The following is a 57,068-nucleotide window of genomic DNA, read 5'->3' as shown; positions in this document are numbered from 1 at the left end:
CCATACAGGCGCGCGACGCCGCCGAAACGCCGCGCGCGATCCACGTCAAGCTGGATTTCCGGGGTCGGGGTAAGATCAGAAGAACTGGGCGGGGCAGCGTCGGCGGAGGACATGGCAGCAAGGAAAACGTAAGTCGAGCAGCCCTCTATTCTGCCTGAACTCCCCGCTCGCACGCGCCACTGTGCACGCACGATTCTCGCGCGTTCGCTATACTGGCCCCAGATTGAAGCGTTTGCATAACATGACGACTCTCGCCGATCTCCGCATCAACTATTCGCGTGCTTCGCTCGACGAAGCCGATGCCGCCCCCGACCCGTTCGCCCAGTTCGATCGCTGGTTCAAGGAGGCGCTCGCCGCCAAGCTGCCCGAGCCGAACACGATGACGCTCGCGACCGTCGGCGCCGACGGCCGGCCGTCGGCCCGGATCGTGCTCATCAAGGGCGTCGACGAACGTGGGTTCGTCTTCTTCACCAATTACGAAAGCCGCAAGGGGCACGATCTCGCCGTGCATCCGCAAGCCGCGCTACTGTTCTACTGGATCGAGCTCGAGCGCCAGGTGCGCATCGAAGGCCGGATCGAGAAAACCAGCGCGGAAGAAAGCGACCGCTATTTCGCGTCGCGCCCGCTCGGCTCGCGCATCGGCGCATGGGCGTCGGAGCAAAGCGCCGTGATCGACAGCCGCGCGACGCTCGAGGCGCGCGAACGGGCCGTCAGCGAACGCTACGGCGACAACCCGCCGCGCCCGCCGCACTGGGGCGGCTACCGCCTCGTGCCCGACTCGATCGAGTTCTGGCAGGGGCGCCCGTCGCGGCTGCACGACCGCCTGCTCTATACGCGCGACGCCGCGGCGTCGCCGGGCTGGACGATCTCGCGCCTGTCGCCGTAAGCGCGGCGCCGGCGCACGCCGGTCGTGTTTCGTGTTGCATCCGGGCGCCCGCCTCGCAAGCGGCGGGCGCCGGTCAAGATACTTGGCTGTATTCGATTCAACGAACAAACGGAGAATCCAAATGTTCTGGGAAAAGAAGCTGGCACAGTGGGCGGACGAAGTACGGGCGAAAGCGAACATACCGGCGCGCCTCGTGCTATGGAACGGCGATCAACTCGATTTCGGCACCTTCAGCGCACCGCAGGTCACGCTCAAGGTGAACAGCGCGTCGGCGTTGCCGCTGCTGCTCGAACCGAGCCTCGACAATCTCGGCGAGGCGTACGTGAAGGGCAAGATCGACATCGAAGGCAAGCTGTCGGACATCATCAACATCGGCTACTCGCTCGCGCGCAGCACCGTGACGAGCGCGAGCAAGCTCGCACGCGTGAAGCGCTACTTCAATCACACGAAGAACACCGACAGGAAGGCGATCCAGTACCACTACGACGTCTCGAACGAGTTCTATCGGTTGTGGCTCGACGAGAACATGGTGTACTCGTGCGCGTACTTCGAGAACGGCGACGAGGATCTCGCCACCGCGCAGATCAAGAAGATCGACCACATCCTGACGAAGATCCGGCTTGAGCCCGGCCAGCGCCTGCTCGACATCGGCTGCGGCTGGGGCGCGCTCGTGCTGCGCGCCGCGCAGAAATTCGGCGCGACGTGTCTCGGCGTGACGCTGTCGCAGAACCAGTTCGACCTCGCGACCGCGCGCGTGAAGGCCGCGGGGCTCGAAGACAAGATCGAGATTCGTCTGCAGGATTACCGCGAGATCGACGGCCAGTTCGACCGCATCACGAGCGTCGGGATGTTCGAGCACGTCGGCCGCAAGAACCTACCGCTCTACTTCTCGCGCGTGCATGACCTGCTCGCCGACGACGGCATCGCGATGAACCACGGGATCACGTCGACCGACGCGGAAAGCGGCGAAACGGCGCTCGGCGGCGGCGAATTCATCGATCGCTACGTATTCCCGGACGGCGAGCTGCCGCACATCAGCCTCGCGCTCGAAGCGGCGCAGCGCGGCGGACTCGAGGCGGTTGACGTCGAAAGCCTGCGCCGGCACTATGCGCGCACGCTCGATATCTGGACGGAAAACTTCGAAGCGAAAGCCGAAGAAGCGAGAAAGCTCGTCGACGACGAGAAATTCCGGATCTGGCGCGTGTATCTTGCCGGCTGCGCTTATGCGTTCGAGCACGACGACGTGTCGATCTTCCAGATCGTGTGCCGCAAGGCCGGACGCAGCGCGAAAACGCTGCCGTGGTCGCGGCGCTACATGTACGAACACGCGCTGCCGCGCTAGGCGGCGCCTCACGCTGGGCATGCATGGGTGACGGCAGGACGCGGCGCACGGCGCCGCCCGAACGACAACATCACGACGACGCCAACGAGTCGCACGCCGACGGACAATTCGACCTGTTCGGCGTGCCGACGGACGCCGCACGCGCGTCGCACGCGGACGGCGGCCGCCCCGCCAGCCCCGACGAGCACGTGATGCCGCACGCGCAGGACGACGCGCAACCGGCGCCGCCCGCCCGCATGACTTCCCGCCCCGCCGCCGACGACGCACCCGCACCGTCGTCCGGGCTGCTGTGGGACGAACCGTCCCCGCCGGCCGCCGCGCCGAAGAAAGGCCGCCGCAAGCGCGGCGTGCTTCCCGCGCCGATCCCGGCGGACGTGGCCGACGCCGCGGCCGGCCTGCCGCCGAACGTGCGGCTCGGCACGTCGTCGTGGTATTTCCCCGGCTGGAACGGCATCGTCTACGACGGCGATTTCGCGCAGACGAAGCTGTCGCGCGAAGGGCTCGAAGCGTATGGCGCCCATCCGCTGCTCAGGAGCGTCAGCCTCGACCGGTCGTTCTACGGCCCGCTGTCGGTGGCCGATTACCTGCGCTACGCGCAGCAGGTACCCGACGATTTCCGCTTCGTCGTGAAGGCGCCGGCCGCGGTGACCGACGCGGTGATCCGCGGCCGGCGCGGCGAGCCGTCCGGACCGAACCCGACCTTCCTCGATGCGTCGCTCGCGACCCGCGAATTCGTGCAGCCGTGTCTCGACGGGCTCGGCCGGAAAGCCGGCGTGCTCGTGTTCCAGTTCTCGCCGCTGCCTGATCAACTGCTCGCGGAACCGGCCGCGCTGATCGACCGGCTCGCCGCGTTCTTCGCGGCGCTGCCGCCGCTGCCGCCTGACGCCGACGGCACGCGCTACGCGATCGAGATCCGCGACGCGAGCCTGCTCACGCCGCGCTTCATCCGTGCGCTGGCCGCGCTCGGCGTGCGCTACTGCGTCGGCCTGCACGCGCGGATGCCCGACCCGCTGCGCCAGGCCGCCGCGCTCGCGCTGCTCGACGGCGACGCGCCGGGCCCGCTGATCGTGCGCTGGAGCCTGCACGGCGGCTTCAAGTACGAGCAGGCGAAGGCGAAATACGAGCCGTTCGACAAGCTCGTCGACGAGGATCCGGCCACGCGCTCGGCGCTCGCCGAACTGGCCGCGCGCTACGCGCTGGCCGGGCAGCCGGTGATCATCACGATCAACAACAAGGCGGAAGGCTCCGCGCCGCTGTCGTGCATCGCGCTCGCACGCGAAATCGCCGCCGCGTGCGCGCAGTGGCGCAACGAGGCGGCGTGACGCCGGTCGCCGCCGCCGACGCTCATGCGCCGCGCAGCGACTTCAGCCGGTGCGAGAACTTCTGCCGGAATTTCGCGAGCTTCGGCCCGATCACGACCGAGCAATAGCCCTGCCCCGGGTTCCGCGCGTAATAGTTCTGGTGATAGTCCTCCGCCGGCCAGTAGTTGCCGTCGAGTGGCACGACCTGCGTGACGATCGGCTGTCCGAACACCTGTTCGTGCTCGAGCGCGCGGATCACGTCGAGCGCCGTGTCGCGCTGCGCATCCGAATGCGTGAACACGACCGACCGGTACTGCGTGCCGACGTCGTTGCCCTGCCGGTTCAACTGGGTCGGATCGTGCGTCGCGAAGAAGATCTCGAGGATCTCGCGATAACCGATGCGCGCCGGATCGAACGTCACGTTGACGACTTCCGCGTGGCCCGTGTCGCCCTCGCAGATGTCGCGATAGCCGGGATTGCGCGTATGGCCGCCCGCGTAACCCGACTGGACGGCCGTCACGCCGTCGACGTCGAGAAACACGGCCTCCGTGCACCAGAAACACCCGCCTCCCAGCGTCGCGGTTTCAAGCATCTCGTTCCCCATGAAATCAGTCCCTCGTGGATGACGGCAGCCGGCACGCAGGCGCCGGCGCCATCGTTTCGCGTCGCCGTCGCGCGCCCCGTGATGCGGGCGGACAACGGCACTGCGTCAAGTATCTCACTCGCGCGCGTACCTGGCGGAGCGGCCAGGCGTCGCGCGCGACCCGCCGCGGATTTCTCGTCTACACTTAGGCACGCGCAAGCGACGGCCAACCCGTCACGCCCGCGCAGCGTCCGATGCATGCCTGCCCCGATGTCAACATCATCTGCCGGAACATCGATATGTACGCCTTAACGGATATCGCCTGCCCCGCGGGCCCGGTCGCCGATACGTCAAGCGCACCATCGCGATGGCGCGTACCCGTTTCACGGTGGACGCCGCGCGGCAGCCCCTTCGCCTTTTCCCGCTTTCACTACCTGGTGCACGGCATCGCGCACGTCGCCGACGCGTGCCTGCGCCTGCCGATCGCTCCGCCGGCGTGATGCGCGCCGCGCGGCAACCGCAGTCCGCACGCCCGCGACGAACGGCCGTGCGTCCACGATCCGACATCATCGAGAGGACATCGCCATGAGCATGCGGCCTGACCCGACGTTTCACGCTTCGCCCGAGCTCGCGATGCAGGCGCCGGCCGAAGCATTCGCGTATACGTTGTTGCTGAGCCCCGATTTTTCCAGACCCGACGCGCTCGCCGTGATCGACGTGAAGCCCGGTTCGCCGACGTACGGCAAGATCGTGCACACGGTGACGATGCCGAACACCGGCGACGAGTTTCACCACTTCGGCTGGAATGCGTGCTCGTCGTCGCTGTCGCCGCTCACCGGCCATGCGTTCCTCGAGCGCCGCTTCCTGATCATCCCCGGCCTGCGCTCGTCGCGCATCTACGTGATCGACACGAAGCCGCATCCGACGCAGGCGCGCATCCACAAGATCATCGAGCCCGACGAGATCTTCGCGAAGACCGGCTATTCGCGGCCGCACACCGTGCATTGCGGCCCCGAGGGCATCTACGTGAGCACGCTCGGCGGCGCGGGCAAGGACGGCACCGACGGCGCGCCCGGCATCTTCATCATGGATTGCGAGACCTTCGACGTGCTCGGCCGCTGGGAGATCGACCGCGGCCCGCAGGACAAGCATTACGACTTCTGGTGGAACCTGCCGCGCGACTACATGGTGTCGAGCGAATGGGCGCTGCCGCCGCAATTCGAGAACGGGATCGTCCCCGAGGATCTGCTCGCGAACAAGTACGGGCACCGGCTGCATTTCTGGGACCTGCGCGCGCGACGCAACGTGCAGACGATCGATCTCGGCGCGCAGCACCAGATGGCGCTCGAGGTGCGGCCCGCGCACGACCCGGTGCGCGAGTACGGGTTCGTCGGCGTCGTGGTCGATACGACCAATCTCGAAGGTTCGATCTGGACCTGGTGGCGCGAAGGCGGCAAGTTCCATGCGAAGAAGACCGCGACGATCCCGGCGGAGCCGGCCTCAGCCGACGAGCTGCCGCCGCTGCTGCAAGGATTCGGCGCGGTGCCGCCGCTCGTGACCGACATCGACCTGTCGCTCGACGACCGGTTCCTGTACGTGTCGTGCTGGGGCACGGGCGAGATGCGCCAGTACGACGTGTCGGATCCGCACAATCCGGTGCTGGCCGGGTCGGTACGCATCGGCGGCATCGCGCGCCGTGCGCCGCATTCGAACGGCCGCACGTTCGCGGGCGGCCCGCAGATGGTCGAGATCAGCCGCGACGGCCGGCGCGTGTACTGGACCAACTCGCTCTATTCGACGTGGGACGACCAGTTCTATCCGGACGGCGTGCCGGCCGCGCAGGTGCTTGCGCACGCGGGGCCCGACGGCGGGCTGACGCTCGCCGACGACTACTGGGTCGAATTCCCCGACGGCTATCGCGCGCACCAGATCCGGCTCGAAGGCGGCGACTGCTCGACCGACTCGTTCTGCTATCCGTCGGTCACGCGTTGAGCGCCGGCCTTCACGCGCCGTTCGCGTTGTGGGCGGCGGTGCTCGCGAGCGGCGTCTATCACGGGCTCAACCCGGCGATGGGCTGGCCGCTCGCGGTGTCGAACGCGCTGATGACGCGCCGCGGCGCCGCGCTCGTCGCCGCGCTCGGCTATCTCGCGCTCGGTCATACGCTCGCCGTCTTCGCGGTGATGCTGCCGTTCGGACTGCTTGCGGCGCTGCTCGCATGGCAGTCGGCGATCCGGATCGGCGCGAGCGCACTCGTGATCGGCTTCGGCGCGGTGCTGCTGATCCGGCGCCGGCATCCGCGGGCGCTCGCGCGGATTGCGCCGGCGCGGCTCGGCCTGTGGTCGTTCGCGGTCGCGCTCGCGCACGGCGCGGGGCTGATGCTCGTGCCGATCTACCTCGGCCTTTGCGGGCTCGACCGGGATGCCGGCCATCGCGCGGCCGCGCTGCTCGTCGATGCGCATCTCGGCATGGCGCTCGTCGTCGCGGCCGTGCACGCGGCCGCGATGATCGCCACCGGCGGCGGACTCGCGTGGCTCGTGTACCGCTATCTCGGGCTGAAGTTCGTGTCGCGCAGCTGGTTCAATCTCGATGCGGTGTGGGCGTCGAGCCTGATCGTGACCGGTGCGTTGTCGCTCGGGCTGGCGGCGGGGCGATAGCACGGGTCGCGATGCCTGCCCGGGCAACCCGGCGCCGGCGTGACCGGCCGCATCGTTGAAAAACGCGACAGAACGGCGCCGCCGGCCGCGCGCCGCAGTGTTCGCTACGTCACCCTGCCGTCGCGCTGCACCGCCCGACCGGGCCCGGCGGCCCCGATTCCGCTAAAATCGGGCCATGCGCATCCCTTCCCCTTCCACCGCCTTGTCGTCTTTCGTCCGCCGCGCCCGTCACACCCGTGTCGCGTCGCGCCCGCCCGTCCCGTTCCGGATGGCTGCCCGATGAGCCACGCCAATCCGCCGGATTTCGACTCGGCCGCCTTCCGGCAGGCGCTCGGCCAGTTCGCGACGGGCGTGACGGTGATCACGACGCAGGCGCCGTCCGGTCAGTTGATCGGCATCACCGCCAGCTCGTTCAATTCGGTTTCGCTCGATCCGCCGCTCGTGCTGTGGAGCCTCGCGCACAAATCGGCGTCGACGCCCGTGTTCCGCGGCAACAGCCATTACGTGGTGAACGTGCTCGCGGCGTCGCAACTGGACCTGTGCAAGCGCTTCTCGACTTACAAGGGCGACCGCTTCGAAGGAATCGCGCATGTGGCCGGCAACTCGGGGATGCCCGTGCTCGACGGCGCGCTCGCGTGGTTCGAATGCCACAACCGCAGCCGATACGACGAAGGCGACCACGTGATCTTCGTCGGCGAAGTGGAACGCTGCGGCGTGCGCGCCATATCGGAAACGGCACCGCCGCTCGTGTTCCACGGCGGCGGCTTCCACGGCCTCACACCGCTTTGATCGCCCCCGTGCGCGCCAGGCCGACCGGCGCGCCGGCTTCGTCCTTCAGCGTCTGCAGCACGATGTTCGAACGGATGTCCATCACGCCGGGCGCCTTGTAGAGGCGGTTCAGCACGAAATCCGAATAGTGCTTGAGGTTGTGCGCGAGCACGCGCAACAGATAGTGGCTCTCGCCCGTCACGACGAACGCGCCGACCACCTCCGGCCATTCGCGCAGCGCTTCCGCGAAGCGCTCGTGCCATTGATTCTCTTCGTTGCGCATCGACACCTGCACGAACGCCTCGAGCTCGAAGCCGAGCTTCTCGCGGCTCAGGCACGCGCGATAGTGCTCGATCACGCCCTGCTCCTCGAGCAGGCGCATGCGGCGCAGGCAGGCGGATGGCGAAAGCGAGATGCGTTCGGCCAGGTCGAGATTGCTGATTCTGCCCTCCTCCTGCAATACCGCCAGGATCCGGCAGTCGGTGGCATCGAGCGTGATCGCGTGCATTTATGGTCCCCGTTTTCCCTCTGATTCGAATTATCTGCCAATCCGGCGGATTGTCCATGTTTATTTCGCAAGCACTTGCTGCGAGCGTCCACCTATCATTCGAAGGATCGACTCACCGATTCGTCATGCCATGGACATACTCTGGGACATCTCGCCGCCTGTCAGCCCCGCCACCCCCGTGTGGCCGGGCGATACGCCGGTTTCCGTCGAACGCGTGTGGCGGATGGAGGCCGGTTCGCCGGTCAACGTCGCGCGCCTGACGCTGTCGCCGCACACGGGCGCGCACTGCGACGCGCCGCTGCACTACGACGCCGACGGCGCACCGATCGGCGCGGTATCGCTCGACACCTATCTCGGCCCGTGCCGCGTGATCCATTGCATCGGCGCATCGCCGGTCGTGCGGCCGGCCGACGTCGCCGCGGCGCTCGACGGCGTGCCGCCGCGCGTGCTGCTGCGCACGTACGAGCGTGCCAGCGTCGAGCAATGGGACAGCCATTTCTGTGCGGTCGCGCCCGACACCGTCGACCTGCTCGCCGCGCACGGCGTGAAGCTGATCGGCATCGACACACCGTCGCTCGACCCGCAGGAATCGAAGACGATGGATGCGCATCACCGCGTGCGCGCGCACCGGATGGCGATCCTCGAAGGGATCGTGCTCGACGACGTGCCGGCCGGCGACTACGAACTGATCGCGCTGCCGCTGAAATTCGCGACGCTCGACGCGAGCCCCGTGCGCGCGGTGCTGCGCGCCCTGCCCGCGCAGGCTTCCTGATTACCCGACCTACGACCCCACATCATGATGATCAAGACCCGTGAAGACGCGCTCGCGCTCGACCGCGACGACCCGCTGGCCCCGCTGCGCGAGCAGTTCTCGCTGCCCGACGGCGTGATCTACCTCGACGGCAACTCGCTCGGCGCGCAACCGCGCGCCTCGGCTGCCCGCGCGCAGCAGGTGATCGGCGCCGAATGGGGCGAAGGCCTGATCCGCAGCTGGAACACGGCCGGCTGGTTTGCGCTGCCGCGCCGCCTCGGCGACAAACTCGCGACGCTGATCGGCGGCGCGCCCGGCGAGACGGTCGTCACCGACACCATCTCGATCAACCTGTTCAAGCTGCTGTCGGCGATGCTGCGCCACCAGGCCGAGCGTGCGCCCGAGCGCCGCGTGATCGTGTCGGAGCGCTCGAACTTCCCGACCGACCTGTACATCGCGCAGGGCTTGATCGAGCAGCTCGGCGGCGACTACGAACTGCGCCTGATCGACGATCCGGCCGACCTGCCCGGCGCGCTCGGCGCGGACACGGCCGTCGCGATGATCACGCACGTGAACTACCGCACCGGCTACATGCACGACATGCCGGCCGTCACGCAGCTCGTGCACGACGCGGGCGCGCTGATGCTGTGGGATCTCGCGCACTCGGCCGGCGCGGTGCCGGTCGACCTGAACGGCGCACGGGCGGACGGCGCGGTCGGCTGCACGTACAAGTACCTGAACGGCGGCCCCGGCTCGCCCGCGTTCGTGTGGGTGCCGCAGCGCCATCTCGCGCATTTCTCGCAGCCGCTGTCGGGCTGGTGGGGCCACCGCGCGCCGTTCGCGATGCAGCCGGGCTTCGCGCCCGATCCGGGCATCGCGCGCTTTCTGTGCGGCACGCAGCCGATCGTGTCGATGTCGATGGTCGAATGCGGCCTCGACGTGTTCCTGCAGACCGACATGCAGACGATCCGCCGCAAGTCGCTCGCGCTGACCGACGCGTTCATCGCGCTCGTCGAAGCGCGCTGCGCCGGCCTGTCGCTGAAGCTCGTCACGCCGCGCGCGCATCACCAGCGCGGCTCGCAGGCGAGCTTCGAGCATCCGCACGGCTACGAAGTGATGCAGGCGCTGATCGCGCGCGGCGTGATCGGCGACTACCGCGAGCCGTACGTGCTGCGCTTCGGCTTCACGCCGCTCTATACGCGCTTCGCCGACGTATGGGATGCGGTCGAGACGCTGCGCGACATCCTCGCCACCGACGCGTGGAAGGCGCCCGAGTTCGCCGAACGCGGTGCGGTGACCTGACCGTTTTTGCGCGGCGCGCCGCGGTTGCATGCGCAGCGCACGCCGCGCGTTCGTCATTCAAATCTGGAGAAAGTCGTGAATTCTGGTCATATGCAGCCCCCTGGCGGCGACGCGCCGGCAGGCTGCCCGTTCTCGGGCGCACGCGCCGCCCAGCCGGCGCAAGCCGCGCACGAAGCGTCGCACGTGCCGGGCGAAGCCGCTGAAGGCGGCTGGCACGACGCGCAGCTCGATTTCTCGAAGTCGATGAGCTACGGCGACTACCTGTCGCTGAATTCGATCCTCGATGCGCAGCATCCGCTGTCGCCCGATCACAACGAGATGCTGTTCATCATCCAGCATCAGACGAGCGAGCTGTGGATGAAACTCGCGCTGTTCGAGCTGCGCGGCGCGCTCGACGCGGTGCGCACCGACGCGCTACCGCCCGCGTTCAAGATGCTCGCGCGCGTGTCGCGCATCCTCGAGCAACTGGTGCAGGCGTGGAACGTGCTGTCGACGATGACGCCGTCCGAATATTCGGCGATGCGGCCGTATCTCGGCCAGTCGTCGGGCTTCCAGTCGTACCAGTATCGCCAGCTCGAATTCCTGCTCGGCAACAAGAACGCGCAGATGCTGCAGCCGCATGCGCACCGGCCCGACATCCTCGAACAGGTGCGCGCGACGCTCGAGGCGCCGTCGTTCTACGACGAGGTCGTGCGCCTGCTCGCACGGCGCGGGTTCGCGATCGCGCCCGGGCGGCTCGATCGCGACTGGACGCAGCCGACGCGTCACGACGAAACGGTCGAAGCCGCGTGGCTCGAGGTCTATCGTCATCCGCAGCAGCACTGGGAGCTGTACGAGATGGCCGAGGAACTGGTCGATCTCGAGGATGCGTTTCGCCAGTGGCGCTTCCGTCACGTGACCACGGTGGAACGCATCATCGGCTTCAAGCAGGGCACCGGCGGCACCAGCGGCGCGCCGTATCTGCGCAAGATGCTCGACGTCGTGCTGTTCCCCGAACTCTGGCACGTGCGCACCACGCTGTAACGCCCGTCACGCGGCCGCAGTCACGACGGCGTGCGAGCGAGTTCCTCCCCTTCGCGCGGCGGCGCATGCGCGCGCGACAGCCGCGGAATGTGCCGCCGCACCGCGAGCAGCGCGACGCATACCACGCCCATCGCGACGGCCAGCATCGTCAGGTACGCACCCGCGCCGCCCGCCGTGATCACGATCGCGCCCGCGAACGCGCTGAGGATCGCGCCGAGCCGGCCGAACGCGAGCGCACTCGCGGTGCCGGTCGCGCGCACGGCCGTGGGGTAGATGTACGCACACAGCGCATACATCGTCGACTGCACTGCATTGACGAACAGCCCGTGCAGGCCGAGCCCGACGATCAGCCAGCCCGTATGGCGGCTCGCATCGACGCCCATCAGCCACACCGCGCTCGCCGCGCCGCCGATGCTGCACAGCGCGAGCGGCCAGCGCGACCCCGCATGCGCGATCGCCCATGCGCACAGCAGCGCGCCGATCACGCCGCCGAGGTTGTACGCGGTGAGTCCCGAGCCCGCGACCGACACGCTCAATCCGCTCGCCGCGAGCATCGTCGGCAGCCAGCTGAACGCCGCGTACACGGCGAGCAGGCACATGAAGAACGCGCACCACAGCGCGATCGTGTCGCGCGCGTGGCCGCTCGCGAACAGCGTGCCGAAGCCGCCGCGGCCGCCGGGCGCGCGGGCGTCCTTCGTATCGGTGAACACGGTACCCGGCGCGACCGGCCGCTGCATCCGCGCGAGCAGCGCGCCGAGTTCCGGCCAGCGTGCGGGGCGCCGCGCGAGATAGCGCGGCGATTCGGGCAGTGCGCGCACGAGCACGAAGCCGAGCACGAGCGGCAACGCACCGCCCGCGAAGAACAGCCCGCGCCAGCCGTAGCGCGGCAGCACCTCGTGCGCGAACAGGCCGGCCAGCATCCCGCCGAGCGGCACGCAGACGATCGTCGCGGTCACCATCATCGTGCGGCGGCGCGCGGGCGTGTATTCGGCGGTCATCGTCGTGGCCGTCGGCAGCGCGCCGCCGATCCCGAGCCCCGCGCAGAAGCGCAGCATCGCGATCGTCGCGACGTCGGGTGCGAAGCCGATCGCGCAGGTCGCGATGCCGAACAGGAACACGCTGCCGATCACGGCCTGGCGGCGCCCGAAGCGGTCCGCGACGATCCCCGCGCACGCGCTGCCGATACCCATCCCGACCAGCCCCGCCGCGACGGCCGGCGCGAACGCGCCGCGCGTGATGCCCCACTCGCGGATCAGCACGGGAATCGCGAATCCGATCAGCTGCCCGTCGAAGCCGTCGAGCACGATCGCGAGCGCGGCGAGCAGCACGACGACGCGCTGCATCGGCGTGAACGGGCCGTCGTCGAGCGTCGTGCCGATGTCGACCGACGGCGGGAGCCGTCCATCCAGTGCGTCGCGCGTGCTCATGCGACCTCCCGGGCGCCGCACGCGGGCGTCGACGTGCGCGAACGGCGCGCGGCAAGACGAGGGTATTCGATGGCTTTCATGGCGTCTCCTGTTGTCCGGGCTGGCGCACACGCGTGCCCGGATCTCGTGGTGCGCAGTCGGCCGGCGCCCATGCATCGGCGCCGGCGTCCTGTCCGACCCTTCACGATCCGACGCCATCGCCTCGCGTGCGCGGCATCCGTATCGTCACGCGGCGCCAGCCGGCCGCCGGCCTGTTGCTCAGTGCGTCCGTGCGTCGATCAGCCGGACGAGCGCGAGCAGCGTCTCGGCATGCGGCGCCGCGACACCCGCTTCGCGCGCGGCCGCGACGACCTTGCCGTTGATCGCGTCGATCTCGGTGCGGCGGCCCGCGAGCACGTCCTGCAGCATCGACGGGCGATGGCCGCGATGTTCGCGGATCGCATGCTCGACGTTGCGCGCGATGCGTTCGCCGTCGACCGCGATGCCCTTCGCGCGCGCGACGGCGGCGGTCTCGGCCGCGATCGCCAGCGCGAGCCGCGGACCGTCGTGATGATGGCCGAGCTGGTCGACGGTGCAGCCCGTCGCCGCGCACAGCGTGTTGAGCGCCGCATTGAACGCGACCTTCTCCCAGATCGCGGCCCATACGTCGGCATCGAGCGTGCACGCGAGCCCCGCGCGCGACAGCGCGTCGGCCACGGCCGTCGCGAACGGGCGCGCCGCGCCGTCGGCCGTCATCATGCGGATCGTGCCGGCGCCGTGCGAGCGCACGTGCGCGGGTCCGGCCGCATCGGCCGGCCACGTCGTCACGCCGACCAGGATGCGCTCGAGCGGCACGAACGCATTCAGCGTCTCGACGTTGCCGAGCCCGTTCTGCAGCGTCAGCACGAACGTGCCCGGCGTCAGCAGCGCGCGCACGCCGTCGAGCGCCGCCCGCGTGTGCAGCGATTTCGTGAAAACGATCAGCAGGTCGAACGGTGTGTCGGGCGCGGCGGCCGCATGCGCATTCGCGGCTTCCGGCCGCACGGCCTGCAGCGTGCGAATGCGCCGTTCGCCGCGATCGTCGTCGATGCGCAGCCCGTCGCGACGGATTGCATCGAGATGCGTATCGTTCACGTCGATCAGCGTGACGGCTTCGCCGCTTTCGGCGAGCCGCCCGCCGAACAGCGAGCCCATCGCGCCCGCTCCCAGAATCGCGATTCTCATCGTCGGCGGCCTCGTCAGAACGGATAGTGGCGCGGCGCCGTCTGCACGGTGATCCAGCGCAGGTCGGTGAACGCGGCGATGCCGGCGTGGCCGCCGAAGTGGCCGAAGCCGCTGTCCTTCACGCCGCCGAACGGCATCTGCGCCTCGTCGTGCACGGTCGGGCCGTTCACGTGACAGATGCCCGATTCGATACGCGCGGCGACACGCAGCGCCCGCGCGACGTCGCGGCTGAACACGGCCGACGCCAGCCCGAACGCGTTGTCGTTCGCGCAGCGGATCGCGGCCTCCTCGCCGTCGACGCGCACGATGCCCTTCACCGGGCCGAACGATTCTTCCGCGTAGAGGCGCATCGCCGGCGTCACGTGGTCGAGCAGCGTGGCGGGAAACAGCGTGCTGTCGGCCTTGCCGCCGCACAGCAGCGTCGCGCCGTGCGCGAGCGCATCGTCGATCAGCGCGTTGCAGCGCTCGACGGCCTTCGCGTCGATCAGCGAACCGAGCACGACGGGCCCGTTGCGCGGGTCGCCCAGCGGCAGCGATGCGGCCTTGTCGACGAGCTTCGCGACGAACGCGTCGGCGATCGACGCATCGACGACGATGCGCTCGGTCGACATGCAGATCTGCCCGGAATTCGCGAATGCGCCGAATGCGGCCGCGGCGACCGCCGCGTCGAGATCGGCGTCGTCGAGCACGACGAACGGCGCCTTGCCGCCGAGTTCCAGCACCGACGGCTTCAGGTGACGCGCGCACGCTTCGGCGACGATCCGCCCGACCCGCGTCGAGCCGGTGAAATTCACGCGGCGCACGGCCGGATGCGCGATCAATGCATCGACGACGGCGCCCGCATCGTCGGGCGCGTTCGTCACGAAGTTGACGACGCCCGGCGGCAGCCCGGCCTCCTGCAGCGCCTCCACGACGAGCCCGTGCGTGACGGGGCACAGTTCCGATCCTTTCAGCACGATCGTGTTGCCGCATGCGAGCGGCAGCGCGAGCGCGCGCGTCGCGAGGATCACCGGCGCATTCCACGGCGCGATGCCAAGCACGACGCCGGCCGGCTGCCGCACGCCCATCGCGAGCGAGCCGGGCACGTCGGACGGGATCAGCTCGCCGCCGACCTGCGTGGTCAGCGACGCGGCCTCGACGAGCCCGCTCGCCGCAAGCCGCACGTTGAAGCCGGCCCACAGCGCGGATGCACCCGTTTCGGCCGCCATCGCGGCGACGAACTGCTCGTGTTTCGCTTCGAGCGCGGCGGCCGCCTTCAGCAGCAAGGCGCGTCGCGCGCCGGGGCCGAGCGCGGCCCATTCGGGAAACGCACGGGCGGCCGCATCGGCCGCCGCGCGCGCATCGTCGACGGTGCCCGCGGGCGCGACCGACGCGATTTCGCCGTCGAGCGGGTTGCGGCGCACGAAGGTCGCGCCGCCGGACGAGTGGCGGCGTTCGCCGCCGATCAGCATCGCTACGGTTTGCATGGAATCTCCGGAAAGACGCGCGCGGCGCGTCAGGCAATCTCGACTTCGACGACGACCGGCGTCGCGGCCCGCAGCGCGTCGGTCAGCGTGTCGCGCAGGCGGCCGGCATCGGCGACGCGCACGCCGCGGCAACCCATCCCTTGCGCGAGCGCGACGAAATCCAGGTCGGGCAGATCGGTGCCCTGCACCGGGTCGCCGGGGCCGAAGCCGAACACGGGCGCGAAATCCTGCAGCGCCGCGTAACGCCGGTTGTTCAGGATCACGAACGTGATCGGCAGTTTCAGCTGCGCGGCGCTCCACAGCGCCTGGATCGAATACAGGCTCGAGCCGTCGCCGATCAGCCCGATCACACGCCGGCCGGGCCGCGCGAGCGCGACGCCGACGGCGGCCGGCATCCCGTAGCCCAGGCCGCCGCTGTCCATCGTGTAGAACGTGCCGCTGCGCGTGAACGGCAGATGCTCCTGCATCACCGACCGCGCGCTCGGCGCCTCCTCGACGACGATGTCGTGCGCGTCGCGCACGTCGGCGAGCGTCTGCAGCGCGAACGCGACCGACATGCGCTCGCCGGCGGCGGGCGGGTCGACACGTACGTGCGGCGGGCGCGGCGCGGGCATCGGCCGCTCGGGCGGCGCGGGCCGCGCCAGCAGGTCGCGCGCGGCGAGCCGCAGATTGCCGACGACCGCATCGCCCAACGGCGTCCAGGCGGCAATGCCCGGATCGTCGACGAGCTGCAAGAGCGTCGCACCCGGCGGCACGTGCGGGCCGAAGCCTTCGATGTGATAGGTGAACGCGGGCGCGCCGAACGCGAATACGAGATCGTGCCCGTCGAGCCGCTCGACGATCTTCTCGCGGATCGCGGGCAGGAAGCCGGCGAACAGCGGATGGTCCTCGGGGAAGCTGCAGCGCCCCGACATCGGCGCGACGTACACGCGCGCACGGTGCCGCTCGGCCAGACGCACGGCCTCGTCCCACGCGCCCGCGCGATCGACGGCCGCGCCGACCACGAATGCGGGGCGCCGCGCGGCGTCGAGCGCGTCGCCGAGCCGCGCGAGCGCGTCGGGATCGGGCCGCACGATGCTGCTGACGTCGCGCCGCGGCAGCCGCTCGGCCGGCTGGTCCCAGTCGTCGACCGGAATCGACACGAACACGGGGCCGCGGGGCTCCTGCATCGCGATGCGGTACGCACGCGCGATCGCGGCCGGCACGTCCTGCGCGCGAGCGGGCTCGATGCTCCATTTCACGTAAGGCTTCGGCAGCTCGGCGGCCTGCGTCGCGCCGAGGAACGGATCGAACGGCAGAATCGCGCGCGCCTGCTGGCCCGCGGTGACGATCAGCGGCGTGCGGTTCTTGAACGCGGTAAAGAGATTGCCCATCGCGTTGCCGACGCCCGCCGCCGAATGCAGATTGACGACCGCCGCATTGCCGGTGGCCTGCGCATGGCCGTCGGCCATTCCGACCACGACGGCTTCGTGCAGGCCGAGCACGTAGCGGAAATCGTCGGGGAAGTCGCGGAACATCGGCAGCTCGGTCGAGCCGGGATTGCCGAACACGCGGTCGATGCCGAACTGGCGGAGCAAGTCGATGACCGCATCGCGAACGGTGATCGATGCGGCGGAAGGGGGCGGGTGACCGGACATGCTCGGCGCTCCTCGATGGCTTGGCGGTTTCCACAGTATCGAAGCGCAAGCCATTCACCGATACTGTATTTTCTGCAAAAAGCCATTACGCTCCGGCATGACTTTCGATCTCCGACAACTGCGCGCGTTCACGACGATCGTCGCGTGCGGCAGCCTCGGCCGCGCGGCCGACGCGCTGCACGTCACGCAGCCGGCGCTGAGCCGGATCCTGAAGCGGCTCGAGGAGCAGGTCGGCGCGCCGTTGTTCGAGCGCCATTCGAAGGGGGTGCAGCTCACCGCATTCGGCGAAGCGCTGCTGCCGCACGCGACGCTGCTGCAGCACGAGGCCGAGCATGCGCGCGAGGAGCTCGACGCGATGCGCGGGTTCGCGAAGGGCACGATCAAGGTCGGCACGGTGGGCAGCATCGCGAGCCTCGTGCTGCCGGTCGCGGTCGGCCGCGTGCTCGACCGCTGGCCGAACCTGCGCGTCGAGATCCTCGAAGGCGTGTGGGACCGGCTCGCGGAAGGGCTGAACAAACACGAGATCGACCTCGCGCTGTCCGCGCACGGGCCCGATACCGACGAGATCGTCGCGATCCCCGAATGCCGCTGGGAAGATCGCAGCCATATCGTTGCGGCGCCGCACCATCCGCTGCGCGCGCTCGGCCGTGCGCCGACGCTCGCCGATACGCTGCACGCACGCTGGGCGCTTCCGCCGCGCGGCACCGCGCCGTTCGACCACATGCGCGCGACCTTCGACGCGCACGGGCTCGCGCTGCCCGACATCGCGGTCGAGACGCGCTCGGTCACGACGCTGAAGAGCCTAGTCGCGCACGCGGGCTTCCTGAGCTGGATGGCCGAGCCAATGGTTGGCGCCGAGCAGCGCGCCGGCACGATCGACACGCTGCCCGTGCGCGAAGTGGTCGCGGTGCGCACGCTCACCGCCTTCCGGCGCCGCCACGGGATCCTGCCGGGGCCGGCCGGCAAGCTGCTCGACGAACTCGTCGCACTCACGCGCGAAGGGCGCTGACGCTTTTCCGCCCGCTCCGTCGCGCCTGCCCTGCCCGCGCACCGCCGCAGCGCACCATCGAAATGCCATTTCCCCGCCTTGACTTTCGCTCGCCCGAATACGATCATTCGCTCACACAAAGAGCAAATGATCGTATTCGGCAGGATAGACAGGCAGGAAAAGGAGACACCGGATGAGTGAATCGCCCTCCGCCCGCACGCCCGTGCTGCTGCACATCGGCGCGGGCTCGTTTCACCGCGCGCATCAGGCGTGGTATCTGCATCGCGTGAACGCGGCCGTGCCGGCCGACGAACGCTGGTCGCTGACCGTCGGCAACATCCGCGACGACATGCGCGCGACGATGGACGCGCTCGCCGCGCAACATGGCGCGTACACACTCGAAACCGTCACGCCGCAAGGCGAGCGCGCCTACGAGACGGTCCGTTCGATCACGCGCGTGCTGCCGTGGTCGATCGATCTCGCCGCGCTGATCGACGCCGGCGCCGATCCGGCCTGCCGGATCGTGTCGTTCACCGTCACCGAAGGCGGCTACTACCTCGACGAACACAACCGGCTCGACCTGGCGAACGCCGATCTCGCAGCCGACCTGCAGGGCGCGCGCACGACCCTGTACGGTGCGCTCGCGGCGCTGCTCGCCGAACGCGTGAAGCGCGGCGCGGGCCCGCTCACGCTGCAAAGCTGCGACAACCTGCGCAACAACGGCGCACGCTTTCGCGCGGGGATGCGCGAATTCCTCGAACGGCGCGGCGAAACGGATCTCATCGCGTGGTTCGATGCGAACGTCGCGACGCCCAGCGCGATGGTCGACCGCATCACGCCGCGCCCGACCGACGACGTGCGCGAGCGCGTGCGCGCGGCCACCGGCATCGACGACGCATGCCCGGTGATGGGCGAAGCGTTCATCCAGTGGGTGATCGAGGACCGCTTCGCGGCCGGCCGGCCGCGCTGGGAACTGGCCGGCGCGGAACTCGTCGACGACGTCCATCCGTACGAGGAAGCGAAGATCCGCATCCTCAACGCGACGCACAGCTGCATTGCATGGGCCGGCACGCTGGCGGGGCTTACGTATATCCACGAAGGCACGCACGACGCCGCGATCCGCCGCTTCGCGCACGACTATGTGACGCAGGACGTGATCCCGTGCCTGACGCCGAGCCCGCTCGATCTCGCGCGCTACCGCGACGTCGTGCTCGAGCGCTTCGGCAACCAGTACGTGCTCGACACGAACCAGCGCGTCGCGGCCGACGGCTTCTCGAAGATCCCCGGCTTCATCGCGCCGACGCTCGTCGAATCGTTCGCGCGCGGCGCCGCGCCGGTCGCCACCGCCGTGCTGCCCGCGCTGTTCCTGCGCTTTCTCCAACGCTGGGCGCGCGGCACGCTGCCGTATGCGTACCAGGACGGCGTGATGGACGAAAGCGCCGCGCGTGCGATCGTCGAAGCCGACGACCCGGTCGTCGCGCTGTGCGCGAGCCGCCCGCTGTGGGGGTCGCTGGCCGGCAACGCGGCGCTGTTCGAGGCGTTGCGCGGCGGGCTTTGGCGCGTCGACGGATGGCTCGCGCAGCGCTGACGCGCGGCGGCCGCCACGCACGAGCGTGCATCCGGGCGAACCAGCCTTGGCAGGTGCCCGGCCGCGCGACTAAAGTAGCGACTCCTCTCTGACGGAACGGATCGCTCATGTATCTCGGCATCGACCTCGGCACCTCGGAAGTGAAGGTGCTGCTGCTCGCCCCGGACGGCGCGGTCGTCGGCACCGCCGGCTCGCCGTTCACGGTGTCGCGGCCGCATCCGCGCTGGGCCGAACAGCATCCGGACGACTGGTGGCAAGGCACGCTCGCCGCGCTCGCGGCACTGCGCGAACGGCACTCCCAGGCGTTCGCGCAGGTGCGCGGCATCGGCCTGTCGGGTCAGATGCACGGCGCGGTGCTGCTCGGCCGCGACGATCGCGTGCTGCGCCCCGCGATCCTGTGGAACGACATGCGCAGCGCCGACGAATGCGCGCTGCTCACCGAACGCGCGCCCGATCTCCACGCGCTGGCCGGCAACCTCGCGATGCCCGGCTTCACCGCGCCGAAACTGCTGTGGGTCGCGAAGCACGAGCCCGACGTGTTCGCGGCGACCGCGTGCGTGCTGATGCCGAAGGACTACCTGCGATTCCGGCTGACCGGCGCGAAGGTGTCGGACCCGTCGGACGCCGCCGGCACGCTATGGCTCGACGTTGCACGCCGCGACTGGTCCGACGCACTGCTCGCCGCGTGCGGGATGACGCGCGAGCAGATGCCGCGCATCGTCGAGGGCAACGCGCCGTCCGGCACGCTGCGCGCGGACATCGCACGCGAGCTCGGGCTGTCGGAGGCCGTCGTGGTCGCGGGCGGCGGCGGCGACAACGCGACGAGCGCACTCGGCATCGGTGCGATCCATGCGGGCGACGGCTTCGTGTCGCTCGGCACGTCCGGGGTGCTGAGCGTAGTCGGCGACCGCTTCATGCCGAATCCCGCATCGGCCGTGCATGCGTTCTGCCATGCGATTCCCGATCGCTGGCAACTGATGAGCGTCGTGCTGTCGGCCGCGAGCTGCCTGCGCTGGGTCTGCAAGCTGACCGGCACCGACGAGCCCGCGCTGCTCGCCGAAGTCGCGGCGCTCGACGCCGACGCGCTCGCGGCAGCGCCGCTGTTCCTGCCCTACCTGTCGGGCGAGCGCACGCCGCACAACGATCCGTACGCGCAGGGCGCGTTCTTCGGGATGACGCACGCGACCGAGCGCGCACACCTCGGCTATGCGGTGCTCGAAGGCGTGACGCTCGGCCTCGCCGACGGCCTCGACGCGCTGCATGCGGCCGGCGTCGAAACCGACCAGTTGTCGCTGATCGGCGGCGGCGCGCGCAGCGCGTTCTGGGCGCAACTGATCGCGGACGCGCTGAACGTGCGCACGCGCCAGATCGGCGGCGGCGAAACGGGCGCGGCGCTCGGCGCGGCGCGGCTCGGCTGGCTCGCCGTCGGCGGCGATCCGCATGCGGTGCTGACCAAGCCGCCGGTGCGCGCCGAATACGCACCGGACGCCGCCCGCCATGCGCGGCTGCGCGAACGCCTCGATGCGTTCCGCGCGCTGTACCGTCACGTGCGGCCGTTGTACGAACCGTCGCGCGCACGGCTCGCGTAGGCGCCGCGCTCGCGCGCGCGGCGGCCGGACGTGCGCGCGACTGCGGTACAGTGGATGCCGTCATGCGGCCCGCCGGCCGGTCCGCGGGGCGGCCCCCAGATCCGAACCGAATCGTTATCGTGTCCAAGTCCTCAGAAAAACTCGATCTCGCCACGCGCGCCGCGTGGCTCTATTACGTCGCGGGCGACACGCAGAACGAAATCGCCGAAAAGCTGCAGGTGTCGCGCCCCGTCGCGCAGCGCCTCGTCGCGTTCGCGGTCGAGAAGAATCTGATCCGTGTGCGCGTCGACCATCAGCTGGCCGACTGTCTCGATCTCGGCGCGCAACTGTCGAAACGCTACGGCCTCGCGATGTGCGAAGTCGTGCCCGTCGACGCCGACGCGCCCGACGCGATCGACCGCAAGCTCGCGGTCGCCGGCGCGCAGGTGATGGAGCGCTACCTGAACGAAACGCGGCCGATGGTGATCGCGGTCAGCAGCGGCCGCACGCTGAAGGCCGCGGTCGCGCAGATCGCGCAGATCGAGCGCCCGCAGCATCGGCTCGTGTCGATGGTCGGCGCGATCGCGGCCGACGGCTCGTCGAACCGCTACGACGTCGCGCAGTACATCTCCGAGAAAACCGGCAGCAAGCATTTCCTGCTGCCCGCGCCGCTGTTCGCCGACAGCGACGCCGAGCGCGCGCAGTGGTGCAATCACCGGCTGTACCGGATCGTCGAGGCGCTGTCAGGCGAGGCCGACGTCGCGTTCGTCGGGATCGGCAACATCGGCCTGCACTGCCCGCTCTACGAAGACGGCTTCATCACCGAACAGGAGCGCGACGAGATGACCGCGCTCGGCGCGGTGGCCGAACTGCTCGGCGTGCCGATCGACGCGCAGGGCACGCAGATCACCGTGTCGACGAGCGCGCGCGTGACGAGCGTCGCGCTCGCCACGCCGCCGAAGCTGCCGACGATCGCGTTCGCGGGCGGCCCGAAGAAACACGACGCGGTGATTGCCGCGCTGCGCGGCGGCTGGCTGTCGGGGCTCGTCACCGACGAAACCTGCGCGCGCGCCGCGCTCGGCGCATGAGTACGGCCTGAGAAGGCGTGCAGCGGGCGACCTTCTCTCCCCTTGGCCGGCGCCGGCGAACGTCCGCGCAATCGGCCTGCACGTGCCCGTCACCGCTTCGGGAAAACGCTCTGCGCAGGCGGCAATCGACCGCCGCCCGCCCCTACCCCGTCACGCAGCCTTCGCGTGCACGCTCAATCGGCGGAACGCCTGCCCGTGCTCGTCGAACAGGTGGCAATGTTCGGCCTGCGCATGCACGCGCAGCACGTCGCCGGTGCGGTACGTGTCGAGCGGCGGAATCCGCGCGATCAGCCCGTCCGGCGCGATGGCCGACTCCGCATACAGATACGCGGCGTCGCCGAGCGACTCGACGGCCATCGTCCGCGCGGCGACGCCGTCCGCCGCTGCATCGACCAGCAGGTGCTCGGGCCGCACGCCGACGGTCACCGCGGCGCCGCGTTGCAGCCCTGCGGCTTCGACCGCGACGCGCTGCGTCTCGCCGCTGTCGAACCGCACGAGCACGCCGCCCGCATCGGCCGATTCGACCGTGCCCTTCAGGAAGTTCATCTTCGGCGAGCCGATGAAGCCCGCGACGAACTGGTTCGCCGGCGCGTGATACAGCGCGTTCGGCGTGCCGACCTGCTGCACCGCGCCGCCCGACAGCACGACGATCTTGTCGGCGAGCGTCATCGCCTCGACCTGGTCGTGCGTCACGTAGATCATCGTCGTCTTCAGCTCGTCGTGCAGCCGCGCGAATTCCAGCCGCATCTTCACGCGCAGCGCGGCGTCGAGGTTCGACAGCGGTTCGTCGAACAGGAACACCTTCGGCTTGCGCGTGATCGCGCGGCCGATCGCGACGCGCTGCCGCTGGCCGCCGGACAGCTGTTTCGGCTTGCGGTCGAGCAGGTGATCGATGTGCAGGATCCTGGCGGCCTGCTTCACGGCCTGGTCGATCTCGGGCTTCTTCGCGCCCGCGAGCTTGAGGCCGAACGCCATGTTGTCGTACAGCGTCATGTGCGGGTACAGCGCATACGACTGGAACACCATCGCGATGCCGCGCTTCGCGCTCGGCACGTCGTTGACCTTCGCGCCGTCGATCAGCAGGTCGCCGTTCGAAATGTCTTCCAGGCCGGCGATCATCCGCATCAGCGTGGATTTGCCGCAGCCGCTCGGCCCGACGAATACGACGAATTCGCCGTCGGCGATGTCGAGGTTCACGTTGCGCAGCACTTCGGTGTCGTCGTAGCGCTTCGCGATGTTGCGCAGGAGCACGCTTGCCATGATCTGTCTCCGTTCGTTCGTGATGCGCCGCCTGATCGGCGGCGCTTGATCGTTGCTAGTTCGGCAGCACCGCGCCCGTCGCCTGCCAGCGCGCGACGTAGCCGGGCAGCTCGTGCATGTCGTCGAATACGTGACGCGCGCCGATGCCGCGCAACGCGTCGATCTGCGCGGCCGACGCGTGCCCGCCGCCGACGAAGCCGAGCACGGTCATGCCGGCCGCGGCCGCGGCGGTGATGCCGGTCACGCTGTCCTCGACGACGAGGCAGTTCGCGGGCGCCGCGCCGAGCGTGCGCGCGGCCGCCAGATACACGTCCGGCGCCGGCTTCGGCCGTGCGACCGAATCCGCGCAGAACAACCGGTCGCCGAAAAAGCGCGCGAGACCGGTGCGCGCGAGCGCCGATTCGACGTACGCGCGATAGCTGTTGCTCGCGCAGGCGGTCGTCAGCTCGATCGCTGCAAGCGCCGCGTCGATGCCGTCGACCATCGGCGCGTTGACGGCCGCCGCCTCGACCGCGCGGCGGATCGCGTCGACGTCGTCGGCCGACAGCGTGCGCCCCACCGCTTCGCTCGCGCCCGCCAGCACGCGCTCGATGCGCAGCCCGAGCAGCGGCATCACGGCCGGCCGCGCATCGACGCCCGGCCAGCGCGCATCGAGTTCGCGCACGATCACGTCGGCGGCCACGGCCTCGCTGTCGATCAGCACGCCGTCGCAGTCGCAGATCAGCACGTTCGTCCCTGCGCTTGGCCCCCTCATTTGACCGCCCCGAACGTGAGCCCCCGCACGAGCTGCTTCTGCGACAGCCAGCCGACGATCAGGATCGGCGCGACCGCGAGCAGCGAAGCCGCGGACAGCTTCGCCCAGAACAACCCTTCGGGACTCGAGTACGACGCGATGAACACGGTCAGCGGCGCGGCGTTCGAGCTCGACAGGTTGATGCTCCAGAACGCCTCGTTCCACGACAGGATCACGAGCAGCAGCGCGGTGGACGCGAGCCCCGGCAGCGCCATCGGCATCAGCAGGTAGACGATCTCCTGCCACGTCGACGCGCCGTCGATGCGCCCGGCTTCGAGGATGTCCTTCGGGATCTCGTTGAAGTACGTGAAGGTCATCCACACCGCGATCGGCAGGTTGATCAGCGTGTAGACGATCACGAGCCCCGACACCGTGTCGAGCAGCCCGGCGTTCTTCCACAGCAGGTAGATCGGCACCAGCACGCCGACCGACGGCATCATCTTCGTCGACAGCATCCACAGCAGCACCTTCTGCGTGCGGTGGTTCGGGAAGAACGCCATCGCGTACGCGGCCGGCACCGCGAACAGCAGCGAGATCACCGTGACGCCGGCCGAGATCAGCACCGAATTCCATGCGAACGCGAAGTAGTTGCTGCGCGCGAACACCTCGCGGAAGCTGTCGAGCGTCGGCATGAAGAACAGCGTCGACGCGTACGCCTGCTGCTCGGTCTTGAACGCGGTGATCGCCATCCAGAAGATCGGGAAGAACAGCAGCAGCGCGATCAGCCACGCGAGCGTGCCGGGCAGCGCGCGCCGCACGAGGTCGAATACGGCCGGCGTGCGCCGGCCTGCGAAGGTCAGGTCGCTCATTTTTCGTATTCCCCCTTCAGGTTGCGCGCGAGCATCCGCACGAGGAAGAACGACACGACGTTCGCGACCACGACGGCGATGATGCCGCCCGCGGATGCGAGGCCGACGTCGAACTGCTGCAGGCCGAGCGCGTAGATCAGGTAAGACAGGTTGGTCGTCGCGTCGCCCGGGCCGCCGCCGGTCGTCGTGTAGATTTCCGCGAAGATCGACAGCAGGAAGATCGTCTCCATCATCACGACCACGGCGATCGCGCGCTTCAGGTGCGGCAGCGTGATGTAGAAGAACATCGCGATCGGGCCGGCGCCATCGATGCGCGCGGCTTCCTTCTGCTCCTGGTCGAGCGACTGGATCGCGGTGAACAGGATCAGGAACGCGAACGGCAGCCACTGCCACGCGACGATGATGATCACGGCGGTCAGCGGGTAATCGGCGAACCAGTCGATCGGCGTCATCCCGAGCGCGCGCATCGCGTTCGCGACGAGCCCGTACACCGGATGCAGGATCATGTTCTTCCAGATCAGCGCGGAGACGGTCGGCATCACGAAGAACGGCGCGATCGCGAGCAGGCGCGCGACGCCCTGCCCGTAGAACTTGCGGTCGAACAGCACGGCCATCAGCACGCCGCCGACCACGGTGATCGCGAGCACCGCGCCGATCAGCACGAGCGTGTGCCAGATCGCGGGCAGGAACGACGGATCGGTCGCGAGGAAACGGTAGTTGTCGAGCCCGGCGAAGCCCTTCACGTCCGGGTTCAGCAGGTTGTAGCGCGAGAACGAATACCAGATCGTCATCGCGAGCGGAATCGACATCCACAGCAGCAGCACCGCGACGGACGGCGACACGAGCCAGCTCGCGCCGCCGCGCGCACGGCGCGGCGCGCCGGGCGGCAACGACGCGTCGCCGACCGACGGCGCGTGACTCAGGGGAAGACGCAGGTGACGCATGATCGGAGTCCCTCCGGTTGATGCGCGGGCGCGAACGGCCTGCCCGCCTGTCGGCTTCGCCGGCCCGCGCCGTGCGCAACGGCGCACGATGCGAGCCGTGCGACGGCTTGCGCGTTACTTCTTGTAGCCGGCCTGCCGCACCGCGCGGTCGGCGGCGGCCTGCCCGGCGGCGAGCGCCTGGTCGACCGACATCTGGCCCGCGACCGCACCCGCGATCGACTGGCCGACCACCGTGCCGAACGACTGGAATTCAGGAATCCCGACGTACTGCACGCCCGTGTACGGCACCTTCTTCAGCGACGGATCGTTCGGGTCGGCCGTCTCGATCGCCTTCAGCACGAAGTCCGAGAACGGCGCGGCGGCCTTGTACTCGGGGCGCTGATACGTCGACGTGCGCGTGCCCGGCGGCACCGACGCCCAGCCCTCGTCCTTGCCGACCATCTCGATGTACTGCTTCGACGTCGCCCACGCGATGAACTTGCGCGCGGCATCCTGCTGCTTCGACGTCTTCGGCACGGCCAGCGCCCACGCCCACAGCCAGTGCGAGCCCTTCGGCGTGGCGGCGACCGGCGCGGCCGCGAAGCCGATCTTGTCGGCCACCTGCGACTGCTGCTTGTTGTAGAGCATCCCGGCCGCGACCGTCGCGTCGATCCACATCGCGCACTTGCCGGACGCGGTCAGCGTCAGGTTCTCGTTGAAGCCGTTCGAGCTCGCTCCCGGCGGGCCGTTCTTCTTCAGCAGGTTCACGTAGAAATTGATCGCCTTCTTCCATTCGGGCGACGTCAGCTGCGCGTTCCAGTTCTCGTCGAACCAGCGCCCGCCGAACGTGTTCACGACCGTCGACACGTACGCCATGTTCTCGCCCCAGCCGGCCTTGCCGCGCAGGCAGATCCCGTAGGTGCCCTTCGACTTGTCGGTGAGCTTGTCCGCGAATTCGGCGATCTGGTCGTAGGTCGGCTGGTCGGGCATCTTCAGCCCCTTCGCCGCGAACAGATCCTTGCGGTAGAACGTCATCGAGCTTTCCACGTAGAACGGCAGCGCGTAGAGCTGGCCGTTGTACGACAGGCTGTCGCGCGCGGTCTTCACGATGTCGTTGAGATCGTAGTCGGCCGGCAGGCCCGTGATCGGCGCGAGCCAGCCGCGCTTGCCCCACTGCGGCGTTTCATAGGTGCCGATCGCCATCACGTCGAACTGGCCGCTGCCGGTCGTGATGTCGGTCGTCGCGCGCTGGCGCAGCACGTTCTCCTCGAGGATCACCCAGTTCAGCTTGATGTCGGGGTTCGCCTTCTCGAACGCCGGCGACAGCTTCTTCAACTCGATCATGTCGGGGTTGTTCAGCGTCGCGATCGTCAGCGTGCCGGCGGACGCCGCGCACGCGGCCGTCGCGAGCGCGGCTCCGGCGAAGCAGCGTGCGGCGGCGTCGAGCATCTTTCGTTGCATGGCATGTCTCCTGTGATTGTTCGAAGTATCGTCGGTTGGTCGTCGGTGTTGCGTCGTTTCCTTCGCGGCCCGTCACGCCGGCCGCTGCATGCCGCACGCGCGCGCATAGTGCGCGATCACGTCGCGTATCCGATGGCGCACCCATGCGCGCGGTTCCCTTGCGAGGCCGCCCGCGCGGCACGCCGCGTACACGTCCGGCAGCCATTGCGCGACGAGCGTCTCCGGCACCGGCTGCCGCGCGAGGTTGGAAAACAGTTGCTCGACCGCGGCCGCGACGGCCGGCTGCAGCCAGTAATAGCGGATGCGGTCGCTGTAGCTGAACTGGCGCGCGAGCCGCTGCTCGGTCTCGTCGCCGCGGTAGTACGGCGCCCAGTGCTCGGGCTGCGCGCGCATCGCCGCGTCGACCACCTCGCGCAACCGCGAGCGTTGCGCGACGTCGTCGATCAGCGCGTCCTCGATGAACGTCAGCGCGAACAGCGCCTCGCGCAGCGCGAACGTCAGCGCGGGGCCGACCTTCAACACCGCGAAGTGGTCGCGCACGAGCGCGGCAAGCGCGGCTTCGGTCTGGTAATCGGTCGAATGCGCTTCGAACACGAGGCGCGGTGTCTGCAGGATACTCGCGCCCAATGACGCCGCCTTGGCGCTGTCGTAGTCGAGCACGTGGCGATCGTCGAAGTCGACGCCCGGCTGCGCGACGATCGCGACGACGCGCGTCCACGCGTCGTCGAGCCCGGCCGCCGAGAACGCGCGGCGGTGCGCGTCGAGCGTCGCCGCGATGCTGTCGCCGCGCGTGACCGCGATTTGCGCGATCGCGTCGTTGCTTGCCTCGCCTGCATCGCCGCTGACTTCGCCGCCCGGCGTCGGCACCTCGGTGCCGATCACGTAGACGGGCGCGACGCCGGCACGCGCCGCCGCGTCTTCCGCCACGCGGCACAGCTCGGCCGCGCGCGCGGCGATCGTGCGATCGTCGAGCCGCGCCGGATCGTCCGCGCACGCCATGCTCGCATCGAGGTGAATCTTTTCGAATCCGGCTTCGACATACGCGGCGACCATCGCACCGGCCTCGCGCATCGCGTCGGCCGCGCGGCGGTGCCGCCACGGGTTCGGGCCGAGATGATCGCCGCCGAGCACGAGCGCCGACGGCGCGAGCCCGCAGCGCGCGGCGATCGCATCGACGTCGCGGCGAAAATCGGCCGGCGTCATGCCCGTATAGCCGCCGAGATGATTCACTTGATTGCAGGTCGCCTCGATCAGCAGCGGCGAGCCGTCCGTGCGCGCGGCTTCGCACGCGGCCTCCAGCACGAGCCGGTGCGCGCTGCAGATCGAATAGATGCCGCGCTGCGCGTCCGCGCGGTTCGCGTCGAAAATCATCCGCAGCACGGTGTCCGCGTGCGCGGTGCGCGTGCGCTCGGCAACGGTCGTCAGGCCGGACATGCGATACCTCGTTCGGTCAGGAAACGGTCGATCTCGGCCGCGCTGCTGTTGCCTTCCATCGGGCCGCGCCGCGTGACCGCGATCGCGCCGGCCGCGTTCGCGCGGCGCAGCGCGACCTCGATCGGCACGCCCGCGACGAGGCTCGCGACCAGCGTGCCGCCGAAGCAGTCGCCGGCGCCGGTCGGATCGAGTTCGTCGACCGGAAAAGCCGATGCCTCGACGCGGCTCGCGCGGTCGAACGCGATACTGCCTTCGGCGCCGCGCTTCAGCACGACGCGCTCGAGCAGCGGATGCGTCGCGAGCAGGCCCGCGATCGCGCGCTCGGCCGGCTGCGGCCCGCAGAAGAACGGCAGGTCGGCTTCGCTCGGCAGGAACAGGTGGCACGCGGCGAGCATCTCGTCGAGTGCCGCGCGCATCGGTCGAAAACTCAGCATCTCGGGCCGCACGTTCGGATCGAACGACACCTTCGCGCCGGCGCGCGCGGCCTCGATCACCCCGCGCTGCACCGCCGCGATCGCCGATTCGCTCGTCAGCGACGAGCCCATCACGTGGAAATAGCGGCAGCCGTCGAACATCGCGGCGTCGACGTCGGACGCATCGACGCACGCGGCCGCACTGGTCGACAACGTGAAGACGAAGCTGCGCGAGCCGTCGTCGCGATACGCGACGAACGCGGTGCCGGTCGGACGTGCGACGCGGCGGATGCGCGCGACGTCGACGCCGTCGCGGGCGAGCCGCGCGACGATCGCGTCGCCGAACGCGTCGCGGCCGACGCAGCCCGCATACGCGACGCGCGCGCCGAGCCGGGCGGCCTGATCGGCGAAGATCGCGGGCGCACCGCTCGGGAACGGTCCGGCGAACAGGCCCGGCGTATCGAAGCCCTGGCCGCGCTCGGCGGCGACGAATTCGGCCAGCAGTTCGCCGGCGACGACGATCTCGGCCATCAGGCGTGCCCTCGTGCGGCGGCGGCCGCGTTCAGCGAATCCACCTGGGTTGCGCGTGCGAGCGGCGGCATGTCAGCTCATCCAGTTGCCGCCGTCGACGTTCAGCGTCTGGGCGGTGATGTAGTCGGCGTCGGCCGACGCGAGGAACAGCGCGGCGCCCGTCAGGTCGCCCGGCACGCCCATGCGGCCGAGCGGCACGGCTTCGCCCACGAGCCGCTTCTTCTCGCCGAGCGGCCGGTTCTCGTAACGCGCGAACAGCGCGTCGACCTGCTCCCACATCGGCGTGTCGACCACGCCCGGCGCGATGCCGTTCACGTTGATCCGGTGCGGCGCGAGCGCGAGCGCGGCCGACTGCGTATAGCTGATCACCGCGGCCTTGGTCGCGCAGTAGTGCGAAACGAGTGCCTCGCCGCGACGGCCGGCCTGCGACGACATATTGACGATCTTGCCGCCGCGCCCCTGCTCGACCATCCGCTGAGCGACGGCCTGCATCAGGAAGAACAGCCCTTTGACGTTGACCGAGAACAGCCGGTCGAACACGTCCCACGATTCGTCGAGGATCGGGCGCATGTCGAACAGCGCCGCGTTGTTGAACAGGATGTCGACGCCGCCGAAGCGCTCGATCGCCGTCGCGACGATCCGCTCGATGTCGTCGCGGCGCGTGACGTCGGCCGTGACCGCCACCACGCGGCCGGGGTTCGCCTCGATCAGCCGCGCGAGCGAGCCGCCTGCCGGCTTCAGGTCGACGAGCACGCAGCGCGCGCCCTCGTCCAGATAGCGTTGCGCGACCGCCTCGCCGATGCCGCTTGCGGCGCCCGTCAGGATCGCGACCTTGTCTTCCAGTCTCACTGCCTGTCTCCGGTTCGTTCTGCTGCTCGACGGTCGCGAAGTGAGCGAACGCTCTCCGACCGATCAATTGCTCTGTTAGTGATCGAATGATCGGATACGCGATACGCGCTGTCAAGACGACGCGACGGCTTTCTATGACGCGCTGCGGCACGGCTGTGCACGACGCCGCCCCGCCGGCCCCGCACGGCAACGCGCGCGGCCCACGGTGCGGCGCGGTGGAATCAACGGTGAAGGGGACGGAGCGAAGGCGGGAAACGGGGGAAACGGAATTCGCGCTGCACGGCGCGGCGATACGTTATATCATCGCGATACTGTGTTTCATCGCCCTGCTTCACGCCATGGCTACCTCATCGTCCATTGACGCCCGGCTGTCCCGGGCCGACGCATTCGCCGCCGAGCACGGGCTCGCGTGGACGCCGCTGCGCCGCCAGGTCTACGAACGCGTGCTGGCCGCGCAGCGCCCGATCGGCGCGTACGACCTGCTCGCGGAACTCGAACCGCAGCGCGGCCGCGTGCCGCCGACGACCGTCTATCGCGCGCTGGATTTCCTCGTCGAGCACGGCTTCATCCACCGGATCGAATCGAAGAACGCGTTCTTCGCCTGCTGCGAGATCGGCGTGCCGCACGAAGGCCAGTTCCTGATCTGCGATGCGTGCGGCGACACCGTCGAGATTCCCGGCGGCGATCTCGCGAAGCAGCTGTCCGCGAGCGGGCCCGCACACGGTTTCGAAGTCCACCACCAGGTCGTCGAGTTGAGCGGCTTGTGCGGGCACTGCAAGCGCAAGCCCGCCCAGCGCTGACGCCGAATCGCGCGGCGTACGCGCCGCCCTTCCAACGAGGAGTTCCATGTCCATTGCCCTGAAGCGCGCGTCGCGGCGTGCCCTGTCGCCTGTCCGCTGGTTGGCCGCCGCCGCCGCCGTCGCCGCACTGTCGTTCGCCGCGCCCTCGTTCGCGCAGGCCGCGACCGTCGACGTCGTCGCCGCGGAGAATTTCTACGGCGACGTCGCGTCGCAAATCGGCGGCCGCCATGTCGCGGTCACGAGCATCCTCAGCAATCCCGATCAGGATCCGCACCTGTTCGAAGCGAGCCCGAAGACGGCCCGCGCGCTCCAGCACGCGCAGGTCGTGATCTACAACGGCGCCAACTACGATCCGTGGATGGGCAAGCTGCTCGGCGCATCGAAGCAGGCAAAGCGCGCGACGATCGTCGTCGCCGAGCTGGTCGGCAAGAAGGCCGGCGACAACCCGCACCTGTGGTACGACCCGGCGACGATGCCGGCCGCCGCACGCGCGATCGCGGCCGAGCTCGGCCGCGCCGACCCGGCGAACAAGGCCGAGTACGATGCGAACCTGCGGAAGTTCGTCGCGTCGCTGAAGCCCGTCGACGACAAGGTCGCCGCGCTGCGCGCGAAGTACAAGGGCGTGCCCGTGACGGCCACCGAGCCCGTGTTCGGCTATATGTCGGACGCGATCGGCCTCGACATGCGCAACCAGCGCTTCCAGCTCGCGACGATGAACGACACGGAGGCGAGTGCGCAGGACGTCGCCGCGTTCGAGGGCGATCTGCGCAAGAAGCAGGTGCGCGCGCTGATCTACAACAGCCAGGCCGAGGAACCGATGACCAAGCGCATGCTGAAAATCGCGCGCGACGGCGGCGTGCCGACCGTCAGCGTCACCGAGACGCAGCCGGCCGGCCAGACTTTCCAGCAATGGATGATCGGCCAGCTCGACGCGCTCGGCAATGCGCTTTCAGCCGGCAAGTAATAGATGACCGTAACGCCATGACCGCCACTCCTCACGCGCTCGCCGTCGATCGCGTCACGCTCGAACTGGGCGGACGCACGATCCTGCGCGACGTCAGCTTCTCGATCGGGCCCGGCGAATTCGTCGGCGTGCTCGGGCCCAACGGCGCGGGCAAGACGACGCTGATGCGCGCGGTGCTCGGCCTCGTTCCCCTGTCGGCCGGCACGCTGTCGGTCGGCGGCGTGCCGGTCGTGCGCGGCAACGCGTCGATCGGCTACATGCCGCAGATCAGGAGCGGCCTCGCGAACCGCCGGATGCGCGGCTACGACTTCGTCGCGATGGCCGCCGACGGCCACCGCTGGGGCCTGCCGCATACGAACGCGGCCACGCGCCGCGACGTCGATCGCGTGCTCGACCTCGTCGGCGGCCCGTCGCTCGCGCGCCGCCCGCTGTCCGAGCTGTCGGGCGGCGAACGGCAGCGCCTGCTGCTTGCGCAATGCCTGCTCGGCAACCCGAAACTGCTGCTGCTCGACGAGCCGCTGATCAGCCTCGATCCGAACCATCAGCGCGGCGTCGTCGAACTCGTGCGCAACGTGCAGCGCGAACTCGGCATCACCGTGCTGTTCTCCGCGCACGAACTGAATCCGCTGCTGAACGCGCTCGACCGCGTGCTCTATCTCGGCAACGGCGTCGCGGCGCTCGGCACCGTCGACGAGGTGATCACGAAGCCCGTGCTGTCGCGGCTCTACGGATCGCCGATCGACGTGATGCGTGTGAACGGCAAGATCTTCGTGATGTCGGGCGACGTCGAGATCGAGAAGCACGACCACGAGCACGAGGACGACGACAGCCATTCGCACGGCGGTGGCGGCGGCCACGGCCATCACCACCACGGACACGCCCATCCCGGGCATTCGCACGATGTTTGAATACGACTTCATGATCAACGCCTTCGCGGCGTCGGGCATCGTCGCGGTGCTCGCGGGCATCGTCGGCTATTTCCTGGTGCTGCGCGGGCAGACCTTCGCCGGCCACGCGCTGTCGCACGTCGGCTTCACCGGCGCGACGGGCGCGGTGCTGCTCGGCATCTCGCCGATCTGGGGGATGGTCGGCTTCACGCTCGCGGCCGGGATCGGGATGGGCGCGCTCGGCGAACGGCTCGCGGGCCGCGACGTCGCGATCGGCGTGATCCTGTCGGGCGCGCTCGGCTGCGGCCTGCTGTTCCTGCACTTCTACACGTCGTTCGCGACGCAGGTCACCGCGCTGCTGTTCGGCAACGTGCTCGCGGTCAGTCACGACACGCTGGCGGTGCTCGCCGGCATCGGCGCGGTGAGCCTCGCCGCGCTCGCGCTGATCGCGCGGCCGCTGTTGTTCGCATCGCTGCAGCCCGAGCTGGCCGAAGCCAAGGGCGTGTCGCTGCGCACGGTGTCGATGCTGTTCCTCGCGGTGTGCGCGCTCGCGGTGGCCGCGGCGACGCAGATCGTCGGCGTGCTGCTCGTGTTCACGCTGCTGGTCGGGCCGGCGGCGGCCGCGCAGAACGTGTCGACGCGACTGTCGACGGGCGTGCTGCTCGCCGCGCTGTTCGCGCTGTTCGAGGCGTGGGCCGGCATCGTGCTCGCGTATCACACCGACTGGCCGACGAGCTTCTGGATCACCGCGCTGTCGGCGCTCGTGTATGGCGCGAGCCTGTTGCGCAGGGCATGATGACCTGCATGCCAGCGGATAGCGTTACACGATCGTTCTCCATGCGCACACACCCGTGGCCGCGAGGATCAGGAACCCGATCCACGGTTTGGCACCCGTGGCCCCGGACCTCGCGAGCAACACGATCTGTGTGATCGCAACGAACATGAGCAACGCATAGCTGACCAGCGTAGGGTCGCCAGCTTCATCCTTGATCGCGTCGATCGCGACGGACGGATCCATTTCATGCATCCACGCATATTTGTTCCCGGTGATCGCGATAACGACGAACAATCCGATGACACATGCGACATGAATGATGAAGCGAAGGAGACGAGTCATGTTTGCATCCTGATGCATTACCGCATGAGCCGAGCAAAGCGCGGCCAATGCGTAACGATGAAGTTACCGTAGCTGGTATTTTGTCTTACTTGCTCGAGAGACAACCCACTTCCTCGGTTGTAGCGAGCGCCGATTATCCGAATTTGCTCCATCAAAAACGGATATCGGAATCCATCGCGCTTCGCCAATTGGGCCACGTGACGCGCAACCACATCGATATTAAAAATATCGCGTTGAAGGCAATGGGCCAAACTCCGGAATTGCGACGCTGACATTTGCGACGGATCCATTCCGAGTGTTTGTGCTGCCGTGCGAAGCTGCATGCTCACCGGGCCGAACGATGTCATCGCTGGATGACGTGTCAGCGTCAGATGCCTGTCGACAAACGGCGGACCACTCCAGTCAAACGTACGCACTTCAAATGCAACGCGATCGATGAATTCAGGGTCGCCGCCGACCTCGATCCAACATACGCCCGCGAGCAATTCCCGGGGTAGACGGTTTCGCCCCGCTGCTGCCCCGATATGCGACTTGTTGTGCATGACCCACGCATCCTTGAACGCCTGGATGTATTTGATGCCGCCATTCCATCGCTCGGGCACAAGTTTCCACGCAAACAGATTGATCACCCCCCAGTTCGGGGAGTTGTTCGACAGCTCGCAAATCATGTCGCCCATTCAGGTCAAAGCCTCGCTCGAACAAATTTCACCACGATTAAATCGTCGATCATTATTCGGCGAATCGATTTGGTATCCTATAGAACGAGTACGAATTTGCGGCAGCGAGTGATTTTCCCGGGCGTGCCCCCGGATGCGTATCGAAGAATGACAGCCACGTCGCCCATTGGAGCGCGGCGACGTGGCGTCAGAGACGGTTCATCGTGCCAGCACGCGCGCGTGATGCGCGAGGTGATCGGCGACGAACGTCGAGATGAAGTAGTAGCCGTGGTCGTAGCCCGGATGGCGGCGCAGCGTCAGCGGCTGGCCGGCCTTCGCGCAGGCGGCTTCGAACACGTCGGGGTTCAGCTGGTTCGCGAGGAACTGATCGGCCAGCCCCTGATCGACGAGAATGCCTTCCGCGAACTTCGGTGCATCCGCGTGCGCGACGAGTTCGCTGGCGTCGTGCTGCTTCCACGCGTCGCGATCGGCGCCGAGATAACCGGAGAACGCCTTCTCGCCCCACGGGCAGCGCGTCGGCGCGGCGATCGGCGCGAACGCCGACACCGACCGGTAAAGCCCCGGATGGCGCAACGCGAGCGTCAGCGCCCCGTGCCCGCCCATCGAGTGGCCGAAGATGCCGAGCCGCGCGCCCTCGATCGGCAGCTCGGCCGCGACGAGCTCGCGCAGTTCGCCCGTCACGTACGACTCCATCCGGTAATGCGTCGACCACGGCGCTTCGGTCGCATCGACGTAGAAACCCGCGCCGACGCCGAAGTCCCACGCGTCGGTCTCGCCCGGCACGCCCGCGCCGCGCGGGCTCGTATCCGGCATCACGAGCGCGATGCCGTGCTGCGCCGCGTATTGCTGCGCGCCGGCCTTGATCGCGAACGTCTCGTCGGTGCACGTGAGCCCCGCGAGATAGAACAGCGCCGGCACGCGCGCGTGCGCGGCCTGCGGCGGCAGGTACACCGAAAACTTCATCGGCAGGCCGATGGCTGCCGAATCGTGACGGTAGAAACGCTGCTCGCCGCCGTGGCACGCATGCGAGGAAACGAGTTCGAGCATGGCGGTGCGCTCCCGGTCAGTACAGCACGACCGAGCGGATCGACTCGCCGGCCTTCATCAGGTCGAAGCCTTCGTTGATCCGCTCGAGCGGCAGCGTGTGCGTGATCAGGTCGTCGATGTTGAGCTTGCCTTCCATGTACCAGTCGACGATCTTCGGCACGTCGGTGCGGCCGCGCGCGCCGCCGAACGCCGAACCCTTCCACTCGCGGCCCGTCACGAGTTGGAACGGACGCGTGCTGATTTCCTCGCCGGCCGCGGCCACGCCGATGATGAACGACTGGCCCCAGCCCTTGTGCGTGCATTCGAGCGCCTGGCGCATCAGCTTCACGTTGCCCACGCATTCGAACGAGTAATCGGCGCCGCCGTCGGTCAACTGCACGATGTGGTCGACGACGTTCTCGACTTCGTTCGGGTTGATGAAGTGCGTCATCCCGAACTTCTTCGCGAGCTCGACGCGCTTCGGGTTGATGTCGACGCCGATGATCTTGTCAGCGCCGACCATCTTCGCGCCCTGGATCACGTTCAGGCCGATCCCGCCGAGGCCGAACACGACGACGTTCGCACCGGCCTCGACCTTCGCCGAGTACACGACCGCGCCGACGCCCGTCGTCACGCCGCAGCCGATGTAGCAGATCTTGTCGAACGGCGCGTCCTCGCGCACCTTCGCGACCGCGATCTCCGGCACGACGATGTAGTTCGAGAACGTCGACGTGCCCATGTAGTGGAACAGCGGCTTGCCGTCGAGCGAGAAACGCGACGTCGCGTCGGGCATCAGGCCCTTGCCCTGCGTCGCGCGGATCTTCTGACACAGGTTGGTCTTGCGCGACAGGCAGAACTTGCACTCGCGGCATTCGGGCGTGTAGAGCGGAATCACGTGGTCGCCCTTCCTCACGGTGCCGACGCCGGGGCCGACGTCGACCACCACGCCCGCGCCTTCATGGCCGAGGATCGCCGGGAAGATCCCTTCCGGATCGGCGCCCGACAGCGTGTAGTAGTCGGTGTGGCAGATGCCCGTCGCCTTCACTTCGATCAGCACTTCGCCGGCGCGCGGCCCTTCGAGATCGACTTCCTCGATCGTCAGCGGCGCACCCGCCTTCCATGCAATCGCGGCTTTCGTTTTCATCGTGTCACTCCTGTGTGTCTGTGAGATCGGCCCGGGCCGGCGTGCGGCGCCTGCCGGGGTGTCATGCAAAGCGGTCGAAGCCGTGCCGCGCGGCACGGCGCAAGAATCTCGTGCTCGCCATGATGGCCGCTCCCGCCGCGCATCGCGTGCGCGAAACGGTCGCCGGCTTGCCAGGATGCGTCATCGCTGACGCAAAAGAACAAATGTCCGAGTTTAAACGCCCGTCGTGAACCATGCATCCGTGCGCGCGTACAGATCGACGAAGCGCGCGTGGCGTGCAGCCAGCAGGCGATCGTCCTGCGGCGCGGCAACCGGCGACGCGCTCGGCGCCAGCGCGCGCAACGCATCCTCGCGCCAATGCCCGATCGCGACGCCCGCGAGCAGCGCGGCGCCGCGCGTCGCGGCGTTCGGGCAATCGATCGCCTGCAGCGACGCGCCGAGCGCATCCGCGAGCAACTGGCGCCAGCGCGGATCGACCGAGCCGCCGCCGGCGAGGCGCAGCGTCGTCACCGCGTCGCCGCGATCGGCGTCGCGGATCGCATCGAGCCCCGCGCGCAACGCGAACGCGACGCCTTCGAACGCGGCGCGCATCATCGCGCCGCGCGTGTCGCCCAGCCCGAGGCCAAGCCAGCCGCCGCGCGCATCGGGGTTCATCCACGGCGAACGCTCGCCGGTCAGGTACGGCAGGAAGCACAGCCGTTCGGACGCCGGCTGCGCGAACGCGTCGTCATACGCATCGGCCCATCGCGCGTAGCCGAGCCAGCCGCGCACGGCTTCGAGCGCGAGCCCGACGTTCTGCATCGCCGCCATCGTGTAATAGCCGCCGCCGGCCGCCGCACGATAGCGGTGCAAGCCGCGCCGCGCGGGCGGCAACGCATCCGCGAGGACGACGATCTGCCCGCCGCTGCCGGTCGTCAGCAGCGCATCGCCCGCCTCGGCCAGCCCGCTGCCGAGCGCCGCGCACGCGGTATCGGCCGCGCCCGTCGCGAGCGGCACGCCGGCCGGCAGGCCGAGCGCGGCGGCGGGCTGCGCGCCGAGCACGCCGCCGCGCGCCGTGGACGCACGAACCGGCGCGAAGCGGTCGGCCGGCAGGCCGAGCGCGTCGATCAACGCGATATCCCACGCGCCGTCGGGCGTCGCGAGCGCGGTTGCGCACGCGTCGCTCGGATCGGCCGCCACGTCGCCGCCGAGCGCGATGCGCAGCCAGTCCTTCGGCTGCACGGCCCAGCGCGCGGCACGCAGCGCATCGGGTTCGTGCGTGGCCAGCCAGCGCAACAGCGGGCCCGCCATGCCGGGCGCGACGGGATTCGGTGCGACGGGCAATCCGGCCGCCGGCCAGCCGGCCGCATCCGCCTCGCGCGCCGCGCGCGTGTCGGGCCACAGCAGCGCGGGCCGCACCGGCTGGCCGGCCGCGTCGATCAGCACGACGCCATGCATCTGGCCCGAGAAGCCGATCGCCGCCACCCGCGCACGCTCGTCGGCCGGCAGCCGCGCGGCCGCGCGCATGAGTGCCTGCCACCAGGTGGCGGGCGCGATTTCCGCCCAGCCGGGCTGCGGCGACGACAACCCGTAAGGTTCGCTCGCAACCGCCCGCTCGACGCCGTCGGCATCGAGCGTGACGAGTTTGACGGAGCCGGTGCCGAGGTCGATTCCGAGCAGGCGCATGACGTGAAGAGGATTCGTATGAACGGATATCGATGATAACGGGATCGCGACGTGCGCCCCGGTTTTGGCCACCGCTTCGACGCATCGAACGTGCGGTCGGGTCGCCGCGTTCCACCGGGCCGCACCTTGCGCGCGAAAGCGGCCGTTCGCGGGTTAACCCGGCACGATTTCCGCACCCCGCTTTTTGCCACTATGCGGCCCGCCCGATACACACCATAAAAGGACCCATATTTGACATGGGGGCCGGCGCTATTTTGAAGCGCTATAAAACCGGTACACCTCACTCCTGCGGCAGTTTCCCGATGATCGAGCCCCTGCTCCATGCCGAAGCGGCATATCGAACCAGCAAAGAGCGGAATAGAACCCAGTGCTCTTGTTGCATGGATTCATTCCGAATAACTTCGTATCACCCCGAAAACAAGATCATGGAGTGAGACAGATGCAATCGAACACGGTCCATCCGTGCGATGAGGTGCTGCCGACCGGCAAGCTGGTAACGCTTGGCCTGCAGCACGTCCTCGTCATGTACGCCGGCGCCGTCGCCGTGCCGCTTATCGTCGGCGCGGCGCTCAAGCTGCCGAAAGACCAGATCGCGTTCCTGATCAGCGCCGATCTGTTTTCGTGTGGCATCGCCACGCTGATCCAGACGCTCGGCCTGTGGATCTTCGGGATCCGCCTGCCCGTCATCATGGGCTGCACGTTCGCGGCGGTCGGCCCGATGATCGCGATCGGCACGAACCCCGGCCTCGGCATTCTCGACATCTTCGGCTCGACCATCGCCGCCGGCATCATCGGCATCGTGCTCGCGCCGATGATCGGCAAGCTGTTGCGGTTCTTCCCGCCCGTGGTCGTCGGCACGGTGATCGCCGTGATCGGGCTGTCGCTGATGGAAGTGGGCATCAACTGGGCGGCCGGCGGCGTCGGCAACCCCGAGTACGGCAGCCCGGTCTATCTCGGCCTGTCGCTGCTCGTGCTCACGCTGATCCTGCTGATCAACAAGTTCGGCCGCGGCTTCATCGCGAACATCTCGGTGCTGCTCGGCATCGTCGCCGGCTTCGTGATCGCGTTCGCGATCGGCCGCGTGAACACCGACGGCGTGTCGCATGCGCCGTGGGTCGGCTTCGTGATGCCGTTCCACTTCGGCCTGCCGCACTTCGATCCGCTGTCGATCGTGACCATGGTCACGGTGATGTTCGTCACGTTCATCGAATCGACCGGCATGTTCCTCGCGGTCGGCGACATGGTCGATCGCCCGGTCAACCAGGAGCGCCTCGTGCGCGGCCTGCGCGTCGACGGCCTCGGCACGCTGATCGGCGGCATCTTCAACTCGTTCCCGCATACGTCGTTCTCGCAGAACGTCGGCCTGATCGGCGTGACGGGCGTGAAGAGCCGCTTCGTGTGTGCGACGGGCGGCGTGATCCTCGTGCTGCTCGGCCTGTTCCCGAAGATGGCGCAGGTCGTCGCGTCGGTGCCACCGTTCGTGCTCGGCGGCGCAGGCATCGTGATGTTCGGGATGGTCGCCGCGAACGGCATCAAGGTGCTGTCGAAGGCCGACTTCGTGAGCAACTCGCACAACCTGTTCATCGTCGCCGTGAGCGTCGGCATGGGCCTCGTGCCGGTCGTGTCGCCGCACTTCTTCTCGAAGCTGCCGCCGGCGCTCGCGCCGATCCTGCACAGCGGCATCCTGCTCGCATCGGCGACGGCCGTGATCCTGAACATCGTGTTCAACGGCGTGAAAGGCGAAAAGGATGCACGCTGCGAGATTCGGCGCGCCGGGCACGACTTCGATGGGCGTCCGGTCGACGTGCACCACTGATCGCGCCGCGCCGGACGACGGCGCACGGCGGTAAGGAAAAACGCCACGGCATGCCGTGGCGTTTTGCTTGGCGGGCCGCGGATTAGGCGGGGCTGGCGCGATCGATAGAGGATGAGGAACGCGCTGGCAGGCGGCAGAATGGCCACGGATGCCGGTTGGCCGATTGGCCGAGCGGGCCGGCGTGACCGGAATCAGCGGAATCACCTGCGTCACCCGCGTCACCGCAGTCACCCGAGTCCGATGCAGGCATCGTCACGGCAACGATCCCTGCCCCATGCGATGCGACCACCCAAAAAAGAAACGCCACGGACTTGCATCCGTGGCGTTTTCGTTTCCGCGTATCGCCGGTTATAGCCGGCTCGATGAACAGGAGCGGCTGCCCGCCCCCGCCCTCCGTCGCGCTTACCCGTTCGTCGCGGTTGCCGACGCAGGCGCCGGAGCGGCCGCCTTGTCGTAGTCGACCGGTGCATCCGGCGCGCGCGGCGCTTCGCCTGCGCGCTGGATCCAGCCGCCTCCCAGTGCACGGTACAGGTCGACCAGGTTCGTCCAGCGCGCCAGGCGCGCGCTGATCAGCGACTGCTGCGCCGAGTACAGATCCGTCTGCGCGGTCAGCACCGACAGGTAGCTGTCGACACCGTTCTTGTAACGCAGGTCCGACAAGTCGAAGCGGCGCTGCTGCGCGTGCTCGTTGCGCTCCAGCGCCGCGATCTGCTGGTCGTACGTGCCGCGTGCGGCGAGGCCGTCCGACACTTCGCGGAACGCCGACTGGATCGCCTTCTCGTAGTTCGCGATCTCGATGCGCTTCTGCACGTGCGCGAGATCGAGATTGGCGATGTTCTGCCCACCTTCGAAGATCGGCAGCGCGATGTTCGGCGCGAACGACCACGCCGCCGTGCCGGCCTTGAACAGGCCGCCGAGCGTCGGGCTCGCGGTGCCGAATGCCGCGGTCAACGAGATCTTCGGGAAGAACGCCGCGCGGGCCGCGCCGATGTTCGCGTTCGCGGCCAGCAGCGTCTGCTCGGCCTGCATCACGTCAGGACGACGCGCGAGCAGATCCGACGGCAGGCCAGGCGGCACGTCCGTCAGCAGGTTCTGCGCATCGAGCGGCATGCCCGGCGGCAGATCGTCCGGCAGCGGCTCGCCGATCAGCAGCACCAGCGCGTTCAGCGCCTGCGCGCGGGCACGGGCCTGTGCCTGCTGGTTCGCGAGCGCCGTCTCGACCACCGTCTGCGCCTGACGCAGCTCGAGCTCGGAGCCCGTGCCGTTGTCGAACTGCAGCTTGGTCAGGTCGTACGACGCCTGTGCGGATTTCAGCGTGTCTTCCGTGACCTTCAGCAGATCGTCGGTCGACAGTAGCGTCAGGTATTGATCCGCCACCTGCGACACCAGCGAGATCTCCGACGCCTGCCGCGCGTACGACGTCGACAGGTACTGCGCGAGCGCCTGATCCTTCAGGCTCTGCACGCGGCCGAACAGGTCGAGTTCCCACGATGCCGAAAGCCCGACGTTGTAGACGCGCGAGATCAGCGGCCGGCCAGTCTGCGACACACCGGCCGGATAGCGCTGAATATTCCCCGTGCCCGTACCGTCGAGCGTCGGGAACAGCCCCGCGCGCGTGATCTGGTACTGCGCGCGCGCCGCCTCGATGTTCAGCACCGACACGCGCAGGTCGCGGTTGTTCTTCAGCGCGATCTCGATCAGCCGCTGCAGGCGCGGATCGACGAAGAACTCGCGCCAGCCGATGGCGGTCGCCGCCTGGCCATTCGCGCTGCGCGCGCCGGCCGCGCCCGGCTGCGTCGCGTAGACGCCGCCGGCCGGGTACGCCTGCGCGACGGGTGCGTCGGGCCGCTTGTAATGCGGCGCCATCGTGCAGCCCGTGGCAAAGAGCGCGACTGCGATTGCAGTCAAAGCGTGTTTTTGCATCATCACTGTCCCTTGTTGCCTTCGTCGCCGTTGCCCGGCGTCTCTTCGTGGTGCGAGTGCGCCTGAGCCAGGCGCAGCGCCTCGTCGACGTCTTCCTTCTCGCCGCTGAAGATCGCACGGATCTTCACGAAGAACATCGGGATCATGAAGATCGCGAGGAACGTCGCCGTGATCATCCCGCCGATCACGCCCGTACCGATCGCGTGCTGGCTTGCCGAACCCGCGCCGTTGCTGATCGCGAGCGGCATCACGCCGAGAATGAACGCGAGCGACGTCATCAGGATCGGACGCAGCCGCAGGCGCGCTGCTTCCAGCGCGGCCTCGATCGGCCCCATCTTCTCCGTCAGCTGCAGTTCGCGCGCGAACTCGACGATCAGAATCGCGTTCTTCGCGGACAAGCCCACGGTGGTCAGCAGGCCGACCTGGAAGAACACGTCGTTCTCGAGGCCGCGCATCGTCGCCGCAAGCAGTGCGCCGATCACGCCGAGCGGCACCACCATGATCACCGAGAACGGGATCGACCAGCTTTCATACAGCGCCGCGAGACACAGGAACACGACGAGGATCGAGATCGCGTACAGGATCGGCGCCTGCGAGCCGGACTGGATTTCCTGGAACGACAGGCCGGTCCACGAATAGCCGATACCGACCGGCAGCTTCTTCGCGAGCCCTTCCATCGCGGTCATCGCCTGACCGGTCGACTTGCCCGGTGCGGCCTGACCCTGGATTTCCATCGCCGACACGCCGTTGTAGCGCTCGAGCTTCGGCGAACCGTACGTCCAGTGACCGGTCGCGAACGCGCTGAACGGCACCATCCCGCCCGACCCGTTGCGCACGTACCAGATGTTCATGTCTTCCGGCGTCATCCGGAACGGCGCGTCGGCCTGCACGTACACCTTCTTGATCCGGCCGTCGGTGTCGAGGAAGTTGTTCACGTACTTCGACGCCCACGCGATCGAGAACGTCTGGTCGATCGCATCCGCCGTCACGCCCAGTGCATTCGCCTTCTCGCGGTCGATGTCGACCTTGTACTGCGGCGTATCGTTCAGGCCGTTCGGACGGACACCCTGCAGCGTCGGATCCTTCGAAGCCATCCCGAGCAGCTGGTTACGTGCGGCCATCAGCGCGTCGTGGCCAAGACCGGCGTTGTCCGTCAGCTCGAAGTCGAAGCCGGCGGCCGTGCCGAGTTCGGGAATCGACGGCGGGTTGAACGGGATCACGAGCGCGTCCTTGTAGCCCGCGTAGCGCCCGAACATCCGGCCGATCAACGCCTGCACCTTCTGGTTCGCATGCTGGCGCTGCGAGTAGTCCCGCAGGCGCACGAACACGAGACCCGAGTTCTGGCCGCGGCCCGCGAAGCTGAAGCCGTTGACCGTGAACGCCGATTCGACGATTTCCTTCTCGTCCTTCAGCAGGTAGTCGGAAATGTTCGCGAGCGTCTTCGCGGTCGTTTCCTGCGTCGAACCCGACGGCGTCTGCACGATCACGAACATCAGGCCCTGGTCTTCATCGGGCAGGAACGACTTCGGCAGGCGCACGAACAGCAGCCCGACCGCGACGATCACGACCAGATAGATGATGAGCCAGCGGCCCGAGCGCTTGATCACGTGGTGCACGCCGACGTGGTACTTGTCGCGGCTGTTGTTGAACGTGCGGTTGAACCAGCCGAAGAAGCCCTTCTTCTCTTCGTGATGTCCCTTCTCGATCGGCTTCAGGATCGTCGCGCACAGGGCCGGCGTCAGAATCAACGCGACCAGCACCGACAGCACCATCGCCGACACGATCGTCAGCGAGAACTGACGATAGATCGCGCCGACCGAGCCGCCGGAGAACGCCACCGGCACGAACACCGCCGACAGCACGAGCGCCACGCCGACGAGTGCGCCGGTAATCTGGCCCATCGCCTTGCGGGTCGCCTCCTTCGGCGACAGTCCCTCCTCCGCCATCACGCGCTCGACGTTCTCGACCACCACGATCGCATCGTCGACCAGCAGGCCGATCGCGAGCACGAGGCCGAACATCGACAGCGTGTTGATCGAGAAGCCCACCAGCGACATGATCGCGAACGTGCCGAGCAGCACGACCGGCACCGCGATCGTCGGGATGATCGTCGCCCGCAGGTTCTGCAGGAACAGATACATCACGAGGAACACGAGCACGATACCTTCGAGCAGCGTCTTGACCACTTCCTCGATCGACAGCTTCACGAACGGCGTCGTGTCGTACGGGTACTTCACGACGAGGCCGTGCGGGAAGAACGGTGCGAGCTCGTCGATCTTCGCGCGCACGGCCTTCGCGGTCGCGAGCGCGTTCGCGTTGGTCGCGAGCTGGATACCGAGTGCCGCGGTCGGCTGACCGTTGTACTTCGTGTCGAAGTTGTAGTTTTCGCCGCCGAGGCCGATCTGCGCGACGTCCTTCAGGCGAACCTGCGAGCCGTCCTGGTTGACCTTCAGCAGGATGTTGCCGAACTGCTCGGGCGTCTGCAGCAGCGTCGATTCGGTGATCGTCGCCTGCAGCACGGTGCCCGGCTTCGCCGGCGTGCCGCCGATCTGGCCGCCCGCGATCTGCACGTTCTGCGCGGTGATCGCGGAGCTGACGTCGACCGGCGTGAGGCCGTAGTTGGTCAGGCGGTTCGGGTCGAGCCAGATCCGCATCGCGTACTGCGAGCCGAACAGCGTGACGGTACCGACGCCGTTCAACCGGCTGATCGGGTCCTTCACGTGCGACGCCACGAAGTTCGCGAGGTCGTACTTGTTCATGCTGCCGTCTTCGGAGTTGAAGGCGAGCACCAGCAGGAAGCTGCTGCTCGACTTCGTGACCGACAGACCGAGTTGCTGCACGACCTGCGGCAGAACCGGCGTCGCGAGCGACAGCTTGTTCTGCACCTGCACCTGCGCGATATCGGCGTTGGTGCCCGGCGCGAAGGTCAGCGTGATCGTTGCGTTGCCCGAGTCGTCACTCGTCGACGACATGTACAGGAAGTTGTCGAGACCGCTCATCTGCTGCTCGATCACCTGCGTCACCGTGTCTTCCACCGTCTTCGCGGAAGCGCCCGGGTAGTTCGCGGTGATCTGGATAGATGGCGGCGCGATCGTCGGATACTGCGAGATCGGCAGCGTGAAGATCGCCGCAACCCCGGCCAGCATCAGGATGATGGCGATCACCCACGCGAAGATCGGGCGATCGATAAAAAACTTTGCCATGAAACAGGCTCCCTGTTATTTCGCGCTCGAAGCAGCGGCAGCACTCGCGGGCGCGGCGCCCGATGCGGCGGCACCGGAAGCGGCGGCGGTGCCGGACCCGGCGGCGGCCGGCGCGGCGGGGGCAGCAGTACCCGAGGCGGCATCGGCCGCCGGAGCGAGCTGCGCGGGGACCGACTTCACGGTCGCGCCCGGGCGCACCTTGTCGACGCCTTGCACGATCACGTGATCGCCCGCCTGCAGACCGCCTTCGACGATCCAGTTCGGGCCTTGCATGCCGGTGGTCTTCAGCGGACGCGGCTCGACCTTGTTGCTGGCGTTCACCACCATCGCGACCGCCTGGCCCTTCTGGTCATGCGTGACGCCGATCTGCGGCACCAGGAACGCGTTCTCGTTCACGCCTTCCTCGATCCGTGCGCGCACGAACATCCCCGGCAACAGCACGCGGCCCGGGTTCGGGAAGACCGCGCGGATCGTCACCGAGCCGGTGGTCTGGTCGACCGTCACGTCCGAGAACTGCAGCTTGCCCGACTCCGAGTAGGTCTTGCCGTCTTCCAGGATCAGCGACACCTTCGCCGCGCCCGGGCCGCTCGTCTTCAGACGGCCGCTCTGCACGTCCTGACGCAGCTTCAGCCCTTCGAGGCTCGACTGCGTGAGGTCGACGTACACCGGGTCGAGTTGCTGCACCGTCGACATCAGCGTCGCCTGGCTCGCCTGCACGTATGCGCCCGGCGTCACCTGCGAGATGCCGACGCGGCCGCTGATCGGCGACACGACATCCGTGTAGCCGAGGTTGATCTGCGCGGTGTCGACCGCCGCCTTGCCGGCCGCGACGTCCGCCGCGGCCTGACCCTGCGTGGCGACCGCGTTGTCGTAGTCCTGCTTGCTGACCGCGTTCGCGGCGACCAGCACCTTGTAGCGCGCGACCAGCGCGTTCTGCGTGACGAGGTTCGCCTGCGCCTTCGCGAGCGTCGCCTTCGCGCTGTTCAGCGCGGCGATGTACGGCGCCGGATCGATCTTGTAGAGGCGCTGGCCGGCCTTGACGTCGGTGCCTTCGGTGAATTCACGGCGCAGCACGATGCCGTCGACCCGTGCGCGCACTTGCGCGACGAGGAAAGCACTGGTGCGGCCCGGCAGGTCGGTGAAGACCGGTACGGATTGCGGTTGGACGGTGACGACGCCGACTTCCGGCGTTTGCGGCGGCGGTGCCGATTCTTTTTTGCCGCACGCGGCCAGGAAAACGGCGGCCGTCGCGACAGTGATTAAGCGGTATGGAACCCGTTCGACGCGCATGGAGCGACCTCTGTGTATAACCAATGGAATAAGTGCCGCGCCCGACCGGAGCGCAACACGGATGCGCCTCGCGGCGCAGATCGAACACCTGAATTACTGGACTGCTAGATACAGCACGTCGGCACGAGACCTCCGTGCCGACGGGGATGCCGCGTACTGCGGACTGGTACTAGGGCGGGAATCAGCAGAGTGGGATATTAACTGATTGCCACTTGGGTCATTCGATCGTAGGGTGGTATTGTATATACATTCACGAATGTATGTAAAAAGCCCGTTTGTACTCCGCCGGCTGCCCAGTCTTACAGATTGTTACGACCAGCAAGCATAGCCCGTCTCCATGACGGCGACGAGGGGTTGCGGACCCTATATTCACCGACGATCGATCCAATCAGGCCTGCATATGGTCAGACGTACCAAGGAGGAGGCGCTCGAGACGCGCAATCGCATTCTCGACGCCGCCGAACACGTGTTCTTCGAGAAAGGCGTATCGCATACGTCGCTCGCGGACATCGCCCAGCACGCCGGCGTGACGCGCGGCGCGATCTATTGGCATTTCGCGAACAAGAGCGAACTCTTCGATGCGATGTTCGACCGCGTGTTCCTGCCGATCGACGAACTGAAGCGGATGCCGCCCGACGCGCCGGGCGGCAATCCGCTCGAGAAGGTGCGTCAGATCCTGATCTGGTGCCTGCTCGGCGTGCAGCGCGACCCGCAGCTGCGGCGCGTGTTCAGCATCCTGTTCATGAAGTGCGAGTACGTCGCGGACATGGAGCCGCTGCTGCAACGCAATCGCGCGGGAATGAGCGAGGCGCTGCACATGATCGACGCCGATCTCGCGGTGGCCGTGGGGCTCAAGCTGTTGCCCGAGCGGCTCGATACGTGGCGCGCGACGCTGATGCTGCACACGCTCGTCAGCGGGTTCGTGCGCGACATGCTGATGCTGCCCGACGAGATCGACGCCGAGCAGCATGCGGAAAAGCTCGTCGACGGCTGCTTCGACATGCTGCGCTACAGCCCGGCGATGCTGAAGGATCCCGACTGACCGCGCGGCGCATGGCGCGCACGGTTGCCGCGCCGGGTCAGGCCGCCTTCGCGCGATGCGCGCGAGCCCGCCGGTTCGACGCGGCCACCGAATCGCACGAAGGCATCGGCGCGCCGGCCAGTCCCGCGATCCACGCGTCGGTCGACATCACGGCCGCGAAATTCGACTGAAACACCACCGCATACGCGCGGTGAATCTCCTCGGCGCTCGCCGCGCCCGCTTCGTTCTCGTACGGCAGCGCGCCCGTCGCGTCGTCCAGGTACTCGACCTTCAGCCCCGCATGCGCCGCGTGATAGACCGTCGACGCATTGCAGTTGTGCGTCATGTAGCCGGCCACCGCGAGCGTGTCGATGCCGTGCGCATCGAGCCACGCGGCGAGATCGGTGCCGGCGAACGAGCTGGCCTGCGCCTTCTCGATACGATACGCGTACGGCCGGCTGGCCACCACCGCGTGCAGCGCGACGCCGTCGGTGCCGGGCGCGAAGATCGGCGCACCGGCCGGCGCGACGTGCTGCACCACGATCACCGGCACGCCGGCCGCGTGCGCGGCGTCGATCGCGCGGCCGATGTTCGCGAGCGACACGTCGAGCGGCGGGTATTCGATCGGCAGGTTGCCCGTCACGTATTCGTTCTGCACGTCGATCACGATCAGCGCGCGGCGGGCAGCGGAAAGGGAGGAAGCGGAATGCGGGACGGCGTTCGACATGGTGGGCTCCTTGGCCGGAGGCGCTGCCCCGCCCCGGGGCGGGACGGCCAGCAGTGCGATGCGATGCATTGTCGAGCCGCGTGGCCGGTGCCGATAGTGGCCCGATAGCCATTCTTCGATAAAATCGGGCCATCGCCTTTCCGGAGCCCGCCATGCTCGCCGCCGCGCCGCCCGTTCCATCCGCCTCATCCATTCCGACCGTCGTCGCCGTGATCGCGTACGACGGCATCAGCCCGTTCCACCTGTCGGTGCCGTCGGTCGTATTCGGCAAGGAGCGCGACGCGGCCGCGTCTCCCGCGTTCGAGTTCCGCGTCTGCTCGGCCGAGCGCGGCCCGCTCGCGACGACGGGCGGCTTCACGATCACCGCGCCGCACGGGCTCGGCGCGCTCGACGATGCGGACATCGTCATCGTGCCGTCCTGGCGCGACCCGGACGAAGCGCCGCCCGACGCGCTGCTCGATGCCGTGCGCGCGGTTGCCGCGCGCGGCGCCGAACTCGTCGGCCTGTGTCTCGGCGCTTACGTGCTCGCCGCGGCCGGCCTGCTCGACGGCCGCCCGGCCACCACGCACTGGGCGTGGGCCGACGATTTCGCACGGCGCTTTCCGCGCGTGAAACTCGATCCCGACGTGCTGTACGTCGACGACGGCAACCTGATGACGTCGGCCGGCACGGCCGCGGGGCTCGACTGCTGCCTGCACGTCGTGCGGCGACGCTTCGGCTCGGACGCCGCGAACCGGATCGCGCGCCGCCTCGTGATCCCGCCGCACCGCCAGGGCGGCCAGGCCCAGTACGTGCCGCAGCCGGTCGCCGCGCATCCGCGCGATGCGCGGCTCGCGGGCCTGCTCGACTGGGTGCGCGCCCACCTCGACGCCGCGCACAGCGTCGATTCGCTCGCCGAACGCGTGCTGATGAGCCGGCGCACGTTCACGCGCCACTTCCGCCAGGCGACGGGCACGACCGTCACCGCGTGGCTGCAGGCCGAACGGCTCGCGCGCGCCCAGCATCTGCTGGAAACCACCGGACAATCGATCGACGCGATCGCGCAGGCGGCCGGCTATGGCTCGAGCGTGTCGTTGCGCCAGCATTTCGCGGGCGCGCTCGGCACGTCGCCGTCTGCGTATCGAAGGGAATTTCGCGGCGCCGAAGCCGGCGCCGGCGCGGGACGGTGACGCCCGCTGCCCGGGCGGCGGGCAGGCCGTGACGCGGAACCGGGCGGCTGATCAGCCGCCGTTGAACCAGCGTGCCGCGTAAAGCAGCAGCGCGACGAACACGATCATCGCCGCCCACGCCCACACGGGCACCGTGCCGGAATCGCGATGCCGGAGCGCGCTCGCCGCACGCCCGCTCAGCGCGCCGCCGAGATGCGGCGGCAGCGAGCGCTTCGTCGCGGCCACCAGCGATGCCGGCCGCAAAAATACGTGCTGGCGTCGCTGCGCAGGGGCGCTCGCGCGATTCGGCGCGAGACCGTGCTTCGCCTGCACGACCGCGCAGAACTCGCGAAAGAACGTGTCGGTCCATTCGCGCAGCGCATTGTCGATCTGCCGCCCCGGCAGTTCGGCGAGCGGCCCGCTCGCCGTCGCCCACACCACGTACTCGATTCGCGTGGCGCTCGCATCGTCGACCGGCACCAGCACGAGTTCGACCTGGCCGCGCAGCGCGCCGAGGCCGTCGGCCCGCGCCTTGAAGTTGAGCACGCGGCGCGGCTGCCCTTCCGCGTCGCCCTGCTCGGCGGCCGCATGCGCGCGCACGTCGTAGCGGGCGCGCAGCGGGCCGAGCGGCACCGTGATCGTCAGCGCGAACTCGCCGTGTGCGAGTTTCACGAACGATTCGCAATGATCGAAGCTCGCCCGCAACAGCGCGAGATCCTCCAGCGCATCCCGCACGACAGGCGGCGCGAGCGGTACGCGTAACGTGTCGTTCAGTTCCATGACGCCTCCCCGATGAACGCGCGCCGCATCAGGACGTCTCGACGAGACTGTCGACCCGTGCGACATCGAAGGCGACGTAGTGCGCGAGCACGGCCGCCGCCTCCTTCGGTTCTTCGTAACTCCATGCGGCGTTCTCGATCATGCCGTCTTCCGTCTGCAAGTCGAAATGCACGGCTTGCCCCCTGAACGGGCAGACCGTCGTGACGCCGGATTTCACGAGCCGGCGCATGTTGACGTCGCCGCGCGGCAGGTAATGGATGTCCGGGAGCCCCGCTTCGCGCACGGTCAGCGCGCCGTGCGAATCGGCATAGGTGATGCCGCGATGAATCACGCGCACGCGATGACGGTTCGGCACGATTTCGAGTCGAGGGTCGGCTGCATCGGACATCGTTTCTCCTTCGGGCGGCCTCCAGGCCGGGGCAGGAAACGAAAAAAGCCACGGCACGCATGCCGTGGCTTTCATTATGGGCGAAACTTCGTCCGATTGCGCGCCCGGGGCCCGGGCCGCGCGCGGCGGGCTACTGCGCACTCCACTGGAACGCGGCTTTCGCGCCGCCCTTCGCGCCGACCGTGACGGCACGCGATTCGTCGCTGCCCTGGTACGACGCGTGCACCGTATAGCGCCCCGGCGGCAGCTTCACCAGCATGTACGGCCCGCGCGCGTCGGTCGCCAGCACCTCGGTGCCCTTGCCGTCGACGATCCGGACATGGACGTCGGCCAGGAACTCGCCGCCCTTGCCGGTGAAGCGCAGCGCCAGCGGCCATGACGCCTCGTTACTCTGGAATGCCGTCGACTGGTCCTTGCCGATACCGCCCGACACGTAGCTGACATCGCCTTGCTGGCTCGCGGCGGGCAGGCCGTCCGACTGCGCGTACGCGGCGGTCGCCCCCGCCGCGAGGCCGGCGGTCAGCGCCGCGGCGACGGCAAATCGGGACACGTTGCGTAGATATTGCATGGCTCTCTCCTTGGGGTCGGAACACATACGGGGCGCAGCGTCACGCGCGTCGCACGGCGGCGGCGCCCGCCGCGGCCGGCCAGACCGGCCGTCGGCCGTGGCCGGTCAGCTCAGGTCGACCGGCACGAAGATCTGTGCATTATCGCGCTGGATCAGCAGAGCAAGACTGTTGCCCGCGCCCTTCACCGCGTCGCGCAACTGCTCGGGGCTCGTGACCGGGCGGCCGTTGACCGCGAGGATCACGTCGCCCGGCTGGATACCCGCGTTGGCGGCCGGCCCGCCGGCCTGCTGCACGATCAGCCCGTGCGACAGGTTGCTGGCGCTGCGCTCCTGCGGCGACAGCGGACGCACCGCGACACCCAGGCGGCCCTGTTCGACCGGCCCGCCGTCGTTCGACGCGAGCTTCGCATCGGCCATCGCGCCGAGCGTCACGCTGATCGACTTCTTCGACTTGTCGCGCCAGATCTGCAGGTCGGCCTTCGAACCCGGCTTCAGGTTCGCGATCTGCGCGGGCAGCGACGTCGAATCGGCGACCGGCGAACCGTTGACCGACAGGATCACGTCGCCCGGCTGCAGGCCGGCCTTCGCGGCCGGACCATTGGCGTCGACCGAGCTGACGAGCGCGCCGTCCGGCTTCTGCAGCCCGAACGAGCTCGCGAGCGTCTGGTTCAGCCCCTGCACCGCGACGCCGAGGCGGCCGCGGCTCACGTGGCCCGTCTTCACGAGCTCGTCCTTCACCTTGATCGCCTCGTTGATCGGGATCGCGAACGACAGGCCCTGGAAGCCGCCCGTCTGCGAGTAGATCATCGAGTTGATGCCGATCACCTCGCCCTGCAGGTTGAACAGCGGGCCGCCCGAGTTGCCGGGGTTCACCGGCACGTCGGTCTGGATGAACGGCGTGTAGTTCTCGTCCGGCAGCGCGCGCGACTTCGCGCTGATGATGCCCGACGTGACCGTGTTGTCGAAGCCGTACGGCGAGCCGATCGCGACGACCCACTGGCCGACCTTGCTCTGCGCCGGGTCGCCGATCTTCACGGTCGGCAGGCCGCTCGCGTCGATCTTCAGCACGGCGACGTCGGACTGCTTGTCGGAGCCGACGACCTTCGCCTTGTATTCGCGCTTGTCGGTCAGCTTGACCGTGACGACGTTCGCGCCGTCGATCACGTGTGCATTGGTGAGGATGTATCCGTCGGCACTGACGATGAAGCCCGACCCGAGGCTCGCGCTCGGCTGATCGTCCGGTTGCGCGTCGCCGCCCATGCCCGGCACCTGGCCGTAGAAGTGCTTGAAGAACTGGTAGAACGGGTCGCTCGGATCGATCGGCAGTTGCGGCTGCGGCGCGCGCCGCGACACCTGCTTCACGACGTGCTTCGCGCTGATGTTCACGACCGCCGGGCCGTAGGTCTCGACGAGCCCGGAGAAATCGGGAATGCCGGTCTTGGCCGCGGCTTCTGCCGGCATCAATGCGGCCGCCTGCGCGGGCGTGATGATCTGCGGATCGGCGCGGCGGGTGCCGGCGAAATAGCCGGCCGACAGGGCGGCCGCCACGGCGACCGCGACGGTGCCGCGCGCAAGGAATCGGGTGTTCATCGTAGGACCTCCTCTTTGTTAGGACGCAGCGTAACGACCCTGACTTAAAGGAGGCTTAATCAGCCTTAAGCCGGGCTTAAGCGGCTGCCGGCACCCCGCCGGCGCCGCCTCTTCAGACGGATTCGGAAGGCTGCGGCGCCGGGGCCGGCATCTCCGCATCGCGGAACACGACGCTGACGAGCAGGCCGCCCGCGGCCGCATCGCCGAGCGACACCGTCGCGCCCTGCTGCGCCGCCACGCGCTTGACGATCGCGAGCCCGAGCCCGCTGCCCGACACGTCGGTGCGCGCGCGCGCCGTGCTGTCGCGATAGAAGCGGTCGAACACGCGCTCGCGCTCGTCGGCCGGAATGCCCGGCCCGCTGTCGGCGATCTGCACGCACGCGCGGCCGGCCGCGTCGCGCGTCAGCGACACGTCGATGCGGCCGCCGTCCGGCGTGTACTTCACCGCGTTGTCGAGCAGGTTGCCGAACATCACGCGCAGCGCGCCGACGTCCGCGACGACGCTCGCCGCGCGCGTTTCCTCGAAGCCGAGATCGATGTCGTGCCGCTGCGCGAGCGGCGCATGCGCGGTCACGCATTCGGCGAGCAGCGCCTGCAGGTCGACCGGTTCGCGCATCGTCGCGCCGTCCGGCTCGGCGCGCGCGAGCGCGAGCAGCTGCTCGGTGAGACGCGTCGCGCGCGACACGCCGTCCTGGAGATCCGCGATCGCCTCGCGGCGCGACGCATCGTCCTTCGCGCGAGCGACGAGCTGCGCCTGGATCTGCACGGCCGCGAGCGGCGTGCGCAATTCGTGCGCGGCGTCGGCGACGAACGCCTTCTGCGTGTCGAGCGCCGCCGACAGCCGCGCGAGCAGCCCGTTCAGCGCCCGCACGAGCGGCTGCACCTCGAGCGGCAGGCGCGCGTCGGGCAGCGAATCGAGCGCTTCCGGGCGGCGCGCCTCGACCGCGCGCGTCACGCGGGCGAGCGGCGCGAGCCCGCGCCCGACGATCCCCCACACGGCCGCGCCGAGGAACGGCAGCAGCACGATCAGCGGCCACAGCGTGCGCAGCGCGACGTTCGCCGCCAGCCGGTTGCGCACCGACAGCGGCTGCGCGAGCTGCACGACGTTGTCGCCGACGATCGCGCCGTACACGCGCCATTCGCCGCGATCGGTGCGCTCGGTCGAGAAGCCGAGCTCCGCGCGCGGCGCGATCGGCGCACGCGGATGCGAGAAGTACATCAGCACGCCGTTGCGATTCCAGATCTGGATCACGATGCCTTCGTCGCCGTTGGTGCGCGAGCCGAACACCTGCGAGAACGGCTCCGACGGCAGCGCCGCGGCGATTTCCTGCAACTGGTAGTCGAACAGTTCGTTCGCTTCGGCGAGCGCCTGCCGGTAGATGAGCCAGCCGGCCATGCCCACGCCCGCGACGACGATCGCGAGCAGCCAGATCAGCAATTGATGACGAATCGACCGCACGCGTCAGCTTTCCTTGACGACCATGTAGCCGAGCCCGCGCACGTTGCGGATCAGGTCCGAGCCGAGCTTCTTGCGCAGCGCGTGGATGTAGACCTCGACCGTGTTGCTGCCGATCTCCTCGCCCCAGCCGTACATCTTCTCCTCGAGCTGGCTCTTCGACAGCACCGCGCCCGGCCGCGCGAGCAGCGCCTCGAGCAGCGCGAACTCGCGCGCGGACAGCGCGACGGGCGCGCCGTCGAGCGTCACCTGGTGCGACGCGGGATCGAGCGTCAGCGCGCCGTGGCGGATCAGCGACTCGCTGCGGCCGGCCTGGCGGCGGATCAGCGCGCGCATGCGCGCGCCCAGCTCGTCGAGATCGAACGGCTTGACGAGATAGTCGTCGGCGCCGGCGTCGAGCCCCTTCACGCGATCGGCGACGGCGTCGCGCGCTGTGACGATCAGCACCGGCAGCGCCAGCCCGCGCCCGCGCAGCGTGCGCAGCACGTCGATGCCGTCGCGCTTCGGCAGGCCGAGATCGAGCAGCAGCAGATCGTACGTCTCGCCGCCGAGCGCCGTGAGCGCGGCGTCGCCGTCCTGCACCCAGTCGACCGCAAAGCCGTCCGAGCGCAGCGCCTTGCGCACGCCTTCGGCGATCATTCGATCATCTTCGACAAGCAGAATCCGCATCGGGACAGCCATCCATGGGCGAGTCAAACACGGCGACCATTGTAGCGCCGCGAATCGCGTGCGCGGCACCGTGCAATGCAACAGTAAGGCGGATTGCAAGGGACCTGCCCCGACTTGTCTCTACAATGTGCGCTTCCGCGCCCCGCGCGTCCTGCCCGAGCCCCTGCTTTTCCCGTATTCGCCCATGCCGATTTTCGATCTTTCCGCCCTTTCCGCCCGGTTCGCCCCCCGCGCCCGCGTCTGTCTGCGGGCGGCCGCCGTCGTCGCCACGTGCACGGCCCTCGCGTTCGCGCCGTCCGCGCAGGCCCGCAAGAAATCCCACAAGGAAGCGCGCAAGGAAGCGCGCAAGACCGCCGTCGTGTCGCCCGCCGCGCGCGCGGCCGGCCTGCCGGCATCCGTGCTCGTCGCGCTGCAGCGCGCGAAGGTGCCGGCGTCGGCGATGAGCGTCGTCGTCGAGCGCGTCGGCGATCCGCAACCGCTGATCGCATGGAATGCGAGCCGGCCGATGCTGCCGGCCTCGACGATGAAGCTCGTGACGACCTTCTCGGGCCTGTCGATCCTCGGCCCCGACTACCGCTGGCGCACCACCGCGTACACGGACGGCACGATCGACCCCGACGGCACGCTGCAGGGCAATCTGTACATCAAGGGCACCGGCGATCCGAAGCTCGTGCCCGAAGAGCTGATCGACCTCGTCGACAAACTGCGCAAGGCAGGCGTCAAGCGCGTGGCCGGCGGTCTCGTGCTCGACAAGAGCTATTTCGCGGCGTCGACGCGCGACCTGCCGTCGTTCGACGACGATGCCAGCGCGCCGTACAACGTCGGCCCCGATCCGTTGCTGTATGCGTTCAAGGCCGTGTCGTTCACGGTCACGCCGGGCGATGACGGCAAGGTCGCCGTCGACGTGCTGCCGCCGCTCGCGGACCTGTCGATCGACAACCAGCTCGTCGAAGGCTCGGGCTCGTGCAGCGCGGCCGCCGCGGCCGCGCGCCCGACGCTGACGGCCGGCGGCGGGATCATGACCGCGTCGTTCGCCGGCGACTACCCGCTGCGCTGCGGCGCGCACACGACCAACCTCGCGATCCTCGATCACACGACGTTCTTCGCACGCGGCTTCCTCGCGCTGTGGCAGCAGGACGGCGGCACGATCGCGGGGCCCGTGAGCGAAGGCAAGGTGCCCGTCACCGCGCGGCCGCTCGCCGTGCATCACAGCCCGGTGCTCGGCAGCATCGTCTACGACATCAACAAGTTCAGCAACAACGTGATGGCGCGCAACCTGTTCCTGACGATCGGCGCGGTCAGCGGCAAGCCGCCCGCGACGCCCGAGCAGTCGAGCCGCGCGATCCAGGCGTTCCTGCAGAAGAACGGCATCGCGATGCCCGACCTCGTGCTCGAGAACGGCTCGGGGCTGTCGCGCGAAGAACATGTGAGCGCGCTGTCGCTCGCCGCGCTGCTGCAGGCCGCGAACGCGAGCCCCGTCGCGCAGGCGTTCGTCGATTCGCTGCCGATCGCGGGCATCGACGGCACGATGAAGAACCGCCTCACCAACGCGGGCGTGCTCGGCAACGCGCACATCAAGACCGGCACGCTGCGCGACGTGCGCGCGATCGCCGGTTACGTCGCCGGTGCGGACGGCCAGAGCTACGTCGTCGT

Annotated in this window: 52 protein-coding genes (2 of these 52 cut by a window edge); 22 read left to right on the top strand and 30 right to left on the bottom strand. The window is 68.7% G+C overall.

The features are described from left to right. On the bottom strand, positions 1-113 hold the 5' end (the start) of the coding sequence (gene tcdA / locus C4B30_RS12740; RefSeq protein ID WP_027785252.1) for a tRNA cyclic N6-threonylcarbamoyladenosine(37) synthase TcdA. 745 nt of this gene lie to the left of the window's left edge; the window shows 113 of its 858 coding nt (coding positions 1-113); the start codon lies at positions 111-113; its stop codon lies beyond the left edge, outside the window. A gap of 128 nt (positions 114-241) precedes the next feature. On the opposite strand from tcdA, the gene pdxH reads away from it, so the two are divergent. The 3 genes from pdxH to C4B30_RS12725 all read left to right on the top strand — a co-directional run bounded on the left by pdxH (position 242) and on the right by C4B30_RS12725 (position 3,550). Then, a complete protein-coding gene (pdxH, locus tag C4B30_RS12735) occupies positions 242-886 on the top strand; it encodes a pyridoxamine 5'-phosphate oxidase (RefSeq protein ID WP_027785253.1) in 645 nt (214 codons plus the stop codon). Between the two features lie 121 nt (positions 887-1,007). Further along, entirely contained in the window at positions 1,008-2,228 is a 1,221-nt protein-coding gene (locus C4B30_RS12730) for an SAM-dependent methyltransferase (RefSeq protein ID WP_027785254.1), read from the top strand. A gap of 23 nt (positions 2,229-2,251) precedes the next feature. Then, a complete protein-coding gene (locus tag C4B30_RS12725) occupies positions 2,252-3,550 on the top strand; it encodes a DUF72 domain-containing protein (protein WP_027785255.1) in 1,299 nt (432 codons plus the stop codon). 22 nt (positions 3,551-3,572) lie between these two features. Here the strand turns inward: C4B30_RS12725 and msrA are convergent, their stop codons facing one another. Further along, positions 3,573-4,133: a peptide-methionine (S)-S-oxide reductase MsrA gene (msrA, locus tag C4B30_RS12720; protein ID WP_027785256.1), complete on the bottom strand. Its 561-nt coding sequence runs from the start codon at positions 4,131-4,133 to the stop codon at positions 3,573-3,575. A gap of 233 nt (positions 4,134-4,366) precedes the next feature. Between msrA and C4B30_RS35285 the strand changes: the two genes are divergently transcribed. From C4B30_RS35285 to C4B30_RS12700, 4 genes are all read left to right on the top strand, one after another. After that, positions 4,367-4,612: a hypothetical protein gene (locus C4B30_RS35285; protein ID WP_155257375.1), complete on the top strand. Its 246-nt coding sequence runs from the start codon at positions 4,367-4,369 to the stop codon at positions 4,610-4,612. A gap of 85 nt (positions 4,613-4,697) precedes the next feature. Next, a complete protein-coding gene (locus C4B30_RS12710; RefSeq protein ID WP_027785257.1) occupies positions 4,698-6,104 on the top strand; it encodes a selenium-binding protein SBP56-related protein in 1,407 nt (468 codons plus the stop codon). Then, a complete protein-coding gene (locus C4B30_RS12705; RefSeq protein WP_027785258.1) occupies positions 6,101-6,766 on the top strand; it encodes a hypothetical protein in 666 nt (221 codons plus the stop codon). Before C4B30_RS12710 ends, C4B30_RS12705 begins: the two co-directional genes overlap by 4 nt. A gap of 279 nt (positions 6,767-7,045) precedes the next feature. Beyond that, the gene (locus C4B30_RS12700) at positions 7,046-7,555 is read left to right on the top strand and encodes a flavin reductase family protein (RefSeq protein WP_027785259.1); all 510 of its coding nucleotides are present in this window, start codon (positions 7,046-7,048) and stop codon (positions 7,553-7,555) included. Here the strand turns inward: C4B30_RS12700 and C4B30_RS12695 are convergent. Next, positions 7,542-8,042, bottom strand: a complete 501-nt coding sequence (locus C4B30_RS12695) for an Lrp/AsnC family transcriptional regulator (protein ID WP_006477992.1) — start codon at positions 8,040-8,042, stop codon at positions 7,542-7,544. The genes C4B30_RS12700 and C4B30_RS12695 overlap by 14 nt on opposite strands. Positions 8,043-8,172: 130 nt before the next feature. On the opposite strand from C4B30_RS12695, the gene kynB reads away from it, so the two are divergent. From kynB to kynA, 3 genes are all read left to right on the top strand, one after another. After that, positions 8,173-8,814 (top strand): arylformamidase, encoded by a 642-nt coding sequence (gene kynB / locus C4B30_RS12690; protein ID WP_027785260.1) that lies wholly within the window; start codon positions 8,173-8,175, stop codon positions 8,812-8,814. Positions 8,815-8,841: 27 nt separating this feature from the next. Continuing rightward, entirely contained in the window at positions 8,842-10,095 is a 1,254-nt protein-coding gene (kynU, locus tag C4B30_RS12685) for a kynureninase (protein ID WP_419188576.1), read from the top strand. Positions 10,096-10,185: 90 nt separating this feature from the next. Beyond that, positions 10,186-11,118, top strand: coding sequence for a tryptophan 2,3-dioxygenase (gene kynA / locus C4B30_RS12680; RefSeq protein ID WP_027785262.1), 933 nt, complete (start codon positions 10,186-10,188; stop codon positions 11,116-11,118). Positions 11,119-11,138: 20 nt separating this feature from the next. On the opposite strand, the gene C4B30_RS12675 is transcribed toward kynA, so the two are convergent. The 4 genes from C4B30_RS12675 to mdlC all read right to left on the bottom strand — a co-directional run bounded on the left by C4B30_RS12675 (position 11,139) and on the right by mdlC (position 16,851). Further along, positions 11,139-12,545, bottom strand: coding sequence for an MFS transporter (locus tag C4B30_RS12675; RefSeq protein WP_027785263.1), 1,407 nt, complete (start codon positions 12,543-12,545; stop codon positions 11,139-11,141). Between the two features lie 258 nt (positions 12,546-12,803). Continuing rightward, positions 12,804-13,748 (bottom strand): ketopantoate reductase family protein, encoded by a 945-nt coding sequence (locus tag C4B30_RS12670; protein WP_027785264.1) that lies wholly within the window; start codon positions 13,746-13,748, stop codon positions 12,804-12,806. A 14-nt stretch (positions 13,749-13,762) separates the two neighbouring features. After that, entirely contained in the window at positions 13,763-15,214 is a 1,452-nt protein-coding gene (locus tag C4B30_RS12665; protein ID WP_027785265.1) for an aldehyde dehydrogenase family protein, read from the bottom strand. A 29-nt stretch (positions 15,215-15,243) separates the two neighbouring features. Then, positions 15,244-16,851 (bottom strand): benzoylformate decarboxylase, encoded by a 1,608-nt coding sequence (gene mdlC / locus C4B30_RS12660; protein WP_027785266.1) that lies wholly within the window; start codon positions 16,849-16,851, stop codon positions 15,244-15,246. A gap of 97 nt (positions 16,852-16,948) precedes the next feature. Here mdlC and C4B30_RS12655 point away from each other — a divergent pair, with 97 nt between their 5' ends. The 4 genes from C4B30_RS12655 (at position 16,949) to C4B30_RS12640 (ending at position 22,083) form a co-directional block, all read left to right on the top strand. Beyond that, a complete protein-coding gene (locus C4B30_RS12655; protein WP_027785267.1) occupies positions 16,949-17,860 on the top strand; it encodes a LysR family transcriptional regulator in 912 nt (303 codons plus the stop codon). 172 nt (positions 17,861-18,032) lie between these two features. Continuing rightward, positions 18,033-19,427 (top strand): D-arabinitol 4-dehydrogenase, encoded by a 1,395-nt coding sequence (gene dalD, locus C4B30_RS12650; RefSeq protein ID WP_027785268.1) that lies wholly within the window; start codon positions 18,033-18,035, stop codon positions 19,425-19,427. Between the two features lie 107 nt (positions 19,428-19,534). Next, a complete protein-coding gene (gene xylB / locus C4B30_RS12645) occupies positions 19,535-21,016 on the top strand; it encodes a xylulokinase (RefSeq protein ID WP_027785269.1) in 1,482 nt (493 codons plus the stop codon). Between the two features lie 62 nt (positions 21,017-21,078). Next, positions 21,079-22,083 (top strand): sugar-binding transcriptional regulator, encoded by a 1,005-nt coding sequence (locus tag C4B30_RS12640; protein WP_027785270.1) that lies wholly within the window; start codon positions 21,079-21,081, stop codon positions 22,081-22,083. A gap of 150 nt (positions 22,084-22,233) precedes the next feature. Here C4B30_RS12640 and C4B30_RS12635 read toward each other — a convergent pair whose 3' ends face one another. From C4B30_RS12635 to C4B30_RS12600, 8 genes are all read right to left on the bottom strand, one after another. Continuing rightward, positions 22,234-23,343, bottom strand: a complete 1,110-nt coding sequence (locus C4B30_RS12635) for an ABC transporter ATP-binding protein (RefSeq protein WP_027785271.1) — start codon at positions 23,341-23,343, stop codon at positions 22,234-22,236. Between the two features lie 55 nt (positions 23,344-23,398). Beyond that, on the bottom strand, positions 23,399-24,097 hold the full coding sequence (locus C4B30_RS12630) for an HAD family hydrolase (RefSeq protein ID WP_027785272.1): 699 nt from the start codon (positions 24,095-24,097) through the stop codon (positions 23,399-23,401). Further along, positions 24,094-24,945 carry a carbohydrate ABC transporter permease gene (locus C4B30_RS12625; protein ID WP_027785273.1) on the bottom strand — a complete coding sequence of 284 codons (852 nt, stop codon included), beginning with the start codon at positions 24,943-24,945 and terminating at the stop codon, positions 24,094-24,096. Before C4B30_RS12625 ends, C4B30_RS12630 begins: the two co-directional genes overlap by 4 nt. Then, complete coding sequence (locus C4B30_RS12620; protein ID WP_027785274.1) at positions 24,942-25,889, bottom strand: carbohydrate ABC transporter permease; 948 nt, start codon at positions 25,887-25,889, stop codon at positions 24,942-24,944. Before C4B30_RS12620 ends, C4B30_RS12625 begins: the two co-directional genes overlap by 4 nt. A gap of 114 nt (positions 25,890-26,003) precedes the next feature. Further along, on the bottom strand, positions 26,004-27,329 hold the full coding sequence (locus C4B30_RS12615; RefSeq protein WP_027785275.1) for an ABC transporter substrate-binding protein: 1,326 nt from the start codon (positions 27,327-27,329) through the stop codon (positions 26,004-26,006). A gap of 72 nt (positions 27,330-27,401) precedes the next feature. Continuing rightward, positions 27,402-28,763 (bottom strand): D-tagatose-bisphosphate aldolase, class II, non-catalytic subunit, encoded by a 1,362-nt coding sequence (locus C4B30_RS12610; protein ID WP_027785276.1) that lies wholly within the window; start codon positions 28,761-28,763, stop codon positions 27,402-27,404. Beyond that, entirely contained in the window at positions 28,751-29,707 is a 957-nt protein-coding gene (locus tag C4B30_RS12605) for a sugar kinase (protein ID WP_027785277.1), read from the bottom strand. Before C4B30_RS12605 ends, C4B30_RS12610 begins: the two co-directional genes overlap by 13 nt. A gap of 72 nt (positions 29,708-29,779) precedes the next feature. Then, on the bottom strand, positions 29,780-30,556 hold the full coding sequence (locus tag C4B30_RS12600; protein WP_027785278.1) for an L-iditol 2-dehydrogenase: 777 nt from the start codon (positions 30,554-30,556) through the stop codon (positions 29,780-29,782). Positions 30,557-30,894: 338 nt separating this feature from the next. On the opposite strand from C4B30_RS12600, the gene C4B30_RS12590 reads away from it, so the two are divergent. The 4 genes from C4B30_RS12590 to C4B30_RS12575 are packed head-to-tail and all read left to right on the top strand — an operon-like array spanning position 30,895 to position 34,003. Next, complete coding sequence (locus C4B30_RS12590; RefSeq protein WP_027785279.1) at positions 30,895-31,356, top strand: Fur family transcriptional regulator; 462 nt, start codon at positions 30,895-30,897, stop codon at positions 31,354-31,356. A gap of 46 nt (positions 31,357-31,402) precedes the next feature. Next, positions 31,403-32,320 carry a metal ABC transporter solute-binding protein gene (locus tag C4B30_RS12585; RefSeq protein ID WP_027785280.1) on the top strand — a complete coding sequence of 306 codons (918 nt, stop codon included), beginning with the start codon at positions 31,403-31,405 and terminating at the stop codon, positions 32,318-32,320. A 17-nt stretch (positions 32,321-32,337) separates the two neighbouring features. Continuing rightward, the gene (locus tag C4B30_RS12580; RefSeq protein WP_027785281.1) at positions 32,338-33,228 is read left to right on the top strand and encodes an ABC transporter ATP-binding protein; all 891 of its coding nucleotides are present in this window, start codon (positions 32,338-32,340) and stop codon (positions 33,226-33,228) included. Then, entirely contained in the window at positions 33,221-34,003 is a 783-nt protein-coding gene (locus tag C4B30_RS12575; protein WP_027785282.1) for a metal ABC transporter permease, read from the top strand. The genes C4B30_RS12580 and C4B30_RS12575 overlap by 8 nt, the downstream gene beginning before the upstream one ends. A gap of 24 nt (positions 34,004-34,027) precedes the next feature. On the opposite strand, the gene C4B30_RS12570 is transcribed toward C4B30_RS12575, so the two are convergent. The 5 genes from C4B30_RS12570 to C4B30_RS12550 form a co-directional block, all read right to left on the bottom strand. Next, a complete protein-coding gene (locus C4B30_RS12570; RefSeq protein ID WP_155257376.1) occupies positions 34,028-34,324 on the bottom strand; it encodes a hypothetical protein in 297 nt (98 codons plus the stop codon). A 17-nt stretch (positions 34,325-34,341) separates the two neighbouring features. Further along, positions 34,342-35,001, bottom strand: coding sequence for a hypothetical protein (locus tag C4B30_RS12565; RefSeq protein ID WP_027785283.1), 660 nt, complete (start codon positions 34,999-35,001; stop codon positions 34,342-34,344). 198 nt (positions 35,002-35,199) lie between these two features. Beyond that, on the bottom strand, positions 35,200-36,048 hold the full coding sequence (fghA, locus tag C4B30_RS12560) for an S-formylglutathione hydrolase (protein WP_027785284.1): 849 nt from the start codon (positions 36,046-36,048) through the stop codon (positions 35,200-35,202). A gap of 16 nt (positions 36,049-36,064) precedes the next feature. Then, positions 36,065-37,171: an S-(hydroxymethyl)glutathione dehydrogenase/class III alcohol dehydrogenase gene (locus C4B30_RS12555; RefSeq protein WP_027785285.1), complete on the bottom strand. Its 1,107-nt coding sequence runs from the start codon at positions 37,169-37,171 to the stop codon at positions 36,065-36,067. A 213-nt stretch (positions 37,172-37,384) separates the two neighbouring features. Further along, positions 37,385-38,836 (bottom strand): xylulokinase, encoded by a 1,452-nt coding sequence (locus C4B30_RS12550; RefSeq protein ID WP_027785286.1) that lies wholly within the window; start codon positions 38,834-38,836, stop codon positions 37,385-37,387. Positions 38,837-39,275: 439 nt separating this feature from the next. Between C4B30_RS12550 and C4B30_RS12545 the strand changes: the two genes are divergently transcribed. Continuing rightward, positions 39,276-40,652 (top strand): nucleobase:cation symporter-2 family protein, encoded by a 1,377-nt coding sequence (locus C4B30_RS12545; RefSeq protein WP_027785287.1) that lies wholly within the window; start codon positions 39,276-39,278, stop codon positions 40,650-40,652. Positions 40,653-41,054: 402 nt separating this feature from the next. Here the strand turns inward: C4B30_RS12545 and C4B30_RS12540 are convergent, their stop codons facing one another. Genes C4B30_RS12540 through C4B30_RS12530 form a run of 3 tightly spaced genes read right to left on the bottom strand, consistent with a single transcriptional unit; the run spans position 41,055 to position 47,068 of the window. After that, positions 41,055-42,578, bottom strand: coding sequence for an efflux transporter outer membrane subunit (locus tag C4B30_RS12540; RefSeq protein ID WP_027785288.1), 1,524 nt, complete (start codon positions 42,576-42,578; stop codon positions 41,055-41,057). Further along, positions 42,578-45,778, bottom strand: a complete 3,201-nt coding sequence (gene bpeB / locus C4B30_RS12535; RefSeq protein WP_027785289.1) for an efflux RND transporter permease BpeB — start codon at positions 45,776-45,778, stop codon at positions 42,578-42,580. The genes C4B30_RS12540 and bpeB overlap by 1 nt, the downstream gene beginning before the upstream one ends. 15 nt (positions 45,779-45,793) lie before the next feature. Then, a complete protein-coding gene (locus tag C4B30_RS12530) occupies positions 45,794-47,068 on the bottom strand; it encodes an efflux RND transporter periplasmic adaptor subunit (RefSeq protein WP_027785290.1) in 1,275 nt (424 codons plus the stop codon). Positions 47,069-47,468: 400 nt separating this feature from the next. Here C4B30_RS12530 and C4B30_RS12525 point away from each other — a divergent pair, with 400 nt between their 5' ends. Further along, positions 47,469-48,110, top strand: coding sequence for a TetR family transcriptional regulator (locus C4B30_RS12525; protein ID WP_027785291.1), 642 nt, complete (start codon positions 47,469-47,471; stop codon positions 48,108-48,110). Between the two features lie 37 nt (positions 48,111-48,147). On the opposite strand, the gene C4B30_RS12520 is transcribed toward C4B30_RS12525, so the two are convergent. Further along, on the bottom strand, positions 48,148-48,816 hold the full coding sequence (locus tag C4B30_RS12520) for a cysteine hydrolase family protein (RefSeq protein ID WP_027785292.1): 669 nt from the start codon (positions 48,814-48,816) through the stop codon (positions 48,148-48,150). A gap of 152 nt (positions 48,817-48,968) precedes the next feature. On the opposite strand from C4B30_RS12520, the gene C4B30_RS12515 reads away from it, so the two are divergent. Further along, positions 48,969-49,985, top strand: a complete 1,017-nt coding sequence (locus C4B30_RS12515; protein ID WP_027785293.1) for a helix-turn-helix domain-containing protein — start codon at positions 48,969-48,971, stop codon at positions 49,983-49,985. Between the two features lie 51 nt (positions 49,986-50,036). Here C4B30_RS12515 and C4B30_RS12510 read toward each other — a convergent pair whose 3' ends face one another. The 6 genes from C4B30_RS12510 to C4B30_RS12485 all read right to left on the bottom strand — a co-directional run bounded on the left by C4B30_RS12510 (position 50,037) and on the right by C4B30_RS12485 (position 55,415). Next, complete coding sequence (locus C4B30_RS12510; RefSeq protein ID WP_027785294.1) at positions 50,037-50,744, bottom strand: CoxG family protein; 708 nt, start codon at positions 50,742-50,744, stop codon at positions 50,037-50,039. A gap of 28 nt (positions 50,745-50,772) precedes the next feature. Beyond that, positions 50,773-51,132 (bottom strand): DUF427 domain-containing protein, encoded by a 360-nt coding sequence (locus C4B30_RS12505; protein WP_027785295.1) that lies wholly within the window; start codon positions 51,130-51,132, stop codon positions 50,773-50,775. 130 nt (positions 51,133-51,262) lie between these two features. Further along, positions 51,263-51,700 (bottom strand): carboxypeptidase-like regulatory domain-containing protein, encoded by a 438-nt coding sequence (locus C4B30_RS12500; protein WP_027785296.1) that lies wholly within the window; start codon positions 51,698-51,700, stop codon positions 51,263-51,265. Between the two features lie 105 nt (positions 51,701-51,805). Next, positions 51,806-53,290 (bottom strand): DegQ family serine endoprotease, encoded by a 1,485-nt coding sequence (locus C4B30_RS12495; RefSeq protein ID WP_027785297.1) that lies wholly within the window; start codon positions 53,288-53,290, stop codon positions 51,806-51,808. Positions 53,291-53,402: 112 nt separating this feature from the next. Continuing rightward, the gene (locus C4B30_RS12490; RefSeq protein ID WP_027785298.1) at positions 53,403-54,749 is read right to left on the bottom strand and encodes an ATP-binding protein; all 1,347 of its coding nucleotides are present in this window, start codon (positions 54,747-54,749) and stop codon (positions 53,403-53,405) included. 3 nt (positions 54,750-54,752) lie between these two features. Then, complete coding sequence (locus C4B30_RS12485) at positions 54,753-55,415, bottom strand: response regulator (RefSeq protein ID WP_006481728.1); 663 nt, start codon at positions 55,413-55,415, stop codon at positions 54,753-54,755. Between the two features lie 184 nt (positions 55,416-55,599). Here C4B30_RS12485 and dacB point away from each other — a divergent pair, with 184 nt between their 5' ends. Then, positions 55,600-57,068, top strand: the 5' portion of a protein-coding gene (gene dacB / locus C4B30_RS12480) for a D-alanyl-D-alanine carboxypeptidase/D-alanyl-D-alanine endopeptidase (protein WP_027785299.1). Its footprint extends 85 nt past the window's final position; only the first 1,469 of its 1,554 coding nucleotides appear in the window; it begins with the start codon at positions 55,600-55,602; its stop codon lies beyond the right edge, outside the window.

This window comes from Burkholderia sp. BE12, from assembly GCF_002959955.1.
Classification (GTDB): domain Bacteria; phylum Pseudomonadota; class Gammaproteobacteria; order Burkholderiales; family Burkholderiaceae; genus Burkholderia.
This window is presented reverse-complemented; position numbering and strand designations above follow the sequence as displayed.

Coding starts and splice junctions, on each gene's coding strand:
- pdxH (WP_027785253.1), top strand. CDS start 242: ATGACGACTCTCGCCGATCTCCGCATCAACTATTCGCGTGCTTCGCTC.
- C4B30_RS12730 (WP_027785254.1), top strand. CDS start 1,008: ATGTTCTGGGAAAAGAAGCTGGCACAGTGGGCGGACGAAGTACGGGCG.
- C4B30_RS12725 (WP_027785255.1), top strand. CDS start 2,252: ATGGGTGACGGCAGGACGCGGCGCACGGCGCCGCCCGAACGACAACAT.
- msrA (WP_027785256.1), bottom strand. CDS start 4,133: ATGGGGAACGAGATGCTTGAAACCGCGACGCTGGGAGGCGGGTGTTTC.
- C4B30_RS35285 (WP_155257375.1), top strand. CDS start 4,367: ATGCATGCCTGCCCCGATGTCAACATCATCTGCCGGAACATCGATATG.
- C4B30_RS12710 (WP_027785257.1), top strand. CDS start 4,698: ATGAGCATGCGGCCTGACCCGACGTTTCACGCTTCGCCCGAGCTCGCG.
- C4B30_RS12700 (WP_027785259.1), top strand. CDS start 7,046: ATGAGCCACGCCAATCCGCCGGATTTCGACTCGGCCGCCTTCCGGCAG.
- C4B30_RS12695 (WP_006477992.1), bottom strand. CDS start 8,042: ATGCACGCGATCACGCTCGATGCCACCGACTGCCGGATCCTGGCGGTA.
- kynB (WP_027785260.1), top strand. CDS start 8,173: ATGGACATACTCTGGGACATCTCGCCGCCTGTCAGCCCCGCCACCCCC.
- kynU (WP_419188576.1), top strand. CDS start 8,842: ATGATCAAGACCCGTGAAGACGCGCTCGCGCTCGACCGCGACGACCCG.
- kynA (WP_027785262.1), top strand. CDS start 10,186: ATGCAGCCCCCTGGCGGCGACGCGCCGGCAGGCTGCCCGTTCTCGGGC.
- C4B30_RS12675 (WP_027785263.1), bottom strand. CDS start 12,545: ATGAGCACGCGCGACGCACTGGATGGACGGCTCCCGCCGTCGGTCGAC.
- C4B30_RS12670 (WP_027785264.1), bottom strand. CDS start 13,748: ATGAGAATCGCGATTCTGGGAGCGGGCGCGATGGGCTCGCTGTTCGGC.
- C4B30_RS12665 (WP_027785265.1), bottom strand. CDS start 15,214: ATGCAAACCGTAGCGATGCTGATCGGCGGCGAACGCCGCCACTCGTCC.
- mdlC (WP_027785266.1), bottom strand. CDS start 16,851: ATGTCCGGTCACCCGCCCCCTTCCGCCGCATCGATCACCGTTCGCGAT.
- C4B30_RS12655 (WP_027785267.1), top strand. CDS start 16,949: ATGACTTTCGATCTCCGACAACTGCGCGCGTTCACGACGATCGTCGCG.
- dalD (WP_027785268.1), top strand. CDS start 18,033: ATGAGTGAATCGCCCTCCGCCCGCACGCCCGTGCTGCTGCACATCGGC.
- xylB (WP_027785269.1), top strand. CDS start 19,535: ATGTATCTCGGCATCGACCTCGGCACCTCGGAAGTGAAGGTGCTGCTG.
- C4B30_RS12640 (WP_027785270.1), top strand. CDS start 21,079: ATGCGGCCCGCCGGCCGGTCCGCGGGGCGGCCCCCAGATCCGAACCGA.
- C4B30_RS12635 (WP_027785271.1), bottom strand. CDS start 23,343: ATGGCAAGCGTGCTCCTGCGCAACATCGCGAAGCGCTACGACGACACC.
- C4B30_RS12630 (WP_027785272.1), bottom strand. CDS start 24,097: ATGAGGGGGCCAAGCGCAGGGACGAACGTGCTGATCTGCGACTGCGAC.
- C4B30_RS12625 (WP_027785273.1), bottom strand. CDS start 24,945: ATGAGCGACCTGACCTTCGCAGGCCGGCGCACGCCGGCCGTATTCGAC.
- C4B30_RS12620 (WP_027785274.1), bottom strand. CDS start 25,889: ATGCGTCACCTGCGTCTTCCCCTGAGTCACGCGCCGTCGGTCGGCGAC.
- C4B30_RS12615 (WP_027785275.1), bottom strand. CDS start 27,329: ATGCAACGAAAGATGCTCGACGCCGCCGCACGCTGCTTCGCCGGAGCC.
- C4B30_RS12610 (WP_027785276.1), bottom strand. CDS start 28,763: ATGTCCGGCCTGACGACCGTTGCCGAGCGCACGCGCACCGCGCACGCG.
- C4B30_RS12605 (WP_027785277.1), bottom strand. CDS start 29,707: ATGGCCGAGATCGTCGTCGCCGGCGAACTGCTGGCCGAATTCGTCGCC.
- C4B30_RS12590 (WP_027785279.1), top strand. CDS start 30,895: ATGGCTACCTCATCGTCCATTGACGCCCGGCTGTCCCGGGCCGACGCA.
- C4B30_RS12585 (WP_027785280.1), top strand. CDS start 31,403: ATGTCCATTGCCCTGAAGCGCGCGTCGCGGCGTGCCCTGTCGCCTGTC.
- C4B30_RS12580 (WP_027785281.1), top strand. CDS start 32,338: ATGACCGCCACTCCTCACGCGCTCGCCGTCGATCGCGTCACGCTCGAA.
- C4B30_RS12575 (WP_027785282.1), top strand. CDS start 33,221: ATGTTTGAATACGACTTCATGATCAACGCCTTCGCGGCGTCGGGCATC.
- C4B30_RS12570 (WP_155257376.1), bottom strand. CDS start 34,324: ATGACTCGTCTCCTTCGCTTCATCATTCATGTCGCATGTGTCATCGGA.
- C4B30_RS12565 (WP_027785283.1), bottom strand. CDS start 35,001: ATGGGCGACATGATTTGCGAGCTGTCGAACAACTCCCCGAACTGGGGG.
- fghA (WP_027785284.1), bottom strand. CDS start 36,048: ATGCTCGAACTCGTTTCCTCGCATGCGTGCCACGGCGGCGAGCAGCGT.
- C4B30_RS12555 (WP_027785285.1), bottom strand. CDS start 37,171: ATGAAAACGAAAGCCGCGATTGCATGGAAGGCGGGTGCGCCGCTGACG.
- C4B30_RS12550 (WP_027785286.1), bottom strand. CDS start 38,836: ATGCGCCTGCTCGGAATCGACCTCGGCACCGGCTCCGTCAAACTCGTC.
- C4B30_RS12545 (WP_027785287.1), top strand. CDS start 39,276: ATGCAATCGAACACGGTCCATCCGTGCGATGAGGTGCTGCCGACCGGC.
- C4B30_RS12540 (WP_027785288.1), bottom strand. CDS start 42,578: ATGATGCAAAAACACGCTTTGACTGCAATCGCAGTCGCGCTCTTTGCC.
- bpeB (WP_027785289.1), bottom strand. CDS start 45,778: ATGGCAAAGTTTTTTATCGATCGCCCGATCTTCGCGTGGGTGATCGCC.
- C4B30_RS12530 (WP_027785290.1), bottom strand. CDS start 47,068: ATGCGCGTCGAACGGGTTCCATACCGCTTAATCACTGTCGCGACGGCC.
- C4B30_RS12525 (WP_027785291.1), top strand. CDS start 47,469: ATGGTCAGACGTACCAAGGAGGAGGCGCTCGAGACGCGCAATCGCATT.
- C4B30_RS12520 (WP_027785292.1), bottom strand. CDS start 48,816: ATGTCGAACGCCGTCCCGCATTCCGCTTCCTCCCTTTCCGCTGCCCGC.
- C4B30_RS12515 (WP_027785293.1), top strand. CDS start 48,969: ATGCTCGCCGCCGCGCCGCCCGTTCCATCCGCCTCATCCATTCCGACC.
- C4B30_RS12510 (WP_027785294.1), bottom strand. CDS start 50,744: ATGGAACTGAACGACACGTTACGCGTACCGCTCGCGCCGCCTGTCGTG.
- C4B30_RS12505 (WP_027785295.1), bottom strand. CDS start 51,132: ATGTCCGATGCAGCCGACCCTCGACTCGAAATCGTGCCGAACCGTCAT.
- C4B30_RS12500 (WP_027785296.1), bottom strand. CDS start 51,700: ATGCAATATCTACGCAACGTGTCCCGATTTGCCGTCGCCGCGGCGCTG.
- C4B30_RS12495 (WP_027785297.1), bottom strand. CDS start 53,290: ATGAACACCCGATTCCTTGCGCGCGGCACCGTCGCGGTCGCCGTGGCG.
- C4B30_RS12485 (WP_006481728.1), bottom strand. CDS start 55,415: ATGCGGATTCTGCTTGTCGAAGATGATCGAATGATCGCCGAAGGCGTG.